44 protein-coding genes and 5 pseudogenes (1 of these 49 running past the window's edge) are annotated in these 57,671 nt (G+C 68.8%); 27 read left to right on the forward strand and 22 right to left on the reverse strand.

Annotation, left to right across the window (positions count from 1 at the left end; translation table 11 throughout):
- The 4 genes and pseudogenes from HPY23_RS10395 to HPY23_RS10410 form a co-directional block, all read left to right on the forward strand.
- Nucleotides 1–974: pseudogene (locus HPY23_RS10395) on the forward strand (hypothetical protein); the annotation flags it as partial.
- A 336-nt stretch (nt 975–1,310) separates the two neighbouring features.
- Nucleotides 1,311–1,958 carry a hypothetical protein gene (locus HPY23_RS10400; RefSeq protein ID WP_060846811.1) on the forward strand — a complete coding sequence of 216 codons (648 nt, stop codon included), beginning with the start codon at nt 1,311–1,313 and terminating at the stop codon, nt 1,956–1,958.
- Entirely contained in the window at nt 1,955–2,476 is a 522-nt protein-coding gene (locus HPY23_RS10405; protein WP_091883641.1) for a hypothetical protein, read from the forward strand. Before HPY23_RS10400 ends, HPY23_RS10405 begins: the two co-directional genes overlap by 4 nt.
- A gap of 88 nt (nt 2,477–2,564) precedes the next feature.
- A complete protein-coding gene (locus HPY23_RS10410; RefSeq protein WP_139234898.1) occupies nt 2,565–3,536 on the forward strand; it encodes a hypothetical protein in 972 nt (323 codons plus the stop codon).
- Between the two features lie 37 nt (nt 3,537–3,573).
- Here HPY23_RS10410 and HPY23_RS10415 read toward each other — a convergent pair whose 3' ends face one another.
- Nucleotides 3,574–5,238, reverse strand: coding sequence for an alpha-amylase family protein (locus HPY23_RS10415; RefSeq protein WP_091883636.1), 1,665 nt, complete (start codon nt 5,236–5,238; stop codon nt 3,574–3,576).
- A gap of 260 nt (nt 5,239–5,498) precedes the next feature.
- On the opposite strand from HPY23_RS10415, the gene urtA reads away from it, so the two are divergent.
- From urtA to urtE, 5 genes are all read left to right on the forward strand, one after another.
- Nucleotides 5,499–6,785, forward strand: coding sequence for an urea ABC transporter substrate-binding protein (gene urtA / locus HPY23_RS10420; protein WP_060846807.1), 1,287 nt, complete (start codon nt 5,499–5,501; stop codon nt 6,783–6,785).
- A gap of 355 nt (nt 6,786–7,140) precedes the next feature.
- Entirely contained in the window at nt 7,141–8,742 is a 1,602-nt protein-coding gene (urtB, locus tag HPY23_RS10425) for an urea ABC transporter permease subunit UrtB (protein WP_091883634.1), read from the forward strand.
- A gap of 2 nt (nt 8,743–8,744) precedes the next feature.
- Nucleotides 8,745–9,881, forward strand: coding sequence for an urea ABC transporter permease subunit UrtC (gene urtC / locus HPY23_RS10430; RefSeq protein ID WP_060846805.1), 1,137 nt, complete (start codon nt 8,745–8,747; stop codon nt 9,879–9,881).
- Nucleotides 9,878–10,669: an urea ABC transporter ATP-binding protein UrtD gene (urtD, locus tag HPY23_RS10435; RefSeq protein ID WP_091883633.1), complete on the forward strand. Its 792-nt coding sequence runs from the start codon at nt 9,878–9,880 to the stop codon at nt 10,667–10,669. The genes urtC and urtD overlap by 4 nt, the downstream gene beginning before the upstream one ends.
- A 246-nt stretch (nt 10,670–10,915) precedes the next feature.
- Nucleotides 10,916–11,611, forward strand: a complete 696-nt coding sequence (gene urtE, locus HPY23_RS10440; RefSeq protein WP_060846803.1) for an urea ABC transporter ATP-binding subunit UrtE — start codon at nt 10,916–10,918, stop codon at nt 11,609–11,611.
- Nucleotides 11,612–11,663: 52 nt separating this feature from the next.
- Here urtE and HPY23_RS32955 read toward each other — a convergent pair.
- Nucleotides 11,664–11,868, reverse strand: a pseudogene (locus HPY23_RS32955) (transposase); the annotation flags it as partial.
- Between the two features lie 304 nt (nt 11,869–12,172).
- On the opposite strand from HPY23_RS32955, the gene HPY23_RS10445 reads away from it, so the two are divergent.
- From HPY23_RS10445 to HPY23_RS10455, 3 genes are all read left to right on the forward strand, one after another.
- Nucleotides 12,173–13,540, forward strand: a complete 1,368-nt coding sequence (locus HPY23_RS10445) for a DUF1800 domain-containing protein (protein WP_091883631.1) — start codon at nt 12,173–12,175, stop codon at nt 13,538–13,540.
- A gap of 5 nt (nt 13,541–13,545) precedes the next feature.
- On the forward strand, nt 13,546–14,757 hold the full coding sequence (locus HPY23_RS10450) for a DUF1501 domain-containing protein (RefSeq protein WP_091883630.1): 1,212 nt from the start codon (nt 13,546–13,548) through the stop codon (nt 14,755–14,757).
- Nucleotides 14,758–15,222: 465 nt separating this feature from the next.
- Nucleotides 15,223–15,534 (forward strand): PilZ domain-containing protein, encoded by a 312-nt coding sequence (locus HPY23_RS10455; protein ID WP_139234897.1) that lies wholly within the window; start codon nt 15,223–15,225, stop codon nt 15,532–15,534.
- Nucleotides 15,535–15,637: 103 nt separating this feature from the next.
- On the opposite strand, the gene HPY23_RS10460 is transcribed toward HPY23_RS10455, so the two are convergent.
- The 4 genes from HPY23_RS10460 to HPY23_RS10475 all read right to left on the reverse strand — a co-directional run bounded on the left by HPY23_RS10460 (nt 15,638) and on the right by HPY23_RS10475 (nt 22,388).
- The gene (locus tag HPY23_RS10460; protein WP_060846799.1) at nt 15,638–16,828 is read right to left on the reverse strand and encodes an ABC transporter permease; all 1,191 of its coding nucleotides are present in this window, start codon (nt 16,826–16,828) and stop codon (nt 15,638–15,640) included.
- A gap of 43 nt (nt 16,829–16,871) precedes the next feature.
- Nucleotides 16,872–17,426 carry a DUF4112 domain-containing protein gene (locus tag HPY23_RS10465; protein ID WP_082742472.1) on the reverse strand — a complete coding sequence of 185 codons (555 nt, stop codon included), beginning with the start codon at nt 17,424–17,426 and terminating at the stop codon, nt 16,872–16,874.
- 81 nt (nt 17,427–17,507) lie between these two features.
- Nucleotides 17,508–18,665 carry an aminotransferase gene (locus tag HPY23_RS10470; RefSeq protein ID WP_091883627.1) on the reverse strand — a complete coding sequence of 386 codons (1,158 nt, stop codon included), beginning with the start codon at nt 18,663–18,665 and terminating at the stop codon, nt 17,508–17,510.
- A gap of 108 nt (nt 18,666–18,773) precedes the next feature.
- Nucleotides 18,774–22,388, reverse strand: coding sequence for an AsmA family protein (locus tag HPY23_RS10475; RefSeq protein ID WP_091883625.1), 3,615 nt, complete (start codon nt 22,386–22,388; stop codon nt 18,774–18,776).
- Nucleotides 22,389–22,620: 232 nt separating this feature from the next.
- Here HPY23_RS10475 and HPY23_RS10480 point away from each other — a divergent pair, with 232 nt between their 5' ends.
- Nucleotides 22,621–24,369, forward strand: a complete 1,749-nt coding sequence (locus tag HPY23_RS10480) for a carbamoyltransferase family protein (RefSeq protein WP_060849322.1) — start codon at nt 22,621–22,623, stop codon at nt 24,367–24,369.
- A 58-nt stretch (nt 24,370–24,427) separates the two neighbouring features.
- Here HPY23_RS10480 and HPY23_RS10485 read toward each other — a convergent pair whose 3' ends face one another.
- Together HPY23_RS10485 and HPY23_RS10490 are read right to left on the reverse strand one after the other, a co-directional pair.
- Nucleotides 24,428–24,790: a hypothetical protein gene (locus HPY23_RS10485; protein WP_060846796.1), complete on the reverse strand. Its 363-nt coding sequence runs from the start codon at nt 24,788–24,790 to the stop codon at nt 24,428–24,430.
- A gap of 405 nt (nt 24,791–25,195) precedes the next feature.
- The gene (locus HPY23_RS10490) at nt 25,196–25,462 is read right to left on the reverse strand and encodes a hypothetical protein (RefSeq protein WP_060846795.1); all 267 of its coding nucleotides are present in this window, start codon (nt 25,460–25,462) and stop codon (nt 25,196–25,198) included.
- 294 nt (nt 25,463–25,756) lie between these two features.
- On the opposite strand from HPY23_RS10490, the pseudogene HPY23_RS10495 reads away from it, so the two are divergent.
- The 4 genes and pseudogenes from HPY23_RS10495 to HPY23_RS10510 form a co-directional block, all read left to right on the forward strand.
- Nucleotides 25,757–25,940: pseudogene (locus tag HPY23_RS10495) on the forward strand (IS3 family transposase); the annotation flags it as partial.
- A 253-nt stretch (nt 25,941–26,193) separates the two neighbouring features.
- Nucleotides 26,194–26,352: a DUF3309 family protein gene (locus HPY23_RS10500; protein WP_091883624.1), complete on the forward strand. Its 159-nt coding sequence runs from the start codon at nt 26,194–26,196 to the stop codon at nt 26,350–26,352.
- 146 nt (nt 26,353–26,498) lie between these two features.
- A complete protein-coding gene (locus HPY23_RS10505; protein ID WP_091883622.1) occupies nt 26,499–26,714 on the forward strand; it encodes a ComEA family DNA-binding protein in 216 nt (71 codons plus the stop codon).
- 639 nt (nt 26,715–27,353) lie between these two features.
- The gene (locus HPY23_RS10510) at nt 27,354–29,099 is read left to right on the forward strand and encodes a cache domain-containing protein (protein WP_091883621.1); all 1,746 of its coding nucleotides are present in this window, start codon (nt 27,354–27,356) and stop codon (nt 29,097–29,099) included.
- 571 nt (nt 29,100–29,670) lie between these two features.
- Here HPY23_RS10510 and HPY23_RS10515 read toward each other — a convergent pair.
- The 6 genes and pseudogenes from HPY23_RS10515 to HPY23_RS10540 form a co-directional block, all read right to left on the reverse strand.
- The gene (locus tag HPY23_RS10515; RefSeq protein ID WP_091883619.1) at nt 29,671–31,155 is read right to left on the reverse strand and encodes a methyl-accepting chemotaxis protein; all 1,485 of its coding nucleotides are present in this window, start codon (nt 31,153–31,155) and stop codon (nt 29,671–29,673) included.
- A 125-nt stretch (nt 31,156–31,280) separates the two neighbouring features.
- On the reverse strand, nt 31,281–32,186 hold the full coding sequence (locus tag HPY23_RS10520; protein ID WP_091883618.1) for a GGDEF domain-containing response regulator: 906 nt from the start codon (nt 32,184–32,186) through the stop codon (nt 31,281–31,283).
- 12 nt (nt 32,187–32,198) lie between these two features.
- Nucleotides 32,199–33,818, reverse strand: a complete 1,620-nt coding sequence (locus HPY23_RS10525; protein ID WP_091883616.1) for a sensor domain-containing diguanylate cyclase — start codon at nt 33,816–33,818, stop codon at nt 32,199–32,201.
- Nucleotides 33,815–34,864 (reverse strand): HD-GYP domain-containing protein, encoded by a 1,050-nt coding sequence (locus tag HPY23_RS10530; RefSeq protein WP_060846790.1) that lies wholly within the window; start codon nt 34,862–34,864, stop codon nt 33,815–33,817. Before HPY23_RS10530 ends, HPY23_RS10525 begins: the two co-directional genes overlap by 4 nt.
- A 21-nt stretch (nt 34,865–34,885) precedes the next feature.
- Nucleotides 34,886–35,434, reverse strand: a complete 549-nt coding sequence (locus tag HPY23_RS10535) for a protein phosphatase CheZ (protein ID WP_060846789.1) — start codon at nt 35,432–35,434, stop codon at nt 34,886–34,888.
- Between the two features lie 210 nt (nt 35,435–35,644).
- Nucleotides 35,645–35,869 (reverse strand): annotated as a pseudogene (locus HPY23_RS10540) (hypothetical protein); the annotation flags it as partial.
- 109 nt (nt 35,870–35,978) lie between these two features.
- Here HPY23_RS10540 and HPY23_RS32960 point away from each other — a divergent pair.
- Nucleotides 35,979–36,350 (forward strand): annotated as a pseudogene (locus HPY23_RS32960) (IS21 family transposase); the annotation flags it as partial.
- A gap of 57 nt (nt 36,351–36,407) precedes the next feature.
- Here the strand turns inward: HPY23_RS32960 and HPY23_RS10545 are convergent.
- On the reverse strand, nt 36,408–37,190 hold the full coding sequence (locus HPY23_RS10545; RefSeq protein ID WP_060846787.1) for an FCD domain-containing protein: 783 nt from the start codon (nt 37,188–37,190) through the stop codon (nt 36,408–36,410).
- Between the two features lie 312 nt (nt 37,191–37,502).
- Here HPY23_RS10545 and HPY23_RS10550 point away from each other — a divergent pair, with 312 nt between their 5' ends.
- The 7 genes from HPY23_RS10550 (at nt 37,503) to HPY23_RS10580 (ending at nt 46,951) form a co-directional block, all read left to right on the forward strand.
- Nucleotides 37,503–39,149, forward strand: a complete 1,647-nt coding sequence (locus HPY23_RS10550; RefSeq protein WP_091883615.1) for an L-lactate permease — start codon at nt 37,503–37,505, stop codon at nt 39,147–39,149.
- Between the two features lie 117 nt (nt 39,150–39,266).
- A complete protein-coding gene (locus HPY23_RS10555) occupies nt 39,267–40,418 on the forward strand; it encodes an alpha-hydroxy acid oxidase (protein WP_091883614.1) in 1,152 nt (383 codons plus the stop codon).
- A 226-nt stretch (nt 40,419–40,644) separates the two neighbouring features.
- Nucleotides 40,645–41,958 carry a diguanylate cyclase domain-containing protein gene (locus tag HPY23_RS33760; protein ID WP_280142895.1) on the forward strand — a complete coding sequence of 438 codons (1,314 nt, stop codon included), beginning with the start codon at nt 40,645–40,647 and terminating at the stop codon, nt 41,956–41,958.
- Nucleotides 41,959–42,256: 298 nt separating this feature from the next.
- On the forward strand, nt 42,257–43,636 hold the full coding sequence (locus HPY23_RS10565; RefSeq protein WP_060846783.1) for an ABC transporter substrate-binding protein: 1,380 nt from the start codon (nt 42,257–42,259) through the stop codon (nt 43,634–43,636).
- A 396-nt stretch (nt 43,637–44,032) separates the two neighbouring features.
- Nucleotides 44,033–44,902, forward strand: a complete 870-nt coding sequence (locus HPY23_RS10570; protein ID WP_091883612.1) for a carbohydrate ABC transporter permease — start codon at nt 44,033–44,035, stop codon at nt 44,900–44,902.
- On the forward strand, nt 44,899–45,804 hold the full coding sequence (locus HPY23_RS10575) for a carbohydrate ABC transporter permease (RefSeq protein ID WP_236012835.1): 906 nt from the start codon (nt 44,899–44,901) through the stop codon (nt 45,802–45,804). The genes HPY23_RS10570 and HPY23_RS10575 overlap by 4 nt, the downstream gene beginning before the upstream one ends.
- A gap of 184 nt (nt 45,805–45,988) precedes the next feature.
- Complete coding sequence (locus HPY23_RS10580) at nt 45,989–46,951, forward strand: hypothetical protein (RefSeq protein WP_139234896.1); 963 nt, start codon at nt 45,989–45,991, stop codon at nt 46,949–46,951.
- Nucleotides 46,952–46,976: 25 nt separating this feature from the next.
- On the opposite strand, the gene HPY23_RS10585 is transcribed toward HPY23_RS10580, so the two are convergent.
- From HPY23_RS10585 to HPY23_RS10615, 7 genes are all read right to left on the reverse strand, one after another.
- Nucleotides 46,977–48,233 (reverse strand): three-Cys-motif partner protein TcmP, encoded by a 1,257-nt coding sequence (locus HPY23_RS10585; RefSeq protein ID WP_091883713.1) that lies wholly within the window; start codon nt 48,231–48,233, stop codon nt 46,977–46,979.
- A gap of 37 nt (nt 48,234–48,270) precedes the next feature.
- On the reverse strand, nt 48,271–49,038 hold the full coding sequence (locus HPY23_RS10590; RefSeq protein ID WP_091883610.1) for a DUF5131 family protein: 768 nt from the start codon (nt 49,036–49,038) through the stop codon (nt 48,271–48,273).
- 301 nt (nt 49,039–49,339) lie between these two features.
- On the reverse strand, nt 49,340–50,386 hold the full coding sequence (locus HPY23_RS10595) for an ABC transporter ATP-binding protein (protein ID WP_091883609.1): 1,047 nt from the start codon (nt 50,384–50,386) through the stop codon (nt 49,340–49,342).
- The gene (locus tag HPY23_RS10600; protein ID WP_091883710.1) at nt 50,383–51,366 is read right to left on the reverse strand and encodes an ABC transporter ATP-binding protein; all 984 of its coding nucleotides are present in this window, start codon (nt 51,364–51,366) and stop codon (nt 50,383–50,385) included. Before HPY23_RS10600 ends, HPY23_RS10595 begins: the two co-directional genes overlap by 4 nt.
- A 5-nt stretch (nt 51,367–51,371) precedes the next feature.
- Nucleotides 51,372–52,316 carry an ABC transporter permease gene (locus tag HPY23_RS10605; RefSeq protein WP_091883607.1) on the reverse strand — a complete coding sequence of 315 codons (945 nt, stop codon included), beginning with the start codon at nt 52,314–52,316 and terminating at the stop codon, nt 51,372–51,374.
- 15 nt (nt 52,317–52,331) lie between these two features.
- Entirely contained in the window at nt 52,332–53,312 is a 981-nt protein-coding gene (locus HPY23_RS10610; protein ID WP_060846779.1) for an ABC transporter permease, read from the reverse strand.
- A 219-nt stretch (nt 53,313–53,531) separates the two neighbouring features.
- Nucleotides 53,532–55,142, reverse strand: coding sequence for an ABC transporter substrate-binding protein (locus HPY23_RS10615; RefSeq protein ID WP_091883606.1), 1,611 nt, complete (start codon nt 55,140–55,142; stop codon nt 53,532–53,534).
- 291 nt (nt 55,143–55,433) lie between these two features.
- Between HPY23_RS10615 and HPY23_RS10620 the strand changes: the two genes are divergently transcribed.
- Together HPY23_RS10620 and HPY23_RS10625 are read left to right on the forward strand one after the other, a co-directional pair.
- On the forward strand, nt 55,434–56,603 hold the full coding sequence (locus HPY23_RS10620; RefSeq protein WP_060846777.1) for a M20 aminoacylase family protein: 1,170 nt from the start codon (nt 55,434–55,436) through the stop codon (nt 56,601–56,603).
- Between the two features lie 201 nt (nt 56,604–56,804).
- Nucleotides 56,805–57,671: the 5' portion of a hypothetical protein gene (locus HPY23_RS10625; protein ID WP_060846776.1), read on the forward strand. 705 nt of this gene lie beyond the right edge of the window; only the first 867 of its 1,572 coding nucleotides appear in the window; it begins with the start codon at nt 56,805–56,807; its stop codon lies beyond the right edge, outside the window.

A 57,671-nucleotide genomic window follows, 5' to 3' on the forward strand; every position in this document is an offset into this window, starting at 1 on the left:
GCGTGCGGGCGGAAGGGCGCCCCATGGTGCGCCACGACGACGAGTGGTGGATGAACCACAGGAACACGTATGGTCGGCTGACTTACGTCAAGGATGCCAAGCGCTACGAGACGCCGGAGGAGAAGGAGATCACGCCGCGGATGCCGGGTGCGTCCGGGCCGCCGGGCGAGACGGCGAGCGACGCGCGCCCGGATGCGGTTCGTCCGGGCGCGCAATACGCGCAACTGGCGGTGCCGATGCCGGGGCCCGTTCCGGTGCCGATGCCGGTGCCGCCGATCCCGCAGGGGCAGGGAACGGCGGCGGCGGATGCGGTGTGGAAGGGCATCAAGGGACTGAAACCCGAGGAAGGGGAGACGTTCTCGGACTACATGCAGCGGCCGCTGTACAATCTCGGGATAAAGAAAAAAAAAGAAAAGTCAGGAACGAAATCGGGAACGGGCAGCGTCCGTATCAGTGCGCGGGATCTCCAACGGAAATGCCCTTGCACCGTCGAGCCCTACTCGAAGCAGAAGACGGCCTGCCAGGTCGAATGCCCCGGGTCGCAGGCGCACCACATCGTCCCGGATTATCTTCTCGGGGCGGGCAACAGGAAGATGCGGGAGAGAGGCGACCGCCTCTACGCCAACGATGGAAGTCGCCTGACGTCGTTCGGCGATGGACCCGCGATCTGCCTGATCGGCAACAAGTCGACCCAGGGAACTCCCCATAACGCCGCCCATGGGGGAGACGGCGAAATCCAGTCCAGGGCTGCCGACAACGGTGGGGTGCTTTCCCTCGGTGAGGGCGTTGACATCTCGGTGTCGCACGCCCTCGCGGCGAGACCGGAATGCAGCGGCGAAATCCTGACGAAGACTTATGACGAATTCGGGAGGTTCGATCCGGACACGCCGATTAGAGGTACCGAAAATCCGATCGGCAAAGATAGCGTAACATCAAGGTTGTTAAACATTGTCAAACCAGGAACAGAGAGATAAGGCTCATCCAAAATGAAAACGCAATATTTGTTAACGCGCATGAAATGTGGCCGACGTCTTGGTATTTCTGCTGCTCCGGAGGAAAACAATACATATTCACCTTTCACGCGATTTTGTGTCTACGATCACCATGATCGAGACGACAACAAGTGGGGATCGTTTGCGCTTGATAGCTGCGTTCAGGGCGTCACTATCACTCAGATCGAAGGAGCAGAGTACGCTGGATTCTGCGTCATTTCGGCTGAAGGCGATGTTAGTTATTTTTCATTTCCGACCATTTCCGAACGCATACCCGAGACGGGCATACATGCGCCGGACTCCAAGTACTTCGGGCGGATGCAGGACATCCAGGAGATCGGCGACAGCCTGTTTGCCTGCGGCGACGGCCTGCAGTTCTACAGGCGCAGCCGCTACGGGGACGGGACCTGGCACTGCCTCGCGCCCGACCTGCGCCAGCCGCCCGGAACGCCGGCCTCCGCCTACTGCATCATGCCCCGCATCAACGGTCCCCACGAGCGCGCGGTCTACGCCGTCGGACAGCGCGGATCGATCTACTTCTGGAACGGCGAGACCGTCCGGAAGCTCGACTGCCCCGTCCGCTCCACCCTCATCGACATCCACGTCGAGTCCGACGACGCGATCTGGATCTGCGGCGGCGACGGCACCCTGCTCAAGGGCAACCACAGGACCGGGTTCCGGCTCTGCCCCGGCACCGGCCTCGGCACGACGCTGTTCCAGCGCATGACCATGTACGACGGCACGCTCTACCTCGCGGCCAGCGGCGGCGATCCGTTCGGCCTCTTCACCTATCGCGACGGACGCATCGCCCCGGTCCGTACCGGGCTGCAGCCCGAGATCGCCGACCCGCACTTCGTCGACAGCGCGCACGGGGTCCTGTGGGCGATGAGCATCAAGGACATCGTCCGCTTCGACGGCCATGCCTGGGAGCGGATCGACTTCCCCGGTCATCCGCCGATCCGATGAGCGCACCGTCCGAGCGGCCCGAGGCCCGGGCCTGGAGCGACCGGCTGGCCGGTCTCGTCTGGTGCACCGGCATCGCGGACCAACTGCCCGAGATCGGCGCCTGGCTCGGCCAGCAGGCCGGGACCTTTCCGCCGTCGCGCCCCGAGCGCTTCGCCCCCTACGCCGCGCCCGAGCGCGGGGTGGCCCTGCGCCTGCACTATCCCTTCTGGGACAGGGCGACCACGTGCGATCCCGACCAGTGGCTCATCGCCGACGTGACGTTCGATCCGCTGCGGGCGCCTCTGCCGTTCGACCTGGAGGCCGAGGGCGAGACGGTCGAGAGCGCCACGGGCAAGCTCGACCCCGACCGTGACGATTTCCCGGCGACGCGGACCAGCACGTTCTACCTCGACGACGACCGCGCCGTGACGATCGTGTTCCTCGAGGGCGGCCGGGGGATCGAGACCCTGCGCGTGACGCGGTTGTACGGGGCGGTGCGGTTTCCGCCACGCTCCGGCTCCGCCGTCCCCGGTCGGTGAGATCGACGGGCAGATCATCGACGGGTCGTGGCGCGTGCGGGCGGAAGGGGTGCCCTGGCGCGCCACGACGACGAGTGGTGGATGAACCATGGGGAGAACCACCGTCTGGCGGCCGAGGCGCGCCGGACGGACCCGTCTCCGTCGCCACCGGCAAGTCCCACGAGACCTGCACGACTTCCTGATCCCGGCGACGCTGCCCTTCGACGGGGCGCGCTCCATGGGCCTCAAGCTGCCCCTGCCGCCGGACTACATCAGCCCGCTCGGCCCCTGCCAGATCTCGATGTTCGACGAGATCGTCGCCAACCCGGAGCCTGGCCAGCTCGACTTCCACCAGGCCGACGGCAAGGTCGTCCGCTTCGACCGGCCGTTCAACTTCCTGGCCAGCCACAATGCTGGCGTCCCCCATCTCGACCTGCGCGCCCCCTGGCTGCGCCAGCTCGAGCTGCGCGACCGCCGCCTGATCAAGCATTTCCGCCAGGACGAGGACGACATCTACCGCCTCGTGCGGATCGAGGACCTCGACGGCCACGCCATCACTTTCCTGCGCGACGCCGACGGGGTGCTGGAACGGGCCGAGGGCACCGACGGGCTGGCGCTCGCCTTTACGAATGACGAACGCGGCCGCCGCACCGGCATCACGCTGATCGGCACCGACGGCCCGCGCCTGGACCTCGCCCGCTACGCCTACGACGCCATGGGCCGCATGACCGAGGCGGACTGCGCCTTCGGCATGTCGGTCGCGTATCTCTGGGAGCCCGACCGCGACCTGCTGGCCGCCTGGCACAACCGCACCCGCCGCTCGCAGTCGCGCTTCACCTACGACGCCGCCACGCGCCGCACCACCTCCCTCCCCGGCGCCGCCGAGGCCCTTGCCCAGCGGTTCGCCTACGACGAGCACCACAACGTCACCGCCGAGACCGACGCCTTCGGCCACAGAGTCTCCCGCACCTTCGACGAAGCCGGCTTCGAGACCGCGCAAGCGCAAGGACGAGAAGTCCGACATGGCGGTGATCATGGCGCGGGAGCAGGTGTCCACCGCCAGGGTCCTCGAAACGGCTAAGCTGATGGCCACGAAGACACCGCAAAAGGCATGGGTCTCAGATCTCGCTGCGCCGCAGCAGGTAGTCCAGGCCCCCCACCCGGTACCAGCGGTAGCCGTAGCCCTCCAGGAGCACGCAGTGGCAGCCGTCGTCGTTGGCGAGGCTGCGCTGGCCGGTCAGCAGGTCGATCAGGTTGCGGCCGTCGCCGTCGAGGCCGGTGGCGAAGGTGATCTCCTTCGGCTCGGCCGCGAGGTTGTGCAGGCACAGCACCGCGGTGTTGCGCCAGTCGTAGCGCAGGGCGAGGATGCCGGGATCGCCGGTCTCGAGCGCGGTGAAGTCGCCCCAGCCGATCTCCGGCACCTCCTTGCGCATGCGGATGATGCGCTCCATCCAGTTGAGGAGCGATTCCGGCGCGCAGCGCTGCGCCGCCGCGTTGACGTGGGAATAGGCGTAGGGCCCCTCGTGGATCGGCGGCGATTCCGGGTGGTCGCTCAACGTGAAGCCGCCCTGGGGCTCGTGCGACCACTGCATCGGCGTGCGGGCGCAGTCGCGCTCGGGCAGCGAGAGGTCGTCGCCCATGCCGATCTCGTCGCCGTAGCGCAGGACCGGCGTCCCCGGCAGGGTGAACATCAGGCTGTAGGCGAGCTCGATCCGGCGCCGGTCGCCGCCGAGCATCGGCGCCAGCCGCCGGCGGATGCCGCGGTCGTAGAGCTGCATGTCCGGGTCGGGGCCGAAGGCCTGAAAGACGGTCTGGCGCTGCTTCTCGGTGAGCCGCCCGAGGTCGAGCTCGTCGTGGTTGCGCAGGAAAATCGCCCACTGGGCGGAGGGCGGGCGGTTCCAGGTCTTCTGCAGCGCCTTCACCAGCGGGCGCGCATCGGCCGAGGCGAGCGCGTAGAACAGCGCCTGGTTGACCTGGAAGTTGAACATCATGTGCATGCGGTCGGCGTCTTCGCCGAAATAGTCGAGGTCCTGGCGCGGCAGGATGTTGGCCTCCGCCAGGATGATCGCGTCGCCCTGGCGCCATTGCAGGAACTCGCGGAAGAGGCGCAGGAGCTCGAACTGCTCGTGCGGCTCGCCCGAGACCTCCGGCCCCTTCTCGGCGATGACGAACGGCACCGCGTCCATCCGGAAGCCCGAGACGCCGAGCTGGATCCAGAACCCCATGATCTTCAGGATCTCGGCCTGGACGTGGGGGTTGGCGGTGTTGAGGTCGGGCTGGAAGTCGTAGAACCGGTGGAAGTACCAGGCCTTGGCTTCCTTGTCGTAGGTCCAGGTGCTCTTCTGCACGCCCGGGAAGACCACGCCCTCGTGGGCGTTGGCCGGCTTCGTCTTCGACCAGACGTACCAGTCGCGGGTGCGAGCGTTGGGGTCGGAGCGGGCGGCCTTGAACCACGGATGCTGGTCGGAGGTGTGGTTGACCACGAGGTCGATCAGCACCCGCATCCCGCGCTGCTTGGCGGCGTGGGTGAAGGCGACGAAGTCGCCGAGGGTGCCGTAGCGCGGGTCGACGCCGTAATAGTCGGCCACGTCGTAGCCGTGGTCGCGGCCCGGCGAGGGCTGGAACGGGTGCAGCCAGATCGCCGTCACGCCGAGCCCGAGCAGATAATCGAGGCGCCGCTCCAGTCCCTCGAAATCGCCGATGCCGTCGCCGTTGGCATCCATGAAGGAGCCGACCGAGAGGCAGTAGATCACCGCGTTCTTGTACCAGAGGTCCTCGATCACCCCGGTTCTCCTCACGCCTCGTCGATTGTCGCTCGACTGGACAACTAGGGCAGGTGCAGCCGGAGCGTAGCCTTGGCGTCGGCTTAGGCAGAATGGCGCCCGGGCGAGCAGCGCGTTCGGCAAAAGGCGGGCAGGCGGCCCCGAAATCCGGCGCTTGCCCACAATTTGAGCCCGCAGGCACGGGAACCTTTTCCGGATTTTCCTTGGCACGAGCTTTGCGGATCGGGGCGTGGCCGCATCGGCCCAGGGAGACGATAACGATGACGTGGAAGGGTTGGCTCTCGCGCGCTGCTGTCGCGGGCGGGTTGGCGCTCGGCACGCTGGCGACCACGGTCGCCTCGGCGCAGGAGACCATCAAGGTCGGCATCCTGCACTCGCTCTCGGGCACGATGGCGATCTCCGAGACGACGCTCAAAGACGTCATGCTCATGCTCATCGAGGAGCAGAACAAGAAGGGCGGCGTGCTCGGCAAGAAGCTCGAGGCCGTCGTGGTCGATCCGGCCTCGAACTGGCCGCTCTTCGCCGAGAAGGCGCGCGAGCTGATCGCCAAGGACAAGGTCTCGGCGGTGTTCGGCTGCTGGACCAGCGTGTCGCGCAAGTCCGTGCTGCCGGTGTTCAAGGAGCTGAACTCGATCCTGTTCTACCCCGTCCAATACGAGGGCGAGGAGAGCGAGCGCAACGTGTTCTACACCGGCGCCGCCCCCAACCAGCAGGCGATCCCGGCCGTCGACTACCTGATGAAGGAGGAGAAGGTCGAGCGCTGGGTGCTGGAGGGCACGGACTACGTCTATCCCCGCACCACCAACAAGATCCTCGAAGCCTACCTGAAGGCCAAGGGCGTGAAGCCCGAGGACATCTCGATCAACTACACCCCGTTCGGCCAGTCCGACTGGCAGACCCGCGTCGCCGCGATCAAGAGCTTCGGCTCGGCCGGCAAGAAGACCGCGGTGGTCTCGACCGTCAACGGCGACGCCAACGTGCCCTTCTACAAGGAGCTGGCCAACCAGGGCATCAAGGCGACCGACATTCCGGTCGTCGCCTTCTCGGTCGGCGAGGAGGAGCTGGCCGGCATCGACACCAAGCCGCTGCTCGGCCACCTGGCGGCGTGGAACTACTTCATGTCGATCGACACGCCGGCCAACAAGGCGTTCATCGAGAAGTGGCACGCCTACACCAAGAACCCGAAGCGCGTCACCAACGACCCGATGGAGGCCCACTACATCGGCTTCAACATGTGGGTGAAGGCGGTCGAGAAGGCCGGCACCACCGATCCCGACAAGGTGATCGCGGCGCTGCCGGGCATCAAGCAGGACAACCTGACCGGCGGCACCTCCGAGATGCTGGCCAACCACCACATCACGAAGCCGGTCTTCATCGGCGAGATCAAGGACAACGGCCAGTTCGACGTGGTGTGGAAGACCGACGGCCTGATCCCCGGCGAGGCCTGGTCGAAGCAGCTCGACGGCTCCAAGGACCTCGAGGCCGACTGGGTCAAGCTGAACTGCGGCAACTACAACACCAAGACGAAGAAGTGCGGCGGCGCGTGATCGCGTGACCGACCATGGGCGAGCGCGAATGCGCTCGCCCTCATGAGCGCTGGACTCCTCTCCCAGGCCGGACAACGGCCGCGCACTTCGCTTGTGAAGTCCAACCCATTGTCGATGCGAGCGCTTCCCCTCCCCCTTATGGGGAGGGACTAGGGGTGGGGGCGGTGCAGAATGGAGCGTCGAGCTCTATCCGGCACCGCCCCCACGCGGGATCTTCGATCCCCCTTACCCCTCCCACAAGGGGGAGGGGAGGCGCGCGACTTTCAAGGTTGGAAGCTCTCGGATGAGATGTGCGGCTGTTTCAGCCCATCCGGGAGAGCGGAAAACACCACATCCACTCTCGGACATCCCCTGAATGCGCCGCTGCCTCGTCCTTCTCCTCGTCGCCTGGTGCACCGCCTTCTGCGCCGTCTTGGCCCTGCCGGCCGCCGCGCAGACCGGGTCCGACGCCGCCTATGCCCGGCTCGCCAGCGACAGCTATTCCGACATCGAGGCCGCCATCGCGGCGCTCGCCGCCAGCGGCGATCCCAAGGCCGGGCCGGTCCTGCGCGCGCTGACCGACAACCGCCTGCTCTACCGCCCGGACGACAAGGCGCTCGCCATCAAGGACGGCGCCAAGGTCGTCGATGCCCGCACCGGCGCGGCGGTGAGCCCCGACGGCCTCAAGCCCGTGCGCGTCAACAACCGGGTGCGCCGCGCGATCGACGCCGCGCTCGGCAGTCTCAACCTGCTCGCCCCCGACGCCGCGACCCGCCGCAACGCCGCCGATGCGGTGTTCAAGGCCCGCGACGCCGCGGCGCTCCCCGCCCTCGACGCCGCGCTCGCCCGCGAGTCTGACGCCGGCGTGAAGCGCAGCCTCCAGGAGGCCCGCGCCGCGGCCCTGCTGGCGAAGTCCGGCGCGCCGGAGATCGAGCGGCTCTCGGCGATCGACACCCTCCAGGCCCGCGGCGACTCGGAAGCGCTCGGCATCCTGCGCGGCCTCGCGACCGATCCCGCCCAGAGCGTGCGCGACGCCGCCGCCCGCGGCGTATCCGGCATCGAGACCCGCCAGGCCCTGATGGCGAACGTCCAGAACGCCTGGTATGGCGTCTCGCTCGGTTCGGTGCTGCTGCTCGCGGCGATCGGGCTCGCCATCACCTTCGGGGTGATGGGCATCATCAACATGGCGCACGGCGAGATGGTGATGCTCGGCGCCTACACCACCTACCTGGTGCAGGAGCTGATCCGCCAGAAGGCCCCCGGCCTGTTCGACTGGTCGCTGCCGATCGCGATCCCGCTCGCCTTCCTGGCGGCCGGCGCCGTCGGCATCCTGATCGAGCGCACCGTCATCCGCCACCTCTACGGCCGGCCGCTGGAGACGCTGCTGGCCACCTGGGGCATCAGCCTGATCCTGCAGCAGGCGGTGCGCTCGGTCTTCGGGCCGACCAACCGCGAGGTCGGCGCGCCGTCCTACATGTCGGGCGCCTTCGACCTGTTCGGCCTCTCGATCACCTGGGGCCGGCTGTGGATCGTGGTGTTCGCGCTCGCCGTCTTCGTCGCCCTCAACCTGATCCTGAAGGCGACATCGTTCGGCCTGAAGACCCGCGCCGTCACCCAGAACCGCCGCATGGCCGCCGCCATGGGCATCCGCACGCCGTGGATCGACGCCTTCACGTTCGGCCTCGGCTCCGGCATCGCCGGGGTGGCGGGCGTGGCTCTCTCGCAGATCGACAACGTCTCGCCCAATCTCGGCCAGGGCTACATCATCGATTCGTTCCTGGTCGTGGTCTTCGGCGGCGTCGGCAACCTGTGGGGCACGCTGGTGGCGGCCCTGACGCTCGGCGTCGCCAACAAGTTCCTCGAGCCCTATGCGGGCGCGGTGCTCGGAAAGATCCTGCTCCTCGTCTTCATCATCCTGTTCATCCAGAAGCGGCCGCGCGGCCTGTTCGCGCTCAAGGGCCGGGCGGTGGAGGCCTGACCATGCTGCTCTCCCGCATCGACAAGCCGGGCTGGATCTTCCTCGCCGCGCTCGCGCTCGCCTGCCTCGTGGTGCCGGCCCTCAACCTCCTCACCGCGCCGGGCTCGGCGTTCCACGTCCCGACCTACGCCGTCTCGCTGATGGGCAAGTACCTCGCCTACGCGATCCTGGCGCTCAGCCTCGACCTCGTCTGGGGCTATTGCGGCATCCTCTCGCTCGGCCACGGCGCGTTCTTCGCGCTCGGCGGCTACGCGATGGGCATGTACCTGATGCGCCAGATCGGGCCGCGCGGCGTCTACGGCAACCCGATCCTGCCCGACTTCATGGTCTTCCTGAACTACAAGTCCCTGCCCTGGTACTGGCACGGCTTCGATTGGTTTCCCTTCGCGGCCGTGATGGTGCTCTTGGTGCCGGGCCTCCTCGCCTTCGTGTTCGGCTGGCTCGCCTTCCGCTCGCGGGTGACCGGCGTCTACCTGTCAATCATCACCCAGGCGATGACCTTCGCGCTGATGCTCGCCTTCTTCCGCAACGACATGGGGCTGGGGGGCAACAACGGGCTGACCGACTTCAAGGACATTCTGGGCTTCAACGTCCAGGCGCAGGGCACCCGCGTCGTCCTGTTCGTCCTGACGGCCGTAGCGCTGGCCTTGGCCTATCTCGTCGCCCGGTTCATGACGACCTCGGCCTTCGGCAAGGTGCTGATCGCGATCCGCGACGCCGAGTCCCGCACCCGCTTCCTCGGCTACCGCACGGCCCACTTCAAGGTCCTGGCCTTCACCGTCTCGGCGATGATGGCGGGGGTGGCCGGCGCCCTCTACGTGCCGCAGGTCGGCATCATCAACCCGTCCGAGTTCGCCCCCGCCAACTCGATCGAGGCGGTGATCTGGGTCGCGGTGGGTGGGCGCGGGACGCTGGTCGGCGCGGCGCTCGGCGCGGTCCTGGTCAACTACGCCAAGACGCTGCTCACCGGCGCGCTGCCGGATGCCTGGCTGTTCGCGCTCGGTGCCCTGTTCGTCGTCGTCACCCTGTTCATGCCCAAGGGCATCCTCGGCACCCTGTCCGAGCGCCTCGGCGCGCGGCGGGCCAAGGTCCGGACCGACATTCCCCCCACTCTCGCCGAGGAGGGCCGCGGATCATGAGCGCGGCGGTCGCCCTTTCCCCCTCCGACCCGGTTCACGAGAAGCGGCTCACCCAGGCGCTCCTCTACGTCGACGACATCAAGGTCACGTTCGACGGCTACCGGGCCCTGCGCGGCCTGTCCCTGACCCTGATGCCCGGCGAGATGCGGGCGATCATCGGTCCGAACGGCGCCGGCAAGACCACGATGATGGACTGCATCACCGGCAAGACCCGGCCCGATACCGGCCAGGTGATCTACGACGGCGTGCACGACCTGACCCGGATGGACGAGGCGGCGATCGCCGAGCTCGGCGTCGGACGCAAGTTCCAGAAGCCGACGGTGTTCGAGAGCCAGTCGGTCGCCGACAACATCCTGCTGGCGCTGAAAGGCCCGCGCGCGGCGACCGCCTCGCTGTTCGGCTGGCGCAACCGGATCGAGCGGGCGCAGATCGACGCCATCCTGGAGACGGTGGGGCTCATCGCCCACCGGGCGCGCCCGGCGGCCGATCTCTCGCACGGCCAGAAGCAGTGGCTGGAGATCGGGATGCTGCTCGCGCAGGACCCCAAGCTCCTCCTCGTCGACGAGCCGGTGGCCGGCATGACCGATGCCGAGACCGAGGCGACCGCGACGCTCCTGCGCCGCATCGCCAAGGATCATGCCGTCATCGTGGTCGAGCACGACATGCACTTCGTGCGGGCGCTGCAATGCCGCGTCACCTGCCTGCACGAGGGCGCGGTGCTGGCCGAAGGCTCGATCGATTCCGTCTCGGCCGACCCGCGGGTGGTCGAGGTCTATCTCGGCCGCTGAGAGCGTCGGTGGCGGCGAAAGCCGGACAGGCGCTCCCATCGGCATCCCTCCCCGTCATCCCGGGGCCGCGCAGCGGAACCCGGGATCCATAACCGCCGACGATGCCGGATGAAGCGGGACGCCGGTCGCCTCGTTCCTCGAGGTCAGCGGTCATGGATCCCGGGTTCTCAGCCCGGCTCGCCCCAGGATGGCGGTGAGGGCGGCCATTCCGTCGGACGAGCCGAACGGGCTCTGAGGATTTCTTCCATGCTCTCCGTCGAGACCATCGATCTCCATTACGGCGCCGCGCAGGCCCTGCGCGGCGTCTCGCTCCAGGCTGAGGCAGGCAAGGTGACGGCGGTGCTCGGCCGCAACGGCGTCGGCAAGACCTCCTTGATGCGCGCCATCGTCGGCCAGCAGCCGGTGTCGAAGGGCGCGGTCAAGCTCGACGGCCGCGACATCAGCCGGCTCGCCCCCTACGACCGCGCCCGCCAGGGCATCGCCTTCGTGCCGCAGGGCCGGGAGATCTTCCCGCTCCTCACCGTGAAGGAGAACCTCGAGACCGGCTTTGCCCCCTGCAAGCGCGCCGACCGCTACGTGCCGGCCGAGATCTACGACCTCTTCCCGGTTCTCAAGGACATGCTGGGCCGGCGCGGCGGCGACCTCTCGGGCGGCCAGCAGCAGCAGCTCGCCATCGGCCGCGCCCTGGTGACCCGCCCCCGCGTCCTCGTCCTCGACGAGCCGACCGAGGGCATCCAGCCCTCGATCATCAAGGATATCGGCCGGGCGATCGATTACCTGCGGGGCAAGGGCGACATGGCGATCGTGCTGGTCGAGCAGTATTTCGAATGGGCCCGCGACCTCTGCGACACCTACGCGGTGATGGATCGCGGCCAGGTGGTCGAGGCGGGCCCGCGCTCGGGGATGGTCGAGGCGCAGGTGCGGCGGTGGCTGTCGGTGTGAGACGCCAAGTTGCCCGGCCGATCTTTTGCTCCTGGGTGTGATCGCGATCGATCCAGATCCCGTCCACCGTCACCCGCACCGGCGCCCGGTCCGCCTGTGCGCCAGGATCCAGCACCCGACCGGCCACTTGCGTATCGTGGACGTTGGCCGCCGTCGCCGCTGCGGCCAGGGCAAAGTCACGGAAACACGTCGTCACGCGGCGTTTGAAGCCCCCGTATCTTCTTCTTGCCGTCGGTGCCGCGGACGCCTGCCCGAGGGTCGTGCCTTTTAAGGTATTTTTCTGGCATTCATTCTGATCGAATCCATTGGCGACGTGCCGTCGTCTCTCAGACAGTATCCTGGTCTTCGAAGCACTCCGAGCCCCTGGACGCATCATCACGCGTGGCTGGGATGCGGTCACGTTTCATTGCGATCCCAAACAATGAAGACCGAACGGCATGGCTCCGAGAGGGCGGCAGCCCGCCCCGGCCTCACCTTACGAAACCGTCATCCGCCGCTCAGCCTCGGTTAAGCCCGCGTGGCGCGTGATGGAGGTCTGTGCGGGAGAGGCGAGGGGGGAGCATGACGGTCGATCCGCGGCAGACGGCGCTCGCCCTCGGGCGATTCGGGCTCGGGGCCCGCCCGGGCGACCTCGCCCGCGAGGAGCCGATCCGCGACGCCCTGCGCCGGGAGGTGACGGCGGGCGCGGTCGCCCTGCCGAGCGGACCGGACCTCGAGGCCACGCCGACGCTGCTCTCGGCGCTGCGCACCGAGGAGCAGGCCCGCAAGCTCGCCCGGGAGGGCGCGCCGGGCGCGAGCCTGCCTGAGGGACCGCCGGCGCCGCCGGTCCCCGAGCGCACGTACCGGGCCGAGGTGGCCGCGCGCCTCGCCCTGGCGCAGGCCGCACCGATCGGGTTTGCCGAGCGCCTGGTCTGGTTCTGGGCCAACCACTTCACCGTCTCGGTGGCGCGGGGGCCGCAGCTGCGGGTCACGGCCGGCGCCTTCGAGCGCGAGGCGATCCGCCCGCACGTGCTGGGGCGCTTCCGCGATCTCCTGCTCGCCGCGGCCACCCACCCGGCGATGCTGATCTACCTCGACAACGTCGCCTCGGTCGGCCCGAACTCGCCGGCGGGCCAGCGCCGGCAGAAGGGGCTCAACGAGAATCTCGGCCGCGAGATCCTGGAGCTGCACACCCTCGGGGTCGGGAGCGGCTACACCCAGGACGACGTGACGGCGCTCGCCCGCATCCTCACCGGCTGGTCGCTCACGCGCGAGGGCAATGCCGACGGCCTTCCCGGCGCGACCGCCTTCCGCCGCGGCGAGCACGAGCCCGGCGCGGTGACGCTGCTCGGCCGCACCTACCTCGATGTCGGGCCCGAGCAGCTGCGACTCGCGCTCGCCGACCTCGCCGCCCATCCGGCCACCGCCCGTCACGTCGCCCTGCGGCTCGCCCGCCACTTCGTCGCCGACGATCCGCCCCCCGCCCTGGTGGCGCGCCTCGCCCAGACCTTCCTCGACCAGGACGGCGACCTCGCCCGGGTGTCGCTGGCGCTGGTCGAGGCGCCGGAGGCCTGGGACCCGGCGCAGCGCAAGGTGCGCTCGCCGCAGGAATTCCTCGTCGCGGCGACGCGCGGCCTCGGCCTCGCGCCGGATCCCCGGATGGTGATGGCGGGGCTCGCGAGCCTCGGCCAGCCCTACTGGTCGGCCGCGGCCCCGAACGGCTACCCGGACGAGGCGGGCGCCTGGGCCTCGCCCGAAGGCCTGCGGGCGCGCCTCGACCTCGCCGCCCGGGCGGGCCAGCTCGCCGCCGGCACCGATCCGCTCGCCCTCGCCGACGCGGTGCTCGGCCCGCTCGCGACCGACGAGACCCGCACGGCGCTGCGCCGGGCGGAAAGCCGGGCGCAAGGGATCGCCCTGCTGCTGATGGCGCCCGAGTTCCAGCGACGGTGACACCGATGAGCGACCACGCCGACCTCTGCGAGACCCATCCGAGCCGCCGCCGCATCCTCGGCACCGCCGGCGCCCTGTTCGCCTGGAGCGCGATCCCCCGTACCGCCACCGCCGCCCCGGGCGCCCGCGACGCCCGCCTCGTCGTTGTGGTGCTGCGCGGCGCCCTCGACGGGCTCTCGGCGGTGGCGCCGCTCGGCGATCCCGCCTACGCGGATCTGCGGCCCGGCATCGCGCTCACCCGCGACGGGCCGGGAGCGGCCCTGCCCCTCGACGGCTTCTTCGCCCTGCATCCGGCCCTGCCGACCTTCGCCCGGCTCTACGCCGCCCGGCAGGCGCTGGTGGTCCATGCCTGCGCCACCGGCTACCGCGAGCGCTCCCACTTCGACGGGCAGGACGTGCTCGAGAGCGGCCAGCCCGGCCCCGGCCACACCGCCAGCGGCTGGCTCAACCGCCTCGTCGCCGCCCTGCCGGCCGGGGAGGGGATCGCGCCCCGCACAGCGCTCGGCGTCGGGGTGGTGCCGCCCCTGATCCTGCGCGGGCCGGCCCCGGTCCTCGGTTGGGCGCCGCCGCGGATGCCGCGGGCGAGCGACGAGCTCGCCCGGCGGGTGCTCGCCCTCTACGAGGCCGGCGACCCGGCGCTCGCCGCCTCCCTCGCCCGCGGCCTCGACGTCGATGCGCTCGCCAAGGGCGGACCGAAGGAGGCGGGGGGGCTGCGCGGCCTCGCCGAGGGCGCGGCGCGGCTGGTCGCTACCGACGACGGCCCGCGCATCGCCGCCCTCGCCCTCGACGGCTGGGACACCCACGCCAACGAGGGCGGCGCCACCGGCCGCCTCGCGGGTCTGCTCGGTGGGCTCGACGGGGTGTTTTCCGCCTTCGCCGAGGTGCTGGCCCCGCGCTGGGCCGACACCGCGATCCTGGTCGTCACCGAGTTCGGCCGCACCGCCCGGGTCAACGGCACCACCGGCACCGACCACGGCACCGGCACCGTGGCGTTCCTCCTCGGCGGGGCGGTGCGCGGCGGCCGGGTGCTGGCCGACTGGCCGGGCCTCGCCCCCGCCCAGCTCCACCAGGGCCGCGACCTCGCCCCGACCACCGACCTGCGGGCGGTCGCCAAGGGCCTGGCGGCGGACCTGTTCGGCCTCTCCCCGGCGGTGCTGGCGCGCAGCGTGTTTCCCGGCACCGAGGCGCTGCGGCCGGTGGGCGGGCTGGTGGTCTGAGGCATTCTTTGAGGGAATGACGCCGGTTCGTCGAGACGAAGCGACGCGACATCAGAGCCTTGGCATGGCATCCGGTTACAGCGCACGGTCCACGATACTGACGGATGCGCATGCCGAGAGGCCGACGTTCCGTGATGGGCCAACCTTTTCCCGGATCTCCTTCCGCTGACGCTTCAGTCGTCCGGGAAAGGGGGATGGCTTACGACAGGCCGAAGACCGGGCGGACCGTATCCATCATCAGCATCGTGTCCCGTGCTGCCCCGCGGTCGGGCGCCGCTCCAGGTGCCGACATCGCTCGGCCCATTTGCATTCGTCACAATCCACACGCAAAGATTGAACGGCAGGACTTGTTTAACCTTCGTATCCAAGTATCGAGCCACGGCTCCGGCCATCAGGCCGTCGTGGGACCATATGCAAGAGTGCGCGATACAACGACTCGATAGATTGTAGAGGAGTCTGGATAGGATGAGCGGCGCCCCTGTCGTGCAGTCCGATCATCGAGAACGTGCCCTGGACCATGCTATCGACGATAAGCGCGGACGAGTGCGTCATGTGACCTCGATGCCGGCCACGATCGTGATTTCCCATTACGATCAGATTCCCTGCATCGTCCGCGATCTGTCGGACAGTGGGGCAAAGATCGGTCTGTCCCGGCGCTATGTCCTCTCAGAGCGCTTCTGGATCGTCATCCGGCACGCCAACGTCACCCGCCGCGCCTCCTTGATGTGGCGGCGGGGGGAGTTCGCCGGCATCTCCTTCGATCACCCGTTCGAGTGACCCGGAGCGCGACGTCGGACGATCATCATCGCGCTGACCGAGGGCATCGCCGGGGGCGAAGGCCGGCCTACCCTCGATCTCGGGCCTCGTTCTCGCGGGCCCCCTACCGGAAGGTCTTCCTCGGATCGAAGGCATCCCGCACCGCCTCGCCGGCGAAGATCAGCAGGCTCAGTGTCACCGCGATGACGGCGAAGCCCGTCAGGCCGAGCCAGGGCGCCTGGAGGTTGGCCTTGCCCTGCGCCAGCATCTCGCCGAGCGACGGCGAGCCCGGCGGCAGGCCGAAGCCCAGGAAGTCGAGGGAGGTGAGCGTCGTGATCGAGCCGTTCAGCACGAAGGGCAGGAAGGTCAGCGTCGCCACCATGGCGTTGGGCAGGAGGTGGCGGAACATGATGCGGGCGTTCGAGAGCCCGAGCGCGCGGGCGGCGCGCACGTACTCGAAGTTGCGCGCCCGCAGGAATTCCGCCCGCACCACGCCGACGAGCGACACCCAGGAAAAGAGCAGCAGAATCCCGAGCAGCACGAAGAAGCTCGGCGTGATGATCGACGAGATGATGATCAGGAGATAGAGCGACGGGATCGCGGTCCAGATCTCGATCACCCTCTGGAACACCAGGTCGACCCAGCCGCCGAAGTAGCCCTGCACCGCCCCGGCCAGCACGCCGATGACCGACGAGACCAGCGCCAGGGTGAGGCCGAACAACACCGAGAGGCGGAAGCCGTAGAGCAGCCGGGCGACGACGTCGCGGCCCTGGTCGTCGGTGCCGAGCCAGTTCCACTCGATGTCGCGGCAGGTCGTGCCGCCGGTCTTCTCGGCGATGCTCCGGCACTGCGCGTCCGAGAGCCGCCAGGTCGGCGGGGCCGGGGCCGGCACCGGCAGGTCGAGGTTGTGGGTGTTGTACGAGAACCGGATCGGCGGCCACAGGGCCCAGCCGTGCTCGGCGATCTCCTTGCCGATCACCGGGTCGCGGTAGTCGGTCCGGGCGAGGAAGCCGCCGAACTTCTCCTCCGGATAGTCGACCACGATCGGAAACAGGATCTCGCCCTTGTAGGAGGCGACGATCGGCCGGTCGTTGGCGATGAACTCGGCGAACAGGCTCAGGACGAAGATCAGGCAGAACAGCACGAACGACCAGTAGCCGCGCCGGTTCGCCTTGAAGTTCGCCAGGCGCCGCCGGTTGAGCGGCGACAGCCGGCCGTGTCCGGCAGCACCTGGGAGCGGCAGGATCACCGGCGCGGCCGCCGGCGAGGTGACGGGAATCGCGTCGAGCTCGGGGGTCGGGGGGCGCTGGTTCATGCGGCGTCCCCCGGTCGGGCGGTCACGGTCGGGCGCGGCGGGATCAGTCGATCCGCGTCGCGGTGACGTCGATCACGCTCGGCTTGAGCGACCCGCTGCGCTCGAGGTGACGGCGCAGCAGCACGACGTTGCGGCGGTTGGCCTTGAAGGCCGCGTCGAACAGGTCGCCCACCAGCGGCACCGCGCCGACCACGCCGTCGATCGCCACGTTCGCCGCCATCCGGGCGATGAGCCAGCGCGGCGCACCGAGGCGACGGGCCTCCCAGACGATGTAGGAGGAGATCGCCGTGGTCACCACGTCGCCGATCACCGGGATCAGGCCGACGATCGCGTCGAGGCCGATGCGCCGGTTGCCCGGCAGCACGATCGCGGTGTCGAGGATGTGGGCGAGCAGCTCGAGCCGCGCCATCACCTGCTCGGGCGTCGAGCCCGCCATGGCCTGGGCCGCCTGGGCGCGCAGCCCCAGCGGGTCGTCCTGCGGGAAGCGGGCGTCCTTGAAGCCCGCGCCCTGGAAGCCGCCCGTCTGGAACTCGGCCCCGGCGCCGAAGGACCCGGCCCCGAAGGGCGGGACAGGGCCGGCCGTCTGCGAAGAGGTCATCCCGGAACTCCGGAGCGTGTGCGTGGTGCTCATGCTCCAGGATGTGGCCCCGGCTCCCCCGTTCAACAAGGAGGTCTCGCATCAGGCGGCGCGCCCGGGCGCGAGCCCGCGCAGGCGCTCCAGCGCCCGGTCGAGGGTGTCGTCGCGCTTGGCAAAGCAGAACCGCACGATGGTGCGCACCGGACGGTGGGCGTAGAAGGCGCTGACGGGGATCGCCGCGACGCCGTGCTCCCGCACCAGCCGCTCGCAGAACGCCACGTCGTCGCTCTCGCCCAGCGGCGCGATGTCGAGGTTGAGGAAGTAGGTGCCGGCGGACGGCAGCACCCGGAAGCCGAGGCCCGCGAGCCCGTCGGCGAAGCGGTCGCGGGCCCGGGCGAAGTCGGCCCGCATGCCCTCGTAGTAGGAATCCTCCTTGCCGAGCCCGTAGGCGACCGCGGCCTGGAGGTTCGGCGGCGTCGTGAAGGTGAGGAACTGGTGCGCCTTGGCCAGCCCCCGCATCAGCCCGGGGGCCGCCATCACGAAGCCGACCTTCCAGCCGGTCAGCGAGAAGATCTTGCCCGCCGAGCCGATCTTCACCGTGCGCTCGCGCATGCCCGGGAAGGCCATCAGCGGCCGGTGGCGGCGCCCGTCGAACACGACGTGCTCCCAGACCTCGTCGCAGAGCGCCACGGCGTCGAACCGCTCGCAGAAGCCGGCGAGCAGGGCCAGGTCCTCGTCGGGGAAGACCGTGGCCGAGGGGTTGAGGGGATTGTTGAGCAGCACGACCTTCGTGCGCGGCGAGAAGGCGGCGGCCAGCGCCTCCTCCGTCAGCCGGAAGTGCGGCGGCGTCAGGGTGACGAAGCGCGGCACGCCGCCGGCCCGGCGCACCAGCGGCAGGTAGGCGTCGTACATCGGCTCGAACAGCACGACCTCGTCGCCGGGCTCGATCAGGGCCATCAGGGCGCCGGCGAGCGCCTCGGTGGCGCCCGAGGTCACCATGATTTCCGTGTCCGGGTCGAGGTCGAGCCCCTGCCAGCGGGCGTAGTGCCGGGCGATCGCTCCGCGCAGCTCGGGCAGCCCCATCATCGGCGGGTACTGGTTCCAGCCCTCCATCACCGCCTCGGCGGCCTTGGCGCGCACGTCCGCCGGGCCCGGATCGTCCGGGAAGCCCTGGCCGAGATTCACGGCGCCGGTCTCGCGGGCGAGCGCCGACATCACCTCGAACACGGTGGTCGGCAGGTCGGCGAAGATGGGATTCATGCGCGGGACGAAGGGGTTCGAGGGGAAAGGCGCCTCGCTACCACGCCGACGGGCCGGACGGAACCGAGGGCGATCGTCGCCCTCCCGGCCGACCGCTGCCGGTTCGCGTCAGGGACTGTCCGTCTCCGACGCGCCGCCGGCCTGACGGCGGGCGGCCTCGTCCTCCTCGGCCTTCCGGCGCGCGGCTTCCGCGGCGCGGGCGGCCTCCACGCGAGCGGCCTCGGCCGCCTTGGCGGCTTCCGCGGCACGGGCGGCCTCCGCTGCTCTCGCTGCTTCGGCTGCCCTTGCCGCCTCCAGCCTCGCCGCCTCCGCTGCTCGCGCGGCCTCCGCAGCCCTGGCGGCTTCCGCCCGTGCCGCCTCCTCCGCCCGCTGCCGGGCCTGGCGTGCGTCCTCGAGGGCCCGGGCGCGGTCCATCTCCAGGCGGCCGCGGCGCCGGGCGATCTCGTTGCGGTCGGATTCCACCGTCTCGATCTTGTCGAGTTCGCGCTGCAGCACCACCGCCGCCAGCACGTTGGAGAGCGGCACGAGGTCGAGGTCGCGCTGCGGCTTCGCCACGGGGCCGGCGAGCGCCAGGCCCAGCGTCGGGGCCGGCGCGGTCCAGGCGCGGGGCGTCGCCGTGGCGGTGAGCGTGCCGCGGGCGTCGAGGCGCCAGGCCTTGGCGTCGACCTGCACCAGGCCGGTCCAGGTCGTCGGGCCGAGGTCGAGGGTGAGCCCGCCGGTGCGCAAAACCCCGCCGACCACCGAGGCCGGGACCGAGACCGGCCCGGCCGCCACCAGGGAGCCGCGGTCGAGTTCCTCCGCCACCACCTGGGCGACGCGGCCGGCGCGCAGGGGGTCCTCCTCGGACAGGAGCCGGGTCAGGGCCCGTGGGATGCCCGCGGGATCGAGGTCGCGCACGCTCAGGCCCGCGAGCTCCAGCGCCCCGCTGCCGGCGAGATTGCCCACCAGCGCGGCGGGGCTGTCGCCCGCGGCCCCCAGGCGCAGGCGCAGCGACACCTGGCCCTTCACGGCGTCGCCGCCGGTCAGCGCCGTCAGGGAGGCCGCCGTCAGGCCGCCCTCGGCGGCGAGCGTCGCCTGCCCGCCCTGGCGCGCCAGGGTGGCGCCGCCGGTGAGCCGCCCGCCCGCCAGCCCGCCGGTGAAGTCGCGGATGGAAAGACCCTCGGACCCGAACCCGAGGTCGAACCGCGCCCAGTCCGCCGCGAGGCCGCGGCCGAGATCGAGGCGGCGCACCGTCAGGGCGACGTGGCCGGTCGCGGGCGGGACCGGGGCCGGGCCGAACCGCACCGCGGACCACGCCTCCGGCCCGGATGGGGCCGTCCCCCCGTTCAGCACCATCGCGTCGGCGAGCCAGGGCAGGGAGACCCGTTCGAGGGCGACCGTGCCGGTGACGTCGCCCCCGGCATTCCGCGTCAGGGTCGCGTCGACCGCCGATCCCGCCACCGTGCCGGTCACCGCGAGGCGCGGCGTCTCGCCGCTGCGCGACAGGCCGAGGGTCAGCGTCGCCGGCACCGGGTCCGGCGGGGGCGCGGCGCGGCCGAGAAGGCCGGCGAGCGGACGCAGGTCGGTGGCCGCCACGGTCAGGGCGCCGTCCTGCAGGGGACCGCCGGCCGCCGGCATCACCAGGGCCCGGGCGGTCCCGACCTTGGCCCCGGCGAACTCGCCGTCCAGGGTCAGGCGCAGCGGTCCCTCCGCGCCGTCGCGGCGCCCTGCCATGTGGAGGACCGCCGGCATCGCCAGGGCCGGGTCGGCCGGCCGGCCGAGCCAGCGGCCGGAGGGGACGCCGTCGAGGCGGATGTCGAGGTCGTCGAGCCGCCCGGCGCGGGCGGCCAGCGACAGGGCGAGGCGCCCGCCGGCCGCGGTGCCGCGGGCATGGCCGCGCAGCCGGTCCGGGTCGGTGCCGGAGTCCCGCTCCAGCGTCAGGTCGAGGGCGACCGGGCCGTCGCGCAGGAAGCCCGGCACCAGGCGTGCCTCGTCCACGAAGGCGTGCGACACGAGGTCGATGAGCGGGGCCGCCGCCGGCGCGCTCACCTGCCCGGCGATGCGTCCGGCGCCGTCGGCCCCGATCCGGCCCGACAGGCTGGCCCGGGCCCCGGCGAGGTCGCGCACCTCCAGGCTGTCGAGGCGGATCGCGGCGCCCTCCGATTGCAGGCTGGCGGCGATCTCGCCGGTGCGGGGCCCGGTCGGGCCGTAGCGCAGGTCGCGCGCGAGCAGGGTCAGCCCGACATCGTGGTCGTGCAGGGCGGCCACCGCGCCGCGCATCGGCGGCAATTCGGCGACGTCGAGGCCGTCGGCGATGATCTGGGCGTCGAAGCGCGGGCGCGGCTGGTCCGGCCCGGCCGGGCTGTAGCGGGCCGATCCGGTGAGCCTCGCGCTCCCCAGCGCCACCCGGGCGTTGCGCAGCGACAGGACGGGGAGGGCCGCCGCCACGTCGGCCTCGGCCGAGAACGGCCGGCCGTCGAGGAGCCCGGCGAGGGGACCGCCGAGGCCGAGCCGGTCGAGGAGGCGGGCGAGGCGGTCGGAGGCCGGAGCGTCGAGAGCGACGTGGCCCGAGAGGCCGCCGCTCGGCGTCACGTCGCCGGAGAGCGCCAGCCCCAGGCCGCCCGCCGCCTTGCCGGCGAGCCGCCGCAATGCCACGGCGCCGGAGGGCCGCAGCACCGCGCTCAACGCGGCGCCGGTCCATTCCTCGCGGGCGAGGGTCAGGCTGTCGACCGCGACGTCGAGGGAGAGGGTGCCCGGCAGGGCGCCGGGCGACAGGCCGCGGCCGAGGAGCGCCTGGCCGGTGGCGCTCATCAGGAAGCCGTCGAGGTCGAGGCGGCGCGCCTCGAGGCTCAGGGCGGCCCGGGCGCCCGCGAGGTCGAGGCTGCCCCGCCCGGTAAAGCGCAGCGGCGCCTCGCCGGGGACCTCGAGGCTCAAGGTCTCGAAGGTGGCGAGCCGGCCCTTCGCCTTGAACCCGCCCTGGACCGAGAACGGCAGGGCGGCGCCCGCGGCCTGGGCCGGCGGCCCCACCACCAGGCGGGCGCTGCCGGCGGCTGCCGGCACGCTGCCGCCCTCGGGGCCGGGGACGAGGCTCACCCGGGCGTCGAGGTCGAGCCGGGGCATCGTGTCGCCGCCGGCGCCGAGCTTGACCGGCACCGTCCCGTCCGGTCCCGGCTCGCCGGTGGTGAGGCGGAACGCTACCCCCTCGACGCGGCCCTCGGCCCGCCACGGGCCGGCGAGCCGCGGCGCGGAGAGACGGACGGTCTCGGCGTAGACCTGGTCGGTGCGCCCGGTCGCCGCCACCCGGGTGGTGACGAGGAGCTGGGCCACCCGCAGGTCCTCGACCGCGAGGTCGCGGCCCTCTCCGGCGAGGGGCGGCAGGGGCAGGAGGGCGCCGGCCTCCGTCGTCGGCAGGGTGACCTCGCCGCGGCCGATCCGGGTCTCGGTGAAGCGGATCTCGCCGGAGAGGAGCGGGGTGAGGGCGATCTCGGCCTTGACGAAGCGCGCGTCGAGGGAGGCCCGGTCGCGCCCGGCCGCGAGGCGCAGGTGGTCGACCCGCAGGCGCGGCGAGGGCAGCAGGCGGATCTCCAGGCGGCCGTCGCTGCGGGCCTCGAGCCCGAGCGAGCGGCTGAGCGCCGCGTCGAGGGAGCCGCGATAGGCCTCCCACGGGATGAAGGGCGGCGCGACGAGCGCCGCGGCGAGGATCAGGATGACGAGGCCCGCCAGGGCGGTCAGGATGTCGCGCACCGTGCTGTCCGTGCCGCCCCGCGAGGAGAGCGCCGCCCCATGTTCGTCCGACGGCCCGACGGGCCGTACCCCGATGACCGGGCTAGCATATCGGCATCGGAAACGAGGGCGAAATCCGGCGCGATCACGCAGCGAGAGCCCGCCCCCGATGCGCCTCTGCCACGCTCCGGACCCGCCTGACAGGGCGGGGCGACGCTGCTAGAGCGGCAGCGTGACCCGATCGACGGACCCGATGCGCTACTATCTCGGCCTCGCCACCACCTTCCACGACCCGGCCCTCGCCCTGGTCGGGCCGGACGGCACGGTGCTCTTCGCCGAGGCGACGGAGCGCTACCTGCAGTACAAGCGCGCCCCGAACTGCGAGCCGGATTCGGCGCCCCGCATGGCGGGCCTGCTCAAGGCCCACCTGCCGCCGGGTGCCGAGCTGGTGATCGCCACCACCTGGGGGCCGGAGTTCAGCCGCTACCTCGCCGACCAGGCCGGGACCGGCGCCTTCGGGCTCGACGCGCTGAAAGCCCATTCGCCGGCCCTCAACCGCTCGCTGGTGCCCGAGCGGGCCGAGCGCACCTTCATCGCCGAGCTGGCGCTGGCGCAGGGGCGGGCGGGCTACGGCACGCTGCTCGGCCTCGACCGGGCCCATGGCGGCCGCTCGACCATCGCGGGACTCAGGCGCTACCCCCACCACCTGACGCACGCCGCCTACGGCCTGTGGGGCTCGCCGTTCCGGGACGCGACCTGCCTCGTCGTCGACGGCATGGGCGAGACCGGCGCCTCGGCGATCTACCGGATGGAGGGGGGGCGCCTCGTCGAGGTCAAGCGCCATCGCGGCCGCGAATCGGTCGGCTTCTTCTTCGGCCTCGTCACCGACCTCGCCGGCTTCGACCAGGCCAAGGGCGAGGAATGGAAGATCATGGGGCTCGCCCCCTACGGCCGGCCCGACCCGGAGCTGATGGCGCTCCTGCGCCGGCTGTACCGGATCGAGAACGGCCGCCTGCGCTTCTCGGACGCCGCCACCGTCCAGGCGGTGGCCGACGAGATCCGCGCCCGCCGCCCGGCGGAGGCCGACGAGGACGGCTGGGCCGACCTCTCAGCCTGCGGCCAGGCGATCTTTTCCGAGATGATGGACGTGCTCGTCGCCGAGGCCTGGCGGCTCAGCCCCCACGAGAACCTCGTCGTCACCGGCGGCTGCGCGCTCAACTCGTCCTATAACGGCCGGCTGCTCGGGCGCAGCGAGTTCCGGCGCCTCCACGTCCCGTCGGCGCCGGCCGACGACGGCAACGCGCTCGGCGCGGCCTGGCTGGCGTATCGGGAGGACCACCCGGACTGGACCGGGCCGGGCGTGCTCGCCACGCCCTATCTCGGCTCGCGGGTCTCGACCGAGCCCCTGGAGCGGATGGTCGGGTGGGAGCCGCGGCTGCGCCATCTCGGCCATGACGGCGTGACGCAGGCCGCCGCCGACATCCTGGCGGCGGGCGGGCTCGTCGGCTGGGTGCAGGGCCGGGCGGAGTTCGGGCCGCGCGCCCTCGGCAACCGTTCGATCCTGGCCGATCCGCGGCCTTCCGACGCCAAGGCGATCCTCAACGGCAAGGTGAAGTACCGCGAGGCGTTCCGGCCCTTCGCGCCCTCGATCCTGGCCGAGGCCGGGCCCGACTGGTTCGAGGATTACCAGGACAGCCCCTACATGGAGCGCACCCTGGTCTGGCGGCCGGAGATGCGGGACAGGGTGCCGGCGGTGGTGCACGAGGACGGCACCGGCCGCCTCCAGAGCGTGACCGAGGCGCGCAACCCGGCCTACGCCGCCCTGATCCGCGCCTTCGCGGAGCGGACCGGCGTGCCGATCCTGCTCAACACCAGCTTCAACGTGATGGGCAAGCCGATCCTCCACACCGCCGAGGACGCGATCCTGATGTTCTCCACCACCGGTCTCGACGCCGTGGTGATCGAGGACTGGATCCTGGTGAAGGACGGGGTGAAGACATGAAAAGGGCCGGCCCCGTGCCCGGGTGCCGGCCCTTGAATCTTTAGAGGGGCTGCGAGGCCTACTCGCAGACCTCGACGCGCTTGTAGGTGAAGGACTCGTCGTCGAGCCACACCTTGCGGCGCTCGAAGTGGCAGATCGGGCCGCGGCGCGGGCGCACGATCACGGTCTCGGGCTCCTCGACGTAGACCCGGCGCGGCGGCGGCACGACGTAGGCCGGAGGCGGCGGGGGGGCGGCCTGGGCACCGTTCATGATCGCGCCGGCGGCGACGCCGCCGAGGATGCCGGCCGCCGCGCCGCCGATGATCGCCGCGCCGACATTGTCGCGGGCCTGGGCCTGGGGGGCGGCGGTGACGAAGAGGGCGGCGACGAGCGCCGCGCCCGCGCCGAGGCGCGGAAGGCCGTGAGAGGTCAGAGCGCGCACGCTGAGGGTCTCCGAAGGGTGTGGGCGCGAGGATGCGAGTGAGTGCTTAACGAAGTGCCAAGCTTGCCGTCCGATCGAGCGCCGGACGGGGCGGCCCGGGGCCGACGTAAGCCTCGCGCCGTCGGGTCGAAGAGGTGACGGCGGTTTGCGGCGATTTCCGGGTAGGCCGGACCTTCCGGGCCGGGTGTGTATTTCAGGCCACGGTGACGGTCGCCGCCGGTCCTCGCGCAGACGAAGAGGACCGCCCCCGGGGGGCGGTCCTCTGTTGTCTTGCTCGGTCCTTACATGTTCATCAGGGCGCTGGCGGTGCCGAAGGCCGTCATGGCGAGGCCGCCGGCCAGGACGCCGATCATGCCGTAGGACACGGCGCGCAGAAGCTTCATCTCGCTCATCGATGGATCTCCGTTAGCAGCGGTAGCCGCCCGTGGTCTGGCCGTACTGCTTGACCGGGAAGTTCTGCTGGTTGGCATTGCCCTCCGAGGCCGAGCTCATCGGGCAGGCGCCGTAGAACGGCACGCTGGTGTTGGCCCGGCCGCCGATCGAGCCGGTGGTCTCGACGTCGCGCGGGGCGAAGGGGTTGGCCGGGGAGTTCGCACTGGATGCCATGGCGGACGAGATCGGGGCGACGCCAAGGACAAAAGCGGTGACGACGGCGGCGATGCGGGTCTTCATCTGGTATCCATGCTCCTTCATACGCTGCAGGCCGAGATATGTGGCCTGCTCTCTTGCGATAATCGGAATATAGGTGGCCGTGCTGCGGTGCGATGTGTTCCGGCGCACGCGGCATGAGGGATCACGGATCTGGGGCAGGTCGCCCGACGGCGCGGTCGACCGGTTCATGCGGCGCGCGAGGATCGCGTCGCGGGTGCGGCGGGGAGGGCCAAGTGTCTCTCACAAAACTCCCGATCACCGCCTCGGCTTGCTGTGGCAGCGACATCGCGGCGGGAGTTTTGTGAGGTGCACCAAGACGAAGCCTTGGCGGAGACCGTCGACGGTGCGTTGAAGGCAGCGGTCATCCACCGGCGCGGCCCGTGGCGGTCCGTCATGGCGGTCGCATGCGCCATCCCGGAGTGGATCGATCGCGACGACCATCGCCGCTTCGCCCGCGCCGATCGGCACTGATCCTCGCGCCGAGACCGAAGCGCGCTAGAACGCTTCACGATCGCGGTGCAATCGCGAAGCTGTCCAAGTCATTGTTTTATCGCATTTTCTTCGACGAACCGGCATCCACTTCGTCGGAAAATGCTCTATCGCGCCGACGTCGGCGACCAGTGGCCCTGCCGCCTCACCGAAGACAACCGGCCTCCGACAAACCCGGAGCGGTTCACCCTGGCGAAGGAACGAAAGACGGAGGGGCAGCATTCCTTCCATCCAGCAGCCTAGCCGTCAGGGACGACCCCTCCATGACCCTCCTGATCGTTCTCATCCTGCTCATTCTGCTTTTTGGCGGCGGCGGCAGCTTCTACGGCGGTGGGCGCTATCGCACGGGCGGCCTCGGAATCGGCGGCATCCTGCTCATCATCCTGGTCGTGCTCCTGCTCACCGGCCGGATCACGATCTGACGCTTTGGGGGACCGCCCGCCGCTGCCTGACGAATCCACGGCAGGAGACGAGTGTCCTGCCGCTTTCGCCTCCGCCCGAGCGACAGGACGGTGCGGCGCGGGCGTCTGCGGCAGAGAGACGAATGGCGAGACAAGGAGCACGACCGGTGATCGATCTCAACGCGGCGACCGCCGAGGAGTTGGACAGCGTACCGATGCTGAAGGGGCACGGCTTCGAAATCGTGCGCTACCGCGAGGAGCGCGGCCGGTTCACCAGCTTACGTCAGCTCGACGAGGTGCCGGGCTTGAGCGGCAAGACCGACGGAGTTTCCGATCGGGTGACTGTCGACGACCAGGGCAATCCTGAAGTTCGGTTTCGGTAGGTCGTCACCGAAGGGTCGCGTGGAGGAGTATGTTCGCCTACCAGATCCACGCAAGGCGCGGGCTCCCTTCTACCATGGCGTGAGCGCGTGGCTGCCGGGACAGCCCGGCCGAGCGCCCAAGAGTCGGCAGCCTGATGGTGACGACCGCTCCCTGATGGCCTTCCAGGTTGACGCGTGGTCGGGCCGCCTCCGATCCTCGTGCCTGTCGCGCGACCCCGCGGGTCTTCCGTATCCTCGCCGCACGGGCCGGCCGCGTCGCTCGGGGTCGTCCCGCAGAGGTCGAGCGCGTGCCTCGTGGACCTCCCCCTGATTTCCGATCTCCGATTTCACACCTGTCCAGGTTCGATGGCGATCCCAGATCGTCGACCGCTCGAGGCCTTCGCGCCAGTCATACGGGCGGAACGACGATGGGACGGGCTGGGCGCGAAGCTTCTTCGCAAGTCGACGGCCGCCATCCGACCGCAGGAGCTGTTAGATCGATGGGCGGCCCAGTTGCATGGACCTTGTTCGATCGACGTCGGCAGAATCATGGGCGGTCAAGTTTCTTAAATAAATTCAAGATATATTTTAGGAGATTACAACTCGAAATAAGCTCGAACATTCCGATGCAACGGAAGGGCGAGTTTCGAGGAGGAAAAATTGGCCGTCGGAGTCAGAGCCCAGCTGCACGCGCTCACGGCGGCGGCCGTCCTGGGGATTGCCGCCATCGTGGTTCTCACGGGTTTCGCCCTGCGCGACACCATCGTCGAGGCCCGCATGACGAAGACACGGCAACTGGTCGAGGCAGCTCACAGCCTCGTGTCGGGGTTCGCCGATCAGGAACAGGCCGGACATTTGTCCCGCGATCAGGCCCAGCGGCTGGCGATATCGGCGTTGAAGGCGATGCGCTACGACGCAGCCGAGTACTTCTGGGTCAACGACATGTCCCCGCGCATGATCATGCACCCGACCCGGCCCAAGCTCGACGGCACGAGCCTCTCCGAGCTCAAGGACCCGAACGGCAAGGCCCTCTTCGTCGAGATGGTCGCTGTGGTGCGCAGAGCCGGCAGCGGTTTCGTGCCCTACCAGTGGCCGAAGCCCGGCGAGGACGAGCCGGTCGACAAGATCTCCTACGTGAAGGGCGTCGCGCCCTGGGGCTGGATCGTCGGCTCGGGCGTCTACGCCGACGATACCGCGGCGCATGTCCGGGATGCACTCCTCGGCCTGCTCAAGGGCGTCGCCCTCGCGACGGCCGTGATCGTGGCCCTCGCCCTGTCGATCGGGCGTTCGATCGCCGGAAAGATCAGCCACCTGGCGCGCGTGATGCGCGAGCTGGCCGAGGGCCGTCTCCAGCAGGAGATCCCTTCCGTCGAGCGGCGCGACGAGATCGGCGCGATGGCCAACGCCGTGCTGGTGTTCCGCGACAACGCGATCGAGCGCGGGCGTCTCGAGGGGCAAGTGACGCTCACCGAGCGGGAGAAGGAGCAGCGCATCCAGGATCTCGAGGCGAGCCTCGCCGCCTTCCGCCAGGCGATGGGCCAGGTCGTGAAGACGGTCGCGACCAACACCGCCGAGATGCAGCGCACCGCCGAGGCGCTGACGGCGATCTCGAGCCAGACCTCGCAGGAAGCCGATGCGGCGACGCGGGCGTCGAGCCAGACCTCCGGGCACGTCACGATGATGGCCGCCTCGACCGACCAGCTCTCGGGCTCGATCCAGGAGATCTCCCGGCAGGTCCAGGGCGTCGCCGCCATCGTGCGGCAAGGCAGCGAGACGGCGACGGCTTCGGCGGGCCAGGCGCGGGCGATGGCGGAAATCGGCGAGCGCATCGCGGCGGTGATCGGCTCGGTCCAGGCGATCGCCTCGCAGACGAACCTGCTGGCCCTGAACGCGACCATCGAGTCGGCGCGGGCCGGGGAGGCGGGCAGGGGCTTCGCGGTGGTCGCCGCCGAGGTGAAGGTCCTGGCGGGCCAGACGGCGCAGGCGAGCGAGGAGATCGTCGCCCGCGTCGGCGAGATCCGGGCGACGACGCGCCGGGTCCTCGATGCCAACGAGCAGCTCGTCGGCATGATGCGGGACATCCTCACGGCGACGACCGCCGTCGCCTCGGCGGTCGAGGAGCAGAACGCCGCCACCGGCGACATCGCCCGCAGCGTGCAGCTGGCGGCGGACGGCACCGAGAAGCTCGCCCTCAACATCGCGGAAGTCCGCTCGGAGGCGCGGGAGACCGAGCGGAACGCGGGGGCGGTTCTCGACGCCGCGAGGACGATGCGGTCGCAATCCTCGCTGATCGAGGAGCAGGTCAGCACCTTCGTGCGCGTGCTCCAGGAGGGCCCCCTCGCGCGTCGCCAGGGGGGCTCCGACGGGCCGCATCCCGATCGAGAGCGACGCGCCCGTATCGCCTGACGGGACGGGCGGCTGGGGATCGTTGCCCGGCACGCTCGCGATGGACGCCGGAGCCTGAGTTCGAGCGTCCGTCGCGTGCAGCAACCCCTCGCTCGCACCGGCTTTCGAAGGGGAGATTCGCCCCCGACCCGGGCTCGCGGCCGCGATCACCGCGCGGCTGACGGTGCCGATCCCGGCGGCCCGCCAGCGCGAGCCCGACACCGGCCGAAACCGGCAACCGTGCTCGTGCGGACCCGGTGCCCGCGCCGTCATCCGATCGACGCTTCGCCCCGAGCATCTGCGGCGCAAGGCATCGGCCGACTTGCTCCCGTGGGCCATCCGGTCCCCTCGATCCGACCGGAGCCGCGCGTCGTCGGGGAGAAGGGCCGCCAGGCGCAGGACCGCGAACGCGAAGAAGGCGCGTCCGGGCTGAGGCGGCGCCCGTCTCGGCGGCCGAAGCCCTGGACCTGTTCAGGACGGCTTGCGTCCTCGGGGCCCGATCGGGACCGGCGCGGTTGTCGTTCATGCCACCCCGCCGTGGCTGGGCGCACGCTCACCGCCCGGCATCGACCCGGTCGAGGTCAGCCCCGTCTCATCCGACGGACCGGGAGAGCTCCCGGACGTGCCGGGTGGCGGCCTCGATCGCCCCGTTGGCATCGGCGATGGAGGCCATGCCGCCGGCGAAGGCCGAGACGTTCCGGGCGAGCGCGGCCATGCTGCCGGAGATCTCCCGGGTCACCGCGGACTGCTCCTCGACCGCCGCCGCGACCGCCGTCGAGATCGCGTCGAGCCCCTGGATCGTGCCGCGGATCGACCGGATGGCCGTGGCGGCCTCCTGCGTGGTCGCCTGGACCCCCGAGATCTGGTCACGGATCTGGGTCGTGGCCGTCGCGGTCTGCCCGGCCAGGGCCTTCACCTCGGCCGCCACCACGGCGAAGCCGCGGCCGGCCGGGCCGGCGCGGGCGGCCTCGATGGTGGCGTTCAGCGCCAGCAGGTTGGTCTGCGCGGCGATGGCCTGGATCATCCCGACGACGTCGCCGATCCGCGCGGCCAGATCGCTCAGGCCCTCGACCACGGCGCCGGTGTGCCGGGCCTGCGCGACCGCCTCGGCGGCCATCCGGGCGGCGGAGCCGACCTGCTGGCTGACCTCGCCGACCGAGACCGACAGCGCCTCGGCCCCCGAGGCGACGCCTCGGATGTCGTCCGAGACGCGCCCGGTCAGGTCCATGGCCTCGGCGGTGCGGGCGCTCGCGCCCCGGACCGAGGCCGCGACGGCGTCGAGTTCGAGGCCGATCGTCCGTTGCGCCTCGTGCCGCCGGCGGCGCTCCTGCACCTGGGCGGTGATGTCGGCGGCGAACTTCACCACCTTCAGCACCTTGCCGCCCGGCGCGAGGATCGGGTTGTAGGTCGCCTGGATCCAGACCTCGCGCCCGCCCTTGGCGATGCGGCGGAACTCGCCGGCCTCGAAGGCGCCGCGGCCCAGCCGCTGCCAGAACCCGAGATAGGCCTCGCTCGCCCGTTCCGTGGGATCGACGAACAGGCCGTGGTGGCGGCCCCGGACCTCGTCGAGCGCGTAGCCCATCGCGTCGAGGAAGTTGGCGTTGGCGCCGAGGATCGTCCCGGCCGGGTCGAAGGCGATGACCGCCTGGGAGCGGTGGAGGGCGGCGATCTGGCCGGCGAGGTCGAGGGCGTGCAGCTTGTGCGCCGTGATGTCGGTCGCGAACTTGATGACCTTGACGACGCGTCCCGACCGGTCGAGCACCGGATTGTAGCTGGCCTGGATCCAGACCGGCCGGCCGTCCTTGGCGACGCGCTCGAACTCGGCCACCTGGTGGGCGCCCCGGCCCAGGGCCTCCCAGAAGCTCCGGTATTCCGGACTGTCTCGGTGGCTCGTCTCGACGAACAGGCTGTGGTGGCGGCCCCGGACCTCGTCGAGCGCGTAGCCCATGGCGGCCAGGAACCGGTCGTTGGCCGTCAGGATGGTGCCGTCGGGGGCGAACTCGATGACGGCCTGGGAGCGATCCAGGGCCTCGAACTTGGCCCTCAGGTCGCCGGAGACGGACACCGAACCAAACATGATAAAATCCCTGGATTTATTTTTTATCGGTATTGCAGGCATGCATTAAAATATATTAAATCCATTGCACATCTAAAGCATAACAGGGTGTTTTTCGCATCCAATAGGCCGTTCGATCTAAGCGTTCAGCCGACCATCGCCGGCTCCATGTCGGGGCCGGCCACCGCCACCCGGTCCCGCCCGCCGCGCTTGGCCGCGTACAGGGCGACGTCGGCGCGCTTGAGCAGGCTGTCGACGGTGTCGCCGGGCGCCCACTCGCTCAGGCCGATGCTGGCGGTGAAGCGCAGGTCCGGCAGTCCCGGGACCGTGCCCGCCGCGCACTGGATGCGGATGCGATGGGCCGCCACCGCGGCGCCGGCGATGCCGTGGCCGGGCATCAGCACGGCGAATTCCTCGCCTCCGAGGCGGCCCGCGGTCGCCCTGGTCTCGCCGGTCTCGCGCAGGATCTGCGCCACGCGGCGGATCACCTGGTCGCCGATGTCGTGGCCGAAGCGGTCGTTGATCGACTTGAAGTGGTCGATGTCGACCTGGAGCATCGCCAGCGGGTTCTCGGCCGAGGCGGCGGCGACGTCGCTCTCGGCCCGGCGCATCAGGGCGCCGCGGTTGAGGAGCTGCGTGAGGTGGTCGGTGTCGGCCTGGCGGATGAGGGCGCGCTGGAGGCCGAGCACCCGCTCGGCCGCGCGCAGGCGGCCGTGGAGCTCCTGGGGGCTCGGCGGCTTCGACAGGAAGTCGTCGGCGCCGCTGTCCAGAACCTCGCCGAGGGGCCGGTCGTCGCGCGCGCTCGACATCACCAGGATGGTGAGGGGGCGGCGCTCGTCGACCAGCGCCCGCAGCGACCAGCACAGCTCGAGCCCGCCGAGCGGCTCGACCTCGAGGCTGGTGAGGACGCAGGCGACCGAGGGGTCGGCCTCGACATGGGCCAGCGCCGCGGCGGAGTTCGAGAACGCCACGACGGTGTGGCCGCCGGCCTCGAGCATGCCGGCGACGATCTTGAGGACGACGCGGCTCGGATCGATCAGGGCGACGTGCACGGCAGGCCTTCTTCAGGATGCGAGGGGGAAGGGGAGGGGGCCGCCGGGCTGCCGGCCGGCCGCGCCGCAATGCGCCGGGGCGGCTTCGTCGCTCGCCGGGTGCATCCAGCTCGCGATCTCGCCCGGCACGGCGTCGTCCGCCATCAGCGCGTAGCATGTGCGGTCGCGCCCGGCGGCCTTGGCCTCGTAGAGGGCGGCGTCGGCGAGGCGCAACAGCTCGGCCGCCTCCCCGCCGGCGCGCGGCATCCCGAAGGCCAGGCCGATGCTGACGGTGATCCGGCCGACCGGGCCGTCCCGCGCCTCCACGAGGAGGCAGCCGACGGCTTCATGCACGTTCTCGGCGACGCGGGCGGCGCCCTCGGCGTCGGTGTCCGGCAGGAGGACGGCGAATTCCTCGCCGCCGAGACGCGCCACGAGGTCGCCCGGCCGGCGCGCGCTCGCCGACAGGGCGCCGGCGAGCGCCACCAGCACCCGGTCGCCGCCCTCGTGCCCGTGGCGGTCGTTGAACCGCTTGAAGTGGTCGGCATCGACGACGAGGAGGCCCAACGGCGAGGAGCGGCGGCGCGCCTCCGCGAAGGCGCGCTCGAACGTCTCGTCGAAGGCGCGGCGGTTGGGCAGGCCGGTGAGGGGATCGGTGCGCGAGAGCAGCGCCAGCTCGGCCTCGGCGGCATTGCGCCGGCGCAGCTCGCCCGCGACCAGGACCGACAGCCCGACCGCGAGGGCGCACAGGGCGAGGACGACGAGGCCGATCCCGATCGCCTTTGTGCGCCAACCGGCCTCGATCTCCCGGGTCGAGAGCGCGACGCTGAGGTAGAGCGGCAGGGAGCCGACGCGGGTGAAGGTGTAGAACCGCTCCACGCCGTCGCTCGGCGTGACCCCGACGAAGCTGCCCGTGCCCTCGCGCAGGAAGCGCTGGACGTTGGGCGAGGAGGCAAAGTTCGGGGCGAGCTCCTCGTTGGGCTCGGGGTGGCGCACGATCCGGGTGCCGTCGGCGAGGAACAGCGCGATCGTGCTCCCGGGCCCGAGCCGGATCCGCTCGAACATCCGGTCGAAGTAGGACAGCGACAGGCTGCCGAGCACGATCCCGTTGAACGAGCCGTCCGCCATGGCGACGCGGCGGCTGAGCACGATCACCGGCTTGCCGGCGAGATGCGAGATCACCGGCCGGCTGATGTGGAGCCCGAGGTCGGGATCGGCCTTGTGCGCCTTGAAATACTCGCGGTCGGCGTTGTTGAGGCGCCGCGCCGGCCAGCCGGCGGCGTCGTAGATCGCGTTGCCGTGCTCGTCGAGGACGAGCATCACGCCGAGGTCCTTGGCGTTGACGGCCCGGTCGAACAGGACGCGCTGGCGGAAGTGGGGCTTCACCTCCTCGAGATCGTAGATCTGGAGGTTCTCGATCACGCCCTGGAGGGCGAGATCGATGATCTCGACGTTGCGGTCGACGTCGCGCTCGATCACCTGGAGCAGGTTCCAGGAGGTCCGGGCGGCCTTGTCCCAGGCGTCCCGGCGCATGTCGGCCAGCATCGCCCCGCACACCGCCACCATGCCGAGGGGAGCCACGACCCCGAGGGCGGCCCAGGTCCGGGCCGAGCGCAGGCCGCGCGGCAGGAGGGAGATCAGGCGCACGCTCATGCGTCGGCGGGGAAGTGCGGGGTGAAGGCCGCGGCGATCGGCCGGAAGGCGGCGACGACCGCGGGATCGAGGCGGCCCGTCATGCCCTCCAGGATCGCCATCGCCTCCTCGCCGGGCAGCGGCGGCTTGTAGGGGCGCTGCTCGATCAGGGCGGCGTAGATGTCGCAGACCGTGACGAGGCGTACGAGGTCGGGGATGTCGTCCTCCCGGCATCCGTCGGGGTAGCCCGATCCATCGAGCATCTCGTGGTGGGAGCGCACGACCGCGAGCATCTCGGGCTCGAAGCCCTGGCCGGCGAGCATGCGGTAGCCCTTGTCGGGGTGCTGGCGCACGATCGCCATCTCGTTCGCGTCGAGGCGGCCCGGCTTGTTGAGGATCGCCGAGGGGACGTGGATCTTGCCGACGTCGTGCAGGAGCGCGGCCTTGGTGAGGCGGTGGCACTCGCGCTCGCCGAGCCCGAGGCTGCGGGCGAAGGCGGCGGCGAGCCCGGTGACCAGCAGGCAGTGCTGGTGGGTGGCGTCGTCGAAGCGGCGCACCGCCCGGACCCAGTCGCGGATGCCGGTGTCGCGGACCGCCTGGGCGATGAAGTCGGTCCCGGTCTCGACGACGCGGGTAGTGACGGGGCCGTCGGGCACGAACACCGAGCCGAAGAACTGGCGCGCCTCCTCGCTGGCGCGCAGGGTGCAGGGGTCGAGCACGACGGGGTGGGGAATTCCGGCGGCGGCACGGACCCGTGCGGGGTCGAAGGGCGCGCAGAGGGTCTCGGAGGCGCCGAGCGCCACGCCGAACAGCCGCGCGCGCGCCGAATTCTGGCGCAGCAGGACGACGAGGGGGGCGCCGTGGCGGGCGACCGCCAGGATGCGGCGCAGGCGGTCGAGCGCCTCGGCGCTGTGGTCCTCGACGTCCGCGAGGAGGGCCGAGGCCGGGCCGGCCGGGGCGTCGTCGTCGTAGAGGTCGCGGATCTCGCAAGCCGTGCCCTCGCCGAGGTCGCGGGCGAGCCCGCGGCTGCGGCCGGGATCGTCCGAGATCATCAGGATCCGGTGCATGGTCGGGCCCCGGCGGGAGGATCAGGCGAACAGGGCGTCGACGGCGTCCTGCGAGACGGCCGCGACGTCGGGCAGGGCGGGGCCGTTGAGGAGGGCGTCCTCGCCGCGGCGGCGGTCGCTGCGGGCTGCCGCGGGGGCGGCGCCGGCACCCCAGACGCGGAGCATCTCGGCGACCCGGTCCTCGATGAAGGCGATGGTGCGCACGACCTTCGAGATGCGCTGGCCGGTCAGGTCCTGGAAGTTGCAGGCGACGAAGACGGTCTGCATCTGGGCCTGGATGGCGGCGGCATGGCCGCGCGTCGCCTCGTCGGCGGCACCGCGGACGATCCGGCCGGCGAGGTCGTCCACGGTCTCGGAGGCGCCCAGGATGGTGTTGGTGGCCCGCTCGGTGCCCTGGACGACGGCCTGGAGCTCGTCGCGGGCGCGCCCGGCATCCTGCTCCTGGCGCAGCCCGGCGATCTCTTCGCGGGTGCGCACGATCGCGTCGGAGATCGTCACCAGGTGACGCTGCAGCAGGGCCGTCTGCTCCTCGACGAGGACGGGAGCGGGAGCGGGTGAAATGCAGTCCATGGCGCCGTTCGCTTGCTGATCCCTATGCCGGCAGCATGCATAATCCAGGATCGCTAGGCGAGTCGGGCCCTGTCGACATTGGTCGTTAGAATTAATCGAAGATTTATGTTATGACTTCCGTCATAAGACGTTACGGAGGGGAGCGGAACAAGACGGAAACTTCGCCACGACGACCGGCTGCACCAGCGTCATGGTGGCTTGATCATTCGTCTACGATCGTTCGCCGGATCGACCGGGTACGACCCGGTCCCGGGCCGCCCGGACGGTGGTGGGGAAGCGGGCGACCTCGGCGGTCAGGTGCTCGGACTGGCGCGACAGCTCCGAGGAGGCCGACAGGACCTGGGACGCCGCCGCGCCGGTCTCCTCGGCCCGGCCGGCCACGCCCGCGATGGTCGTCGTCACCTCGCCCGCCCCGGTCGCCGCCCCCGGCTTGTTATCAGGCGAGGGATAAGGACCCCGTTTCCGGGGTGATCGGTGTCCAAACGAGCCCCCAGGATACGTCATCCAGACGCCTCCCATACTCGAAACGGAAGGCTCGCGGAGGATGTTGGTCGCGAAGATCCGCCGCGCGTACTTCGTGCAGCATAAGCCGATCAAGCAGATCTGCCGGGAGCTGAAACTCTCCCGCAAGGTCGTCAGGAAGGGGGCCCGCCCGGAGACAACCATCTTCCGCTACACCCGCAGCGTCCAGCCTGCGCCCGAGCTCGGGTCCTGGCGCGACGAGCTCGACCGCATGCTGGCGGCCCATGCCGGGAAGCCGGCGCGGGATCGGCTGACGCTGACCCGGATCTTCGAAGCGCTGCGGGGACTCGGCTACGAGGGCGGCTATGATGCCGTCCGTCGCTACGCCAAGACGCGGAAGCGCCAGCAGGCCGGCGTGACGGCTCCCGCCTTCGTGCCGCTCGCCTGTGTCCCCGTGCTCGCCCGCAAGCCCGGCGCGCTGCGCAACGGCGCCCCGTTCAAGGACTGGGTCCTACCGCTCGCCCTTGCGCCGCACCGAGACGCTGCCGCCGTTGAGCCGGCGCAGCGAGACCTGGAGCCGGGCCTCCGCGGCCTTGATCTCGGTGAGGGCCTGGTGGGTGTAGTGGATATGCGCCTCGGCGGCCTCGCCCGCCGCTTCGACGTCGCCCGCCATCACGCTCTCGTAGATCGCCCGGTGCTGGGCGCGCAGGCGGTCGCGGGTCTCCGGGCGGGCAAACAGCTTCTCGCGGTTCTCGATCACGCCCTGGCGCAGCATCCCCGACAGGGCCCGCATCGTGTGCAGCACCACGAGGTTGTGGCTCGCCTCGTAGACCGCGACGTGGAGGTCCACGTCGGCCTCGGCCTCCTCCCGGTGCACGCCCTCCTCGTGGGCGCGGTCGATCCGCGCCATGCAGGCGGTGAGCCGGTCGCGGTCGACCGCGTTGGCCCTTGCGGCGGCGAGCCGGGCCGCCATCCGCTCCGTCGTCGCCCGGAACTCCAGGTAGTCGTCCACCACCTCGGCGTGGGAGGCGATGAGCGCGATCAGCGGATCGGTGATCTCCCGGCCGAGGGGCGCCACCGCGCGCCCACCCCCCGAGGCGACCAGCAGGCCCTCCTCCTCCAGGATCTTCATCCCCTGGCGCAGGGTGGGGCGCGACACGTTCAGGCGCAGCGCCAAGTCGCGCTCGGGGAGCAGCAGGTCGCCGGGGCTGAGCGAGCCTTCGAGGATGAGGTCCTTGAGGTGGCGGGCCGTCCCCTCGGCCACGCTCGCGCCCTTGATCGGGTCCTGCTCCATCCCGCGCTCCGCCGACCACCGTCACCCTGACCGGCACTATAATGCGGGAAATCGCGATTTCCAATTGACCGGGTTGGTAAAATCATTTTACCTTTCCCATGCCTCTGGTTCAAGTCGGTCATCGAGGTCGCGCGGTCCCGTCGGCCGGTGCGCCCGCTCACGCCCCCGCACCCGGTGCGGGACGGCGATGGCGGCCGCGCGGATCGAAGGCAGCCGCATCCGCAAGAGAGAGGTCCGAAGGACCCGCACGCGCCCGCAACGGGCGAGACGGTCCGAGAGGACGAGAGAGTCGAAGAGGGGAGGATCCACAAGGTGAGCTGGAATCAAGTCTACGATCCGTTGTCGAACAGCGTCTGGTCGACGGCGCTCGCCGCCCTGCCGATCGTCGTGCTGCTGGGCGGCATCGGCTTCCTGCACCTCAAGGCCCATGTCGCGGCGCTGGCCGGCCTCGCCGTCGCCCTGGCGGTCGCGGTGCTCGGCTTCGGCATGCCGGCCCCGATGGCCGGCGCCACCGCGGTCTACGGCGCCGCCTTCGGCCTCCTGCCGATCGGCTGGATCATCCTCAACGTCATCTTCCTCTACCGGCTCACCGAGAAGACCGGGCAGTTCGACGTCCTGCGCGACTCGATCGCCGGCATCACCCCGGACCGGCGGCTCCAGCTCCTGTTCATCGCCTTCTCGTTCGGCGCCTTCTTCGAGGGTGCGGCGGGCTTCGGCACGCCGGTGGCGGTCACCGCCGCGATGCTGATGGGCCTGGGCTTCTCGCCGCTCGCCTCCGCGGGCCTCTCGCTCATCGCCAACACCGCGCCGGTCGCCTACGGGGCGCTCGGCGCCCCCGTCATCGCGCTCTCGGCGGTGACCGGGCTCGACCTCATCGAGCTCTCGGCGATGATCGGCCGCCAGCTGCCGTTCTTCTCGGTCCTGGTGCCGTTCTGGCTGATCTGGGCCTTTGCCGGCCGCAAGGGCATGTGGGAGGTCTGGCCCGCGCTCCTCGTCGCCGGCCTGTCCTTCGCGGTGCCGCAATACCTGGTCTCGAACTTCCACGGCCCCTGGCTCGTCGACGTGGTGGCCGCGCTCTGCTCGATGGCGGCGCTCGCGGGCTTCCTGCGGGTCTGGCGCCCGGCCAGAATCTGGACCTCGACCGGGGACGACGGCGCGCAGGCGCCGGTGGCGGAGCCGAAGACCCACACCACCCGGGCGGTCCTGCGCGCCTGGACGCCCTGGATGATCCTGTCGGTGTTCGTCTTCGCCTGGGGCACGCCGCAATTCCGCGCCTGGCTCGACTCGCTCTGGGTCTGGAAGCTGCCGGTGCCCGCCCTGCACAACCTGGTGGTGAAGATGCCGCCGGTCGTCGCCAAGCCCACCATGGAGGCCGCGGTCTACACCCTCAACCTGCTCTCGGCGACCGGGACCGGCATCCTGCTCGCGGGCCTCGTCGGCGGGCTGATCCTCGGCTTCTCCCCGCTGCGGCTGGTACGGGAATACGGCCGCACCACCTATCTGGTGCGCTACTCCCTCCTCACCATCGCCGCGATGCTGGCGCTCGGCTACGTCACCAAGTACTCGGGCACCGACGCGACGCTCGGCCTCGCCTTCGCGCAGACCGGCTGGATCTACCCGTTCTTCGGCGCGATGCTGGGCTGGCTCGGCGTGGCCCTGACCGGATCGGACACCGCCTCGAACGTGCTGTTCGGCGGCCTGCAGAAGATCACCGCCGAGCAGCTCGGCCTCTCGCCGACCCTGATGGCCGCCTCCAACTCCTCGGGCGGCGTGATGGGCAAGATGATCGACGCCCAGTCGATCGTCGTCGCCTCCACGGCCACGCAATGGTACGGCGGCGAGGCCAAGATCCTGCGCTACGTGTTCTTCCACTCGGTCGCGCTAGCCTGCCTCGTCGGCCTCCTGGTGATGCTCCAGGCCTACGTGCCGCCCTTCACCGCGCTCGTGCCGGCGCACTGATCCTCCGACCGGGCCGGGGGCTGCGCCCCCCGGCCCCCGTCCTTCCCTCTGCCTGGCCGCGCGGTTCCCCGCGCCCGCGGGATCGCCCCCCGGGAAAGCCTTGATGCGAGAGCCCCGATGCGCCTGAGCGACTGCCACAGCTTCCACGACTTCCGCCGCATGGCGAAACGCCGCCTGCCCGGCCCGATCTTCAACTACATCGACGGCGGCGCCGACGACGAGGTCACCTACCGGCGCAACACCGCCGCCTTCGAGGCCTGCGACCTCGTTCCCAACGTCCTGCGCGGCGTCACCGACGTCGACATGTCGGTGACGGTGATGGGCCAGCGCCTCGCCATGCCGGTCTACTGCTCGCCCACCGCCCTGCAGCGGCTCTTCCACCACCAGGGTGAACGCGCCGTGGCGGCGGCGGCCGGCAAGTTCGGCACGATGTTCGGGGTCTCCTCGCTCGGCACCGTCAGCCTGGAGGAGGCGCGCCGGATCAGCAGCGGTCCCCAGGTCTACCAGTTCTACTTCCACAAGGACCGCGGCCTGAACCGCGAGATGATGGCCCGCGCCAAGCAGGCCGGCATCGAGGTGATGATGCTGACCGTCGACAGCATCACCGGCGGCAACCGCGAGCGCGACAAGCGCACCGGCTTCGCGATTCCGTTCCGGCTCACCCTCGGCGGCATGGCGCAGTTCGCGATGAAGCCGGCCTGGGGCATCAACTACGTCACCCACGAGCGCTTCCGGCTGCCGCAGCTCGAGAACCACATCGCCATGGATGGCGGCGCCCTCTCGATCAGCCGCTACTTTACCGAGATGCTCGATCCGGGCATGACCTGGGACGACGTGGCCGAGATGGTGCGCGACTGGGGCGGCCAGTTCTGCCTCAAGGGTGTGATGTCGGTGGAGGACGCCAAGCGCGCGGTGGCGATCGGCTGCACCGGCATCGTGCTGTCGAACCACGGCGGGCGCCAGCTCGACGGCTCGCGCAGCGCCTTCGACCAGCTCGCCGAGATCGTCGATGCCGTCGGCGACAAGATCGACGTGATCATGGATGGCGGGGTGCAGCGCGGCACTCACGTGCTCAAGGCCCTGGCGCTCGGCGCCAAGGCGGTGGGCCTGGGCCGCTACTACCTCTTCCCGCTCGCGGCCGCGGGCCAGCCAGGCGTCGAGCGGGCGCTGGAGCTGATGCGGATCGAGATCGAGCGCGACATGAAGCTGATGGGCTGCACCAGGATCGACCAGCTCACCCGCGACAGCCTGCGCTTCACCCGCGGCTGAGGCGAAGCGCCGTCGATCCTGGCCGCGGCGGCGACCATGTTCGCCGCCGGTCCTTCGACGAACGGAGCTTGACCGGTGAATTCCGGCCGATCAATCATGTCTTAAGTCATGGCCATTACGTCCGGTCAGACTGTTCGGCATGTGACATCCGCCTGCAATGCACGCGAGCAACGGGTTGTACGACGCAACCGACCTTTGTTCGTCCCTCGCTCCGGGGGCGGACACCGTGGTCGCGTTCCTCGATCGCGTCCGCGAGGCCTTCGCCGTGCGCGCCGTCCTGCTGCTCGGTCCGGAGGGCGGGGCGCCCGCCTGGGCGAGCGGCGGCGCGACGCCCGACGCCGCGGCGGCCGCCCTGTGCCGGGCGGTCTCCGGCGAGGGCCTGCGCGTCGTCCCCGACCTCGCCGCCCCGCGCTGGCGCACCCACCCGGCGGTCGCCGGCGCGCCGGGCTGGCGCTTCGTCGCGACCCAGGCGCTCGGGTCCGGACCGGGCCTCCTCGCCCTCCTCGATGCCCGGCCCCGCCGCCTGACGCGGGTGCAGGAGCGGCGCCTCGCCGACTTCTCCGTCGCCGCCGAGAGCCTCGGCCGCCTCGCCCGGGCGGGGGAGGGCCTGGCGCAGGCCCTGGCCGCGCAGGGGCGGGCGCTCGCCCACAGCCGCAAGATCTTCGACCGCGCCGCGACCGCCGCGCGGATCGGCGTGTGGGAATGCGCCCTGCCGGACGAGACCCTGACCTGGACCGATCAGGTCTACGCGATGTTCGACCTGCCGCGCGACGCGCCCCTCGACCGCGACCGGATCGTCGCCTGCTACGCGCCGGACTCCCGGGCCGCGCTCGCAGAGGCCCGCGGGCGGGCCATCGCCGAGCGCGGCGGCTTCACCCTCGACGCCGAGATCGTCACCGGCCAGGGCCGCCGCCGCTGGATCCGCATCAACGCGGTGGTCGAGTGCGAGGGCGCCGACCCGGTGCGGATCTTCGGGATGAAGCAGGACATCACGGAAGAGAAGCTCCTCGCCGACCGGACCCGCTACCTCGCCGAGTTCGACGCCATGACGGGCCTTGCCAACCGGGCGACGTTCCAGGCCCGCCTCGCCGCGCTCGACGAGGCCCCGGGGCGCTCCCCCTTCGGCGCCCTGCTGCTGATCGACCTCGACGGCTTCAAGCCGGTCAACGACACGCTCGGCCATCCGGCCGGGGATGCCTGCCTCGTCGAGGTCGCGGGCCGCCTGCGCGGGTCGTGCCGCGACGGCGACCTCGTCGCCCGGATCGGCGGCGACGAGTTCGCGGTCCTCCTCGCCACGACCGCGCCCGGCATCGCCGAGGAGGTCGCCGCCCGCCTCGTCGCCGCGCTCGGGCAGCCGGTGGCCTGGGCCGGCCGGACCTTCAGCATCGGCGCCTCGATCGGCATCGCCCGCGCCGACGGCCGCTCCTCCGCCGAGCTCTACGCGGCGGCGGACGCCGCGCTCTACGCCGCCAAGGCCGAGGGGAGGGCGCGCTTCCGCGTGGCGGCGGGCCCGGCGGCCCTGTCCGCCCGGACGCCGTGACGCCCGGTCCGCCGCGTCCGACGTCGTCGATTTCCTGTTAGCGCCAGCGTAACGTCTCGAACCCGGGGCGCGTCGGTGCAGGAACGCCGTGTATTGCGGCGGGGCACGGCCGCGCCGTTGCGTGCGGAGTGTGTCGACTGGTGGAATAATCCTGCGAGTCATGCTCCGTCGCGCGCCATATAATTTCGCTTGATCCGGACCGTCATTGACTTTCGCCGAATTGCCTCGGCCCGCGGGGCGTGCTGATATGCGGCATAAGCCGCCCGACCAACGGGGCGGCGTTGGGAGGAATCGATCGATGAAGCGAGTGATCGCGGGAGCGTTGTCGCTGGGCGCCCTCGTTATGGCAGCGCTGCCGGCCGTGGCGCAGGACAACAAGACGCTCACCGTCTGGTTCAGCAAGGGCTTCTATCGGTCCGAGGACGAGTCGCTCTGGGCGACGATCAAGAAGTTCGAGCAGAAGACCGGGATCAAGGTCGAGCTGTCGCAATACGCGATCCAGGACATGATCCCCAAGACCGTGGCGGCGCTCGATTCCGGCTCGCCGCCGGATGTCGGCTATTCCGACACCTACAACAACCAGGCCGCCGGCAAGTGGGCCTATGAGGGCAAGCTCGAGGACCTGACCGACGTCCTCCAGCCGATGATGTCGCGCTTCGCGCCCCAGACCGTCGAGCACGTGCTGCTCATGAACGGCCAGACCGGCAAGAAGGCCTATTACGGCTTCCCGCTCAAGCGCCAGACGCTCCACACCGAGATCTGGGGCGACATGCTGGAGAAGGCCGGCTTCAAGCAGGCCGACATCCCGCAGAAGTGGTCCGATTACTGGGCGTTCTGGTGCGACAAGGTCCAGCCCGGCTACCGCAAGGCCTCGGGCACCCGCACCTACGGCATCGGCGCGCCGATGGGGGTCGAATCCACCGACAGCTTCCAGTCCTTCTACGCCTTCATGGACGCCTACGACGCCAAGCTGGTCGACGCCGACGGCAAGCTGACCGTCGACGACCCGAAGACCCGCGAGGGCGTGGTCAAGGCGCTCAAGGACTACACCGATCCCTACGTCAAGGGCTGCGTGCCGCCGTCGGCCACGACCTGGAAGGACCCCGACAACAACGTCGCGTTCCACAACCGCACCACGGTGATGACGCACAACTTCACCATCTCGATCGCCGCCAAGTGGTACGAGGACAGCGTCAACCCGAACAACACGCCCGAGCAGCGCGAGGCCTCGAAGAAGGCCTACGAGGAGACCATCATCACCGCGCCGTTCCCGAACCGGCCGGACGGCAAGCCGATGACCTACCGCGCCGACGTCAAGCAGGGCGTGGTCTTCTCGGGCGCCAAGAACAAGGCGGCGGCCAAGGAGTTCGTGAAGTTCATCATGGAGGAGGACAACCTCCGTCCCTACGTCGAGGGCGCGATCGGCCGCTGGTTCCCGGTCACCACCGCCTCGATCGAGAGCCCGTTCTGGCAGGCCGACAAGCACCGCAAGGCGGTCTACAACCAGTTCAAGTCCGGCACCGAGCCGTTCGACTACGTGAAGAACTACAAGTTCACGCTGGTCAACAACGAGAACGTCTTCGCCAAGGCGATGAACCGGGTGGTGAGCGAGAAGGTCCCGGTCGAGAAGGCCGCCGACGAGATGCTGGCCCGCATCAAGCAGATCGCCGGGCAGTAAGACGTAAGGGCTGTCCGGGACGAGGAAAAGCGCGGGAATACTCCTCTCCCCGCGGGCGGGGAGAGGGCCGAGCCCTCGTTCAGAGGGCGCGGCAAGCCCGAAGGGCGAGGGTGAGGGGGTCTCGACGGATAAGGCTCCTCCGGAAACACCCCCTCACCCTCGCTTCGGCTGCGCCTCCGCTAGCCGTGTTCCCTGAACGGGAACACGGCCCTCTCCCCGCCCGCGGGGAGAGGGGAGACCGGTGCTCTTCTTTTTACAGACGGCCCGACGGAACAACAGGAGAGGCACACGTGCCTCCACCCACACCATCCAGAGCGGGGTCCGATCGCGTGGCGCTCGGGGCCCGCTCTCGGTTTTCGCGTACCCCCCATCCCGGCCTCATCGAGGAGACCGACCATGTCCGCAACGGTCGCTGAGGCAGCGCCGGTCGCCGCGGCCCAGCCCTTCCGCCTGACCTCGTGGCAGGCCTGGGGGCTGATCCTGATCGCGCCCTACCTGCTGATCTTCATCTTCTTCGTCATCTACCCGATCGGCTACGGCCTGTGGCTGGCGCGCAGCCCCGCGAGCTACGTGCACCTGGCCGAAGACCCGATCTTCGCCCGCGCGGTCGTCAACACGCTGGTGTTCCTCATCGTCGGCATCAACGTGAAGATGGCGATCGCGCTCGTGCTGTCGGGCTTCTTCACCAACGAGCGGAAGTGGATCCGCTGGCTGTCGGTGCTGTTCATCCTGCCCTGGGCGGTGCCGTCGATCCCCACCATCCTGTCCGTGCGGTTCATGCTGAACCCCGAATGGGGCGTGGTGAACTCGCTGATCTTCCGGCTCACCGGCGACGACGGCCCGAACTGGCTCAACGACCCGTCGCTGGCGCTCACGCTCGCCATCGGCGTCCATATCTGGAAGTCGCTGCCGTTCTGGACGCTGATCCTGCTCGCCGGCCGTCTCGCCATCTCGGCGGACCTCTACGAGGCGGCCTCCGTCGACGGCGCCACCAAGTGGCAGAAGTTCCTGCACGTCACCTGGCCGTCGATGCGGACGCTCTACGTGACCTGCACCATCCTGTCGATGATCTGGACGCTGGGCGACTTCAACTCGGTCTACCTGCTCACCGGCGGCGGTCCCGCCGATCTCACCCACGTGCTGGCGACCCTCGGCATCCGGTATCTCCGCCTCGATCAGGTCGACGCCTCGATGGCGGCGGTGGTCTGCGCGATGCCCTTCGTGCTGCCGCTGGTCTACGTGCTGATGAAGAGGCTCTCGAAATGAGCACGACCCTGACAGCCCGCGCGACGCCGTCCGCCGAGGAGCGCTCCGCCGCCCGCACCAACTGGCTCAAGGCGGCCGGCACGGAGGCCAAGCTCCTCCTCATCGGCATCCCGGTCCTGCTCTGGACCGTGATCCCGATCTACCACCTCGTCCTGTTCGCGATCTCGCCCAAGCAGGACGCGATGTCGGGGGCGCTGTTCCCGGCCCACCCGACGCTGCAGAACTTCAAGATCGTGTTCGGGCAGCAGCACTACTTCCTGTCGAACTTCTGGCAGCAATTCTGGAACTCGGCCGTCATCGCCTTCGCGACCGGCGTGCTGACGCTGGTTGTTGCCACCGCGGCGGCCTTCGCGATCAGCCGCCTGAAGGTGAAGGGCGGCCGGACCGTGATGAACATGGCGCTCTTCACCTACTTCATCCCGGCCGCGTTCCTGGCCGTGCCGATGTACAAGACGATGGGGGCGTACGGGCTGCTCAACAGCAAGTGGGCCCTGATCCTCGCGATGGTGACGATCGCCAGCCCCTACGCGATCTGGGTGCTGAAGCAGGCCTCCGACAAGCTGCCGGTGGAACTGGACGAAGCCGCGATCATGGACGGCGCCTCGCCGCCCCAGCTCTTCCGCTTCGTCTACCTGCCGCTGATGGTCCCGTCGCTGGTCGCGATCGGCGTCTACGCGCTGCTGCTCGCCTGGAACGAGTACCTGTTCGCCTTCCTGCTCCTCTCCCGCGACACCGACGTGACCCTGCCGGTGGCGCTGGGGAGCTTCCTGGCGGCGGACGACTCGCCGTGGGAGCTGCTGATGACCACCGGGTTGATCTATGCGATGCCGCCGGCCGCGATCTATTACGTGTTCAAGCGGTATATGGTGGGCGGGTTGACGGCTGGGGCGGTGAAGAGCTGACGGTTGGCGGCTGCGCCGCCTTACATTTGGTGCCGGCCACGAACGGTGTGTTCGTGGCCAATCCCCATTCCCGCCGCGTCGCATCATGGATAATCACATACAAGCTAATGAAATATATTTTATACTAAATTGATGTTTGTTTCTTCGTCGGTGCTGTTGCTGACCAGCAGATATAGGTGACAGAATGTATATTAAAGATAATCTGCAGATAATCAATAATACCGACTCTCCTAGTGGGCTTCTCGCAATGTTAGCAACATCTATTGCAAATAAATTGATGGGAGCCGGATTTCCTCATGGAGTTCGAGGCAAAGAACTCTTTTTATGTGCAGATTTTAGCGGAACCCATCGCGAATCTTTATATACAACTTATGCATTTATGTTGCTAGATTTAGATAGAAATGATTGGTGGTTCGCCGCCCAACGTGCTTTTAGATCTGAAGCGCTAAAAAATAAAAGGCGCATGTCATTCAAAGCTCTAAATGATAAGGCCAAGAGGCGGGCGCTTTTGCCATTTTTGCTTATGGCGGATGAGATAGAGGGAGCTTTAGTAGTCGTCGGGATTGAAAAATCTCACGGAAGTATTTTCTCTCCTCACAATAGTGATAATTATCGAAAGCTTACGAGCGCGTGGAAGCCTGTCGTTCACGAACATCTGATGCGAGTGACATATTTAAGCGCGCTTTGCACAGCGTTGATGTCTGTTCCAAAGCAAAATTTAATATGGATTTGTGACCAAGACGATGTAGCATCAAACGACAATCAAATCATCGCTTTAACAAACCTCTTTGCTGCTGTTTCGTCGCACATGATGTCTTATAACCTTGGAGGACTGCGTTTAGGATGTGTAAAATCTGACAACGGATCTCTCCAAATTGAGGATTTAGTGGCTATTCCGGATCTGGCTGCCGGTGCGGCATGCGAGCTCTTGTCAGGTTTCACGCGCCAAAACATTTTTCCAGTGACCGGCTTGTACAACCGCATGCCAATAGGACTCAGTCCAAAAGCCCACCGCCTTGCCGGGTGGCTCTCTGTGTCAGATCGCCCGTTGAAGCGATTTGTAGTAGCAATTAGGAATGACGAAGGCGGAGCATCCAAAGTAGCTTCTTTGAAAATATCTGAAATACCCGATTTGCTTATTAGATAAATATCTTGACGTAATAGACAGAAAATCACCTTACTATTTTGTGTAAGGATGCTGAAAAATGAAAAAGGGAGCGTTGTGGTTTTAATTTGATTGTATCTCTGATGTTAATAGTGTTGCCCTTTCGACGACGGCCCCCATCTTGAGTATGAATCTCAAGTTCGCTGTTTTCGATCATTGCGGAGTGAATGTCGTCTTTGTGAGCGGGCGTGATGTTATAAGTTGCCTCGTAAAAATCAGAGACTCTCATTGCGTTTCCAAAATTTGAAATGAATTGGGGTATGTCATTGATAAGTTGCTCCTGTGCATATCTGCGATTTTCGTCCTCAAATAAATAGAGCAAATCTTGTTCGTTTGATGGATCGTAACTCAGCATATTGAGGCCGGACCTTCCAAAGTGGGCTTGAGTGCCATTGCCATGCAATACATCGTTATAAACTTGGCGAGCTCGATAGTTATTGGCGAGATGGATTAGCCAATAGCGCCAACCATCTGGGTTTCTAATCGAAAACGGGCTTACAAATCGCGCCGTGATTTTAAATGAATTAAATACTAACCGCTCGGCCATGCCAAGGAACATATTGTTGCTCATAATATCATCGTTATTTCTTAAATCAGCTGATGATATGCCTAATGTTCTGACTTGTGCCTCCAGCAGGTTTGGATCTGTTCTGCTGAGGAAGGTCATCAAACTTTGTATTGAGAATGTATGAAATATTTCAGTAGATGGCGTTGTTTTCATTATCTCGCTAAGCGTCAGATTGTCCACCGCAGCGTAGCCACACTGATCTAAATTAAATATGACGCTCTTATATCTGCCTTTCAAAATCAAATTCCTGATCTCGGGATAAGAAGAAGCAAATATGTCGTTTAAATATATAACATTTAGATTGAGACTCGGACATGCCTCCTTGGAATTTAACAAAATAGCCTCAACGTGAGACTTTAGGAGATTTGTCACATCAGTTTTGGCATCATTTAAAATCAATAAGCACTCAATTTCCAAAACAGAATTTAAGCCTTGATCCGCTCTTCGAGCATTGACGGCGTTTGCTGCGCGCTGTAGTTCTTCAATAAAAATGATCGGAGATCCCGGGGTGTTGCATATATAGCGACCCCCACCCGAAAATCCATCAACAACTGCAAGGCGAAACTTCGGTTGTATAGGTCTCGCGCATTTTACCATCACATATTGATAAAAATATTCCCGTAATATCTTATGCTTGCGTCGAGTGTGATCATCGAGATGCGCGCCCGCAATCCAGTCATAAGATTTGCTTACCACGAAATCGCCCCGCTAAGCCGGGCAGAGGGTCAGAATGTCAAAACGTCGGCATTTCGTTCCATATGCGGCCGCGATATTCGCGTCCGTTTTCCTTTTTTGATCGACGCTTATTGTCCCTGCCCCAAGTGCCCCACTGTTTGAAAAAAAACGCACAACCATAAACTGAGCATTGGTTGTAGATTTCGTCAATCCACATTTCGCGAATGGGACGCGCCGATTTCCCACTTTCACCGCCAACGATAGCCCACTGGATGCCGGCGAGACTAGTTGCCCCGACAGGGCCAATCAGGGGTTCAAAGGATACAAAACGAATGCTAGCGGGTACCTTTCGAAGATGATCTATGCGATCTACAACGTCTGCGTTCTCAACGCTTGTTCCCAGCCAAACATTCGGAAGAATGTATCCGATATTTTTGTCAATAAAATCAGCCATGCGCGCAGGGCGCTTAGTCAGAATCTGATAATTATGATGGGATGTTTGGCGCATCACATCCCATATTCTTACTATAAAATCGTCGCTAACGCCCTCGTGAAATAAATCGCTCATCGAATTGACAAATATCTTCCGCGGTTTTTTCCAGCCGAAAGGTATTTTAAGCGAATCTAGATCCTCCCGAACCACGCCATTCCATACTGTACGCTGTCCGCTGCGCCGAGTTAATCCTTGATATTTGACTACGCTCATCGCCTCAAGGCGACGCGCCATCTCCATTGCGTAGCAATTAGTGCAGCCAGCGGTAACGATTGTGCAGCCGGCGACCGGATTCCAGGTGGCGTCCGTCCATTCAATCTGTGTCTCGGCCATAGCGCCCTCCCGACCTGCCGCCCGTGGAAATGCAGGACGAGCTGCTACTACCCTTCTCCGACACCCCTCTGGGTGCATGTCCAGCAGGCGCGTTGTAGCTCATCTCTTTTGTACCACAAGCCGAGGCAATTTGACCGGCCGTTTTTGGAGAGCCGCTTGTAATCAGACATGGTTGAATACAAATTCGTTTAATTTTAAAATTAAGCGCCGCACGTGCTGCCCACGCAATGTAGTTTGGGCTGTCGAGTCGCTGTCCTCGAGACATGCCGCGATCTTCTTCTTGAGACCGCGGCGCACCTCATTACGCCACAGCCGCCACACCCCCCGGCATCAACCGCCCCTCCTCAACCGCATGACACGCCACCCCATCCCGGAACGCCGGCACCTCCGCCTTGCACCGGTCATTCGCGAACGGGCAACGCGGATGGAAAGTACACCCTGACGGCGGGTTGATCGGGTTCGGGATCTCGCCCTGCACCGGCACGCGCTGGCGGCCAACATGGGCGAGGTCGGGGACCGCATCGAGGAGCATGCGGGTGTAGGGGTGCTTCGGGGCGGTGAAGAGCTCGCGGCCGCCGCCGATCTCGACGATGCGGCCGAGATACATCACGCCGATGCGGTTCGCCATGTGGCGCACCACGGCGAGGTTGTGGCTGATGAACAGGTAGGTCAGGCCGAGCCGGTCCTGGAGGTCGCGCATCAGGTTCAGGATCTGGGCCTGGACCGAGACGTCGAGGGCCGAGGTCGGCTCGTCGGCGACCAGGAACTCGGCCTCGGAGGCGAGCGCCCGGGCGATGGCGATGCGCTGGCGCTGGCCGCCCGAGAAGGCGTGGGGGTAGCGCTTGCCGTCGTCGGGGTGCAGGCCGACCAGGGTCAGCAACTCGCCGACGCGGGCCTGGATCTCGCGCTCGCCCGACAGGAGCCCGAAGGCGCGGATCGGCTCGGAGACGATCCGGTCGACCCGCCAGCGCGGGTTCATCGAGGCGTAGGGGTCCTGAAAAATCATCTGGATGCGCCGGCGCAGCTGCCGCCGCTCGGCGGCCTGGCGCGGGTCGGTCATCGAGATGCCGGCAATCGTCACCTCGCCGTCGGAGGGCGGCATCAGGCCGACCACCATGCGGGCGACCGTCGACTTGCCGGAGCCGGATTCGCCGACGATCGCCAGGGTCTCGCCCTTGGCGACCGAGAACGAGACGTGGTCGACGGCGCGCAGGTACTGGCGCGGCTGGCGCTCGATCACCCGGTTGAGCCAGGGGCGCGAGACGTCGAACAGGCGGCGCAGGTCGCGGACCTGCACGTAGTCGGGCTGGGGCGTGATCACGGGCTTCAAGGCGATGTGGGGCTTCATGCGGCGGCCTGTCCGGTCGCGTCGTAGAGGTGGCAGGCGACCCGGTGCGAGCCGACCGTCAGGGGCTCGGGCCGGTCCACCGTGCAGCGGGCAAACACCTTCGGGCAGCGCGGGTTGAAGGCGCAGCCGGGCGGGATCGCCGAGAGCCGCGGCATCGCGCCGGGGATCTGGGCCAGGCGGTCGGCCTCGTGCGACAGCGACGGAATCGCCCCCATCAGGCCCTTGGCGTAGGGGTGGAGCGGATCGCCCACCACCGCGGCTACCGGGCCGATCTCGGCGACGCGGCCGGCATACATCACCGCGACGCGGTCGGCGGCCTCGGCGATCACCCCCATGTCGTGGGTGATCAGCATCACGGCGGTGCCGTGGTCGCGCCCGAGGCGCTTCAAGAGCGTGATGATCTGGGCCTGGACCGAGACGTCGAGCGCCGTGGTCGGCTCATCCGCGATGATCAGCTCCGGCTCGGCGGCGAGCGCCAGCGCGATGACGACGCGCTGGCGCATGCCGCCGGAGAATTCGTGCGGGAAGCCGTCGATCCGCCGCTCCGGCGCCGGGATGCCGACCTCGGCCAGAAGGTCGATCGCCCGCTGGCGGGCGGCTCGTGCCGACAGGTCGGTATGGGTGCGGATCGTCTCCTCGATCTGCCGGCCGACCCGGTAGAGCGGGTTGAGGCTGGTCAGCGGGTCCTGGAAGATCATGCCGATGCGCTTGCCGCGCACCTTGCGCATCGCGTCCGGGGGCAAGTTGTCGATGCGCTCGCCGTTGAGGCGGATCTCGCCGCCGGCGATGCGGCCGGGCGGGTCGATCAGGCCGATCACCGCCGAGCCGGTCACCGACTTGCCGGCGCCGGACTCGCCGACGACGCCGAGCACCTCGCCGCGGTTGATCTCGAAGGAGACGCCGTCGAGAGCGGTCAGCACGCCGCGGCGGGTGGCGAACTCGACCCGCAGGTCGCGCACCGAGAGGACGGGTTGGGTCATGTCGGTCATTGCAGCTTGGGGTTCAGGGCGTCGCGCAGCCAGTCGCCGAGCAGGTTGATCGCCAGCACCAGGCCGGCCAGCGCCAGGCCCGGAAAGGCGACGATCCACCACTCGCCCGAGAACAGGAAGCGGTTGCCGGTGCGGATCAGCGTGCCCAGCGACGGCATCGTCTCCGGCAGGCCGGTGCCGAGGAAGGACAGCGTCGCCTCGGTGATGATGGCGAGCGCCAGGTTGATGGTGGCGATGACGAAGACCGGGCCGGTGACGTTCGGCAGGATGTGGCGGGTGAGGATCACCGGCGCCGACAGGCCGATGAGCCGGCCGGCCTGGACGTAATCCTTGTTCTTCTCGACCATCACCGAGCCGCGCACGGTGCGGGCGTACTGCACCCAGAACGACAGGCCGATCGCCACGACGATCAGGGCGATCTGCGCCTCCGCATCCATGTGGCCGCCGGCCACCGCCTTGGCGACGCCGTCGACGATGAGCGCGATCAGGATCGCCGGGAAGGTCAGCTGCACGTCGGCGACGCGCATGATGATGGTGTCGACCCAGCCGCCGGCATAGCCGGCGATGAGGCCCAGCCCGATGCCGATGAAGCCCGAGAGCAGCACGCCGAGCACCCCGACGAGGAGCGACAGGCGCATGCCGTAGAACACCGCCGAGAGCACGTCGCGGCCCTGGTCGTCGGTGCCGATCAGGAACGGCGCCTGGCCGTCGGCGTACCAGAGCGGCGGCAGGCTGGCGTTCATCAGCTCGAGCTGCGCCGGGTCGTAGGGGTTCTGCGGCGAGATGAGGGGGGCCAGCAGCGCCAGCGCGATGAACAGCACCGTCGCCACGAAGGCCGCGATGGCGAGCTTCGAGCGCTTGAAGTTGGCAAACAGGTCGGAATCGAGGAAGCGCGCGAGGCGCGACGGGGGCGCTGCGGCGGGAAAGGCGGGGGAGGCCATGACTCTCAAAAATCCTCAGGCCGCCCGCCGCACCGAGAGGCGCAGGCGCGGATCGACGATGGTGTAGAGGAGATCGACCACGAGGTTGATCGTCACGAAGATGAGGGCGACGAGCAGCAGGTAGGCGGCCATGATCGGCACGTCGACGTTCTGCACCGCCTGCACGAACAGCAGGCCCATGCCCGGCCACTGGAAGACCGTCTCGGTGATGATCGAGAAGGCGATGATCGAGCCGAGCTGGAGGCCGGCCACCGTGATGACCGGGACGAGCGTATTCTTGAGCGCGTGGCCGAAATGGATGGAGCGGGTGGTGAGGCCCCGCGCCCGGGCGAAGCGGATGTAGTCGGTGCGCAAAACCTCCAGCATCTCGGCCCGGACGAGGCGCATGATCAGCGTCATCTGGAACAGCCCGAGTGTGATCGAGGGCAGGATCAGCGCCCGCCAGCCCGAGGCGGTGAGGAAGCCGGTGGTCCACCAGCCGAGCCGCACCGTGTCGCCCCGCCCGTAGGAGGGCAGCCAGCCGAGCGTGACCGAGAACAGGAAGATGAGCAGGATGCCGATCAGGAAGGTCGGCAGCGAGACGCCGACGAGGGAGATCGCCTGGACGAGCTTGGCGCCGACGCTGTCGCGGCGGAGCGCCGAGTAGACCCCCATCAGGATGCCGGCGGTGAGCGCGAACAGGGTGGCGCAGAGCGCGAGCTCGAGGGTGGCGGGCATGCGCTCGGCGAGCAGCGTCGAGACCGGCTGGCGGAACTGGTACGAGTTGCCGAACTGGCCGCGCACGGCGTTGCCGGCGTAGCGGGCGAACTGCACCAGCACCGGATCGTCGAGGCCGAGGCTCTGGCGGATCTGCAGCCGCTCGGCATAGGGCGTATCGGGTGCCACGAGCTGGTTCACCGGATCGCCGGCGAACCGGAACATCGCGAAGGCGATCAGCCCGACCGCCAGCAGCACCCCGACGGATTGCAGCAGGCGGCGGAGAATGAAGGCGAGCATGAGGGGGTTTCTTGGGTTCTGGTGTGGTCCGAGGATTCCCTCGGGCTGAAGTTTGAAAAATAGAGCGCTTTCCCCTCCCCCTTGTGGGGAGGGGTCAGGGGTGGGGGTCGTGCCGCGTAGAGCTGGGCGGTGCCTCCAGCACCACCCCCACCCCTAGCCCCTCCCCACAAGGGGGAGGGGAAGTGCTCGTCCTTACAGGGGATTGGCTCTCAAAGCGCCTTATTGCTCCTTCGACACCCAGTACAGCATCATCTGGTTGTCGGCGCGGGGCACGAGCTTGACCTTCTTCGACACGCCCCAGGCCAGCGCCTGCTGGTGGAGCGGGATGTAGCCCCAGTCGTTCATGACGATCTCGTAGGCCTGCTTGATCAGCAGGTTGCGGGCCTCCTGGTCGGTCTCGCGCTCGATCTTGTCGGCCAACGCATCGACCTTCGGGTTGCAGTAGTTCCCGAGGTTGGTGGTGCCGCGCGGCGAGGCCTTGTCGGTGCGGCAGCCGGCGATCTCGAACAGGATGTTGTGCGAGTCCATCGACGACGGCGTCCACCCCAGCATGTAGAACGAGGTGTCGAAGGCGGGCTTCAGGATCTTGGCGAAGTACTTCGCCTTGGGCTGGGCGATCAGGTTCACCTTGACGCCGACGCGGGCGAGCATCGAGGTCACGGCCTGGCAGATCGCCTCGTCGTTGACGTAGCGGTCGTTCGGGCAGTCGAGGGGCACCTCGAAGCCGTTCGGGTAGCCGGCCTCCGCCAGGAGCGCCTTCGCCTTGTTCGGGTCGTAGGCCGGGCGTTTGAACTCGCCGGCGAGCGGGAAGAGCGGCGGGGCGATCAGCAGGGCGGCCGCGGTGGCCTGGCCGCGCATGACGCGCTTGACGATCGCGTCCTCGTCGATGGCGCGGAAGAACGCCTCGCGCACCCGCACGTCCTTGAACGGGTTCTTGCCCTTCACGTTGGAGCCGCGCAGCTCGTCGCTGGTCTGGTCCATGCCGAGGTAGATCGTGCGCAGCTCGGGCGCGTTCACCACCACCGCGTTGGGGCTGGAGCTGACCCGGCTCTGGTCCTGGAGCGGCACCGGATCGACCCAGTCGACCTCGCCCGAGATCAGCGCGGCGACGCGGGTGGCGTCGTTGCTGATGGTGGTGAAGATCGCGTCGTCGAGATTCGACTCGACCTTGCCCCAGTAGCCGTCGAACTTCTTGAACACCGTGCGCACGCCGGGCTGGTGCTCGGTGATGGTGAACGGGCCCGTGCCGTTCTCATGCAAAGCCGCGTAGCTCGGGGCCGAGGCCGCGACCGGGGTGGGCTTCAGCGCATCGTGCTTCTCGGCCCAGGTCTTCGACATGATGTACCAGCCGCCGAACTGGTACAGGGCGATGGGGTTGGGGTTCTTCAGCACCATGTCGACGGTGTGATCGTCCACCTTCACGAAGGTGGCGTCCGCCGGCACGTTGGTCTGGAAGTTGGAGCCCGGCGCCCGCACGCGCTCGGCGGAGAAGATCACGTCGTCGGCGGTGAAGGGCGAGCCGTCGTGGAACTTGACGTTCTTGCGCAGCTTGAAGCGGTAGCGGGTCGGCTCCGGGGTCTCCCAGGATTCGGCGAGGCCCGGGACCAGCTTCAGGTCCTTGTCGCGGGTGACGAGGGACTCGTAGACCGCGCCGTGCGCCGCGATCGTGAACGTCTCCTTCAGGGTGTACGGGTCGAGGGACTTGAGGTCGCCCTGGAAGGCGAACCGGAAGGTGTTGGCGGCCGAGGCCGGCGCGGCACCGGCGACCGCCATCAGGGCGGTGGCGGCGGTCAGGCAGGCCAGCAGCGGACGGGACTTCACGAACGACATCGACGGGCACACTCCGCGGGGGACGCTGAAGCTCTTACTAGAGCCTTCCGGCGCCGCGCGCGACGCCGGATTGATGAAAAATGATGCATCGTCCCCGGTTCGTCTCGCAGGACGTCCCGCGGGGCCGGCGCGATCGCGCAGCTCTAACAAATCTCGGGCCAACCGGGCGAGGCCATGCGCCGGGCGCCGGGCCCGCGCCGTTCGCGAATGGCCGGAGGGAGTTGACCGCGCGCCGCTCTGCCTGTTGCATCCTGCGCGTCCGTTTCCGCCCCCACACGAGCGTATCGTCACATGCCCGTCATCAACCGCGTCGCCGCCCTCACCGACGAGATCACGGCCTGGCGCCGCGACTTCCACCAGCATCCCGAACTGCTGTTCGCCCTCGACCGCACCTCCGGCCTGGTGGCCGAGCGGCTGCGGGCCTTCGGCTGCGACGAGGTGGTGACGGGCCTGGGCAAGACCGGCGTCGTCGGCGTCATCCGCGGGCGCAGCGGCGGCTCGGGCAAGGTGGTGGCCCTGCGCGCCGACATGGACGCCCTGCCGATCGAGGAGACGAGCGGCGTTCCCCATCGCTCGACGGTGCCGGGCAAGATGCACGCCTGCGGGCACGACGGCCACACCGCGATGCTGCTCGGGGCCGCCAAGTACCTCGCCGAGACCCGCAACTTCGACGGTACCGCGGTGGTGATCTTCCAGCCGGCGGAAGAAGGCGGCGGCGGCGCCGACGAGATGCTGAAGGATGGCCTGATGGAGCGCTTCGGCATCCAGGAGGTCTACGGCCTGCACAACATGCCGGGCCTGCCGCTGGGCCACTTCGCGATCCGCCCGGGCGCGATCATGGCGGCGGCCGACCGGATCACCATCACGGTGCGCGGCAAGGGCGGCCACGCGGCGGCGCCCCACAACTGCATCGACCCGGTGCTGGTCGCCTCCCACATCGTCACGGCGCTGCAATCGATCGCCTCGCGCACCGTCGACCCGGTGGAATCGGCGGTGATCTCGATCACGCAGGTCAAGGCGGGCGACGCCTTCAACGTGATCCCGGAGACCGCGATCCTCAACGGCACGGTGCGCACGCTCTCGGAATCGGTCCGCGACCTGTGCGAGGCGCGCATCGGCCAGGTGGCCTCGAACATCGCCGCCGCCTTCGGCGCCACCGCGAGCGCCGATTACGGCCGCGGCTACCCGGTGACCGTCAACGACGGGGAGCGCGCCGGCTTCATGGCCGACATCGCCGCCGAGGTCTCGGGGGAGAACGCGGTGGAGCGGGCGGTCGCCCCGATGATGGGCGCGGAGGACTTTTCCTACATGCTGAACGCCCGGCCCGGCGCCTACATCTTCCTCGGCACCGGCCCGGGTGCCGGCCTGCACCACCCGGCCTACGACTTCAACGACCAGGCGACGCCCTACGGCGTCTCGCTGTTCGCCCGGATGATCGAGCGGGCGATGCCGGCGGCGTGAGGGGCAGCCGCCGACCGCCGTACCTCTTACCCGCGCCGATCCCGGACGCCCGCCGATCGTCGCGGGGCGTCGCGACGCGGCGGCTCACGCCGGCCGCGCCTGACGGTCGACGCCGTCCCGGCTCGTCCCAGTGCCGTCCGATGACGTATGGCCCGAGGCCGGACATTGCGACGCTGCCGTCGCGATGAGGAAACTTCTGCCATGTCCCGCGCGATCCTGATCCTCGCCCTCGCCGTCCTGCTCGGCGCGTCGCCCGCGCTCGCCCGTGAGGCCGGCCGCCTCGACGAGCTCGAGGTCGGCGGCCCGGTCCAGGCGCGCGACGGACTCACCGTCGGCGGCGGCGCCGGCGGCGCGCCGATCCGGCTCCTGCCCTCGACCGGGACGCCGGCGTTCCTCGACGCGCACGCGCCCTCCAACGCCCCGCAGTCGGACGGCATCTACATCACGCCCTCGGGCCCCTTCGTGGATTACTGCTCCGTCGGCGGCTGCCTCGATGGTCCGCACCTGCGGGCCCACATGCTCATCAACACGACGACGAAGGCCGGGCCGGACGCGCAGGAGAACGCGCTCGCCATCAACTTCACATCGAAGACCGGGTCATACAAGCGGTGGGCGGCGAAGACCGCGTTCGCGACCGGCGACTACGTCAAGGTCTTCGGATCGGTCTGCAGCGCCCCCAACGGCGGCGTGCTCCAGACGGACCTTCCAGACTGCATCTACGAGGTGATCTCCGGCGGAACCTCCGGCAGCCGGGGCCCGACCGGCAACACCGCCTCCTACCAGGACGGCTCGGTCCGGTGGCGGTTCTTCAGCCCCGGGATCAACGACGGCAAGACCGCGCTCAACGTCGCCTGCACCGCCGAGGCGGGATCGGGCCAGGTCTGGTGCACCAACTTCAACTTCTCGGTCCGCTACAAGGGGGCCGGTACCGCCTGGGGCGAGGAGAAGGACTGCAACAACGCCAACGAGGACTCGAACGCCGGGACGCGGTTCTTCATGGCCTGCACGTTCTACGGCGGCGGGGCGGCGGGCACGTTTCCGTTCCTGGCCTACCAGTTCGTCGGATCG

It is taken from the genome of Methylobacterium ajmalii (assembly GCF_016613415.1).
GTDB lineage: Bacteria > Pseudomonadota > Alphaproteobacteria > Rhizobiales > Beijerinckiaceae > Methylobacterium > Methylobacterium ajmalii.

What these genes read in the sequence shown, in the direction of transcription:
- HPY23_RS10400 (WP_060846811.1), top strand. Translation starts at nt 1,311, where the DNA reads ATGCAGGACATCCAGGAGATCGGCGACAGCCTGTTTGCCTGCGGCGAC.
- HPY23_RS10405 (WP_091883641.1), top strand. Translation starts at nt 1,955, where the DNA reads ATGAGCGCACCGTCCGAGCGGCCCGAGGCCCGGGCCTGGAGCGACCGG.
- HPY23_RS10410 (WP_139234898.1), top strand. Translation starts at nt 2,565, where the DNA reads ATGGGGAGAACCACCGTCTGGCGGCCGAGGCGCGCCGGACGGACCCGT.
- urtA (WP_060846807.1), top strand. Translation starts at nt 5,499, where the DNA reads ATGACGTGGAAGGGTTGGCTCTCGCGCGCTGCTGTCGCGGGCGGGTTG.
- urtB (WP_091883634.1), top strand. Translation starts at nt 7,141, where the DNA reads ATGCGCCGCTGCCTCGTCCTTCTCCTCGTCGCCTGGTGCACCGCCTTC.
- urtC (WP_060846805.1), top strand. Translation starts at nt 8,745, where the DNA reads ATGCTGCTCTCCCGCATCGACAAGCCGGGCTGGATCTTCCTCGCCGCG.
- urtD (WP_091883633.1), top strand. Translation starts at nt 9,878, where the DNA reads ATGAGCGCGGCGGTCGCCCTTTCCCCCTCCGACCCGGTTCACGAGAAG.
- urtE (WP_060846803.1), top strand. Translation starts at nt 10,916, where the DNA reads ATGCTCTCCGTCGAGACCATCGATCTCCATTACGGCGCCGCGCAGGCC.
- HPY23_RS10445 (WP_091883631.1), top strand. Translation starts at nt 12,173, where the DNA reads ATGACGGTCGATCCGCGGCAGACGGCGCTCGCCCTCGGGCGATTCGGG.
- HPY23_RS10450 (WP_091883630.1), top strand. Translation starts at nt 13,546, where the DNA reads ATGAGCGACCACGCCGACCTCTGCGAGACCCATCCGAGCCGCCGCCGC.
- HPY23_RS10455 (WP_139234897.1), top strand. Translation starts at nt 15,223, where the DNA reads ATGAGCGGCGCCCCTGTCGTGCAGTCCGATCATCGAGAACGTGCCCTG.
- HPY23_RS10460 (WP_060846799.1), bottom strand. Translation starts at nt 16,828, where the DNA reads ATGAACCAGCGCCCCCCGACCCCCGAGCTCGACGCGATTCCCGTCACC.
- HPY23_RS10465 (WP_082742472.1), bottom strand. Translation starts at nt 17,426, where the DNA reads ATGACCTCTTCGCAGACGGCCGGCCCTGTCCCGCCCTTCGGGGCCGGG.
- HPY23_RS10470 (WP_091883627.1), bottom strand. Translation starts at nt 18,665, where the DNA reads ATGAATCCCATCTTCGCCGACCTGCCGACCACCGTGTTCGAGGTGATG.
- HPY23_RS10480 (WP_060849322.1), top strand. Translation starts at nt 22,621, where the DNA reads ATGCGCTACTATCTCGGCCTCGCCACCACCTTCCACGACCCGGCCCTC.
- HPY23_RS10490 (WP_060846795.1), bottom strand. Translation starts at nt 25,462, where the DNA reads ATGAAGACCCGCATCGCCGCCGTCGTCACCGCTTTTGTCCTTGGCGTC.
- HPY23_RS10500 (WP_091883624.1), top strand. Translation starts at nt 26,194, where the DNA reads ATGACCCTCCTGATCGTTCTCATCCTGCTCATTCTGCTTTTTGGCGGC.
- HPY23_RS10515 (WP_091883619.1), bottom strand. Translation starts at nt 31,155, where the DNA reads ATGTTTGGTTCGGTGTCCGTCTCCGGCGACCTGAGGGCCAAGTTCGAG.
- HPY23_RS10525 (WP_091883616.1), bottom strand. Translation starts at nt 33,818, where the DNA reads ATGAGCGTGCGCCTGATCTCCCTCCTGCCGCGCGGCCTGCGCTCGGCC.
- HPY23_RS10530 (WP_060846790.1), bottom strand. Translation starts at nt 34,864, where the DNA reads ATGCACCGGATCCTGATGATCTCGGACGATCCCGGCCGCAGCCGCGGG.
- HPY23_RS10535 (WP_060846789.1), bottom strand. Translation starts at nt 35,434, where the DNA reads ATGGACTGCATTTCACCCGCTCCCGCTCCCGTCCTCGTCGAGGAGCAG.
- HPY23_RS10545 (WP_060846787.1), bottom strand. Translation starts at nt 37,190, where the DNA reads ATGGAGCAGGACCCGATCAAGGGCGCGAGCGTGGCCGAGGGGACGGCC.
- HPY23_RS10555 (WP_091883614.1), top strand. Translation starts at nt 39,267, where the DNA reads ATGCGCCTGAGCGACTGCCACAGCTTCCACGACTTCCGCCGCATGGCG.
- HPY23_RS10565 (WP_060846783.1), top strand. Translation starts at nt 42,257, where the DNA reads ATGAAGCGAGTGATCGCGGGAGCGTTGTCGCTGGGCGCCCTCGTTATG.
- HPY23_RS10570 (WP_091883612.1), top strand. Translation starts at nt 44,033, where the DNA reads ATGTCCGCAACGGTCGCTGAGGCAGCGCCGGTCGCCGCGGCCCAGCCC.
- HPY23_RS10575 (WP_236012835.1), top strand. Translation starts at nt 44,899, where the DNA reads ATGAGCACGACCCTGACAGCCCGCGCGACGCCGTCCGCCGAGGAGCGC.
- HPY23_RS10580 (WP_139234896.1), top strand. Translation starts at nt 45,989, where the DNA reads ATGTATATTAAAGATAATCTGCAGATAATCAATAATACCGACTCTCCT.
- HPY23_RS10590 (WP_091883610.1), bottom strand. Translation starts at nt 49,038, where the DNA reads ATGGCCGAGACACAGATTGAATGGACGGACGCCACCTGGAATCCGGTC.
- HPY23_RS10595 (WP_091883609.1), bottom strand. Translation starts at nt 50,386, where the DNA reads ATGAAGCCCCACATCGCCTTGAAGCCCGTGATCACGCCCCAGCCCGAC.
- HPY23_RS10600 (WP_091883710.1), bottom strand. Translation starts at nt 51,366, where the DNA reads ATGACCCAACCCGTCCTCTCGGTGCGCGACCTGCGGGTCGAGTTCGCC.
- HPY23_RS10605 (WP_091883607.1), bottom strand. Translation starts at nt 52,316, where the DNA reads ATGGCCTCCCCCGCCTTTCCCGCCGCAGCGCCCCCGTCGCGCCTCGCG.
- HPY23_RS10610 (WP_060846779.1), bottom strand. Translation starts at nt 53,312, where the DNA reads ATGCTCGCCTTCATTCTCCGCCGCCTGCTGCAATCCGTCGGGGTGCTG.
- HPY23_RS10615 (WP_091883606.1), bottom strand. Translation starts at nt 55,142, where the DNA reads ATGTCGTTCGTGAAGTCCCGTCCGCTGCTGGCCTGCCTGACCGCCGCC.
- HPY23_RS10620 (WP_060846777.1), top strand. Translation starts at nt 55,434, where the DNA reads ATGCCCGTCATCAACCGCGTCGCCGCCCTCACCGACGAGATCACGGCC.